The following is a 57671-nucleotide window of genomic DNA, read 5'->3' as shown; positions in this document are numbered from 1 at the left end:
TAATCGGCGTTGTTCTGTATTATCTTTTTGGGGTCAATCGGCGTAAGTTCAAGTTTTTCAAAACCAAGGAATTTGAGCAGCGTAAACGTTTTTCCTACGGAAATGCCCCCAGTTCCGATCATTTTCTTGCTGATTTTGGCACGGACATGCGAAAAAAGCGAATGAACCAACTTATTAAAGCCAACTCCAATACCGTGGCCACCAGCGGCAATGCCATACGGGTGCTTCAAGATGGGGGTGAAACGTTCAACACCTTGTTCAAGGCCATGGAGGAAGCCGAAAAATTCATCCATGTGCAATATTACATTTTGGAAAGAGGTACACTTTTTGACAAAATGCTGGAACTCTTCAAAAAGAAAATTGCCGAGGGGGTGGAAGTACGCATTATCTACGATTCCTTTGGAAGTTACACGCTGAGAGGCCGGCCTAAAAAACGATTCAAGGACGTTGGGGTCAAAATTCACCCCATAATGCCCATCCGCATAAAGAATTTATTGTTCTATCTCAACTTTAGGAACCATCGAAAAATAGTGGTCATCGATAATAAAGTGGCCTTTACGGGCGGGGTGAACGTTTCGGACAAATACATTAAGCATATGGGTGAACTTGGCAAATGGAAAGACACTCATTTAAAGCTTGAAGGACCTATTGTAAACGACCTACACCTTGTTTTTTTAAAGGATTATTTCTTCGCCAGCAAAAAAGAAAAGTTCAAGATTGAGGATTATCTTTTTGAACAGTCAAAATGTGGTGAAGTGGATGCACAGGTGGTGGCCGGTGGGCCAGATTCCAGCCATCCCACCATCATGCAACAGTATATTGGGATGATCAATCAAGCCCAAAGGTCAGTCTGCATTGCAAACCCCTATTTTCTTCCTGGAGAGGCCTTTTTTCAAGCCTTAAAAGTGATTGCACTGCAAGGTGTTGAAATCCGTTTGCTGGTTCCCAAAAAATCTGATTCCATTGCTGCCATGTTTGCCATGTTTTCACAATTTGAAGAACTTTTGGGGGCCGGAATACAAATTTTTCTGCGGGATGATTTCTCCCACAGCAAAATCCTAATCATCGATGATGACCTAGTATCCGTAGGTTCGGGTAATTTTGATATTAGAAGTTTTGAACTCAATTACGAGGCCAATATTTTGATATACGACCAAGACATCAACAAAGAAATGACAGCGGAATTCAACGCCCTGTGTGAAAAGTCCGAGCAACTTAATTTGAAAGAGTTCAAGAACAGGCCTCGCTGGAAAAAATTTATGGAGGGCCTTTCCAAGTTTTTTAAACCACTACTATAGCATTCCTGCAATCTTTTTACGGCAAACATTAATTTTTTTGGGGCAACCCAAAATAGCGAACACCCTAACTTTGCAGCAAAACATTTTAATTATGAGAACTATAGTAACTTTTCTTTTTGTACTGGCAACAGTAGGCCTTAGCGCACAAAGTATTTCTAAAAACGCTTTGGGTGTGCGCCTCGGTGACAATGACGGTTTTGGGGGAGAAATTTCCTATCAAAGATATTTGCATGAGAACAACCGATTGGAATTTGACCTGGGGTGGAGAAACTCAAATGACGTGGACGCCTTTAAATTGGTTGGACTTTACCAATGGGTCATGCCCATAGATGGTGGTTTTCACTGGTATGTAGGTGCCGGTGGTGGAATTGGTTCTTTTGATGCCGGAGATAACGATGGTACTTTTGCACTGGTTGCAGGAGATATCGGTATCGAGTACGACTTCAACATACCACTGCTCATTTCATTGGATATGCGACCAGAGCTTGGATTCAATGATAACTATTCTGATAATCTGGACCTGGATATTGCCTTGGGTCTGAGATATCAATTTTAATAAACACTGACCACATAAAAGGGCAAATTCACATTTGCCCTTTTTTTATCCCTTTTCATTTTGAAAAAGATAATCAAACGAATTGCAATACTGCTGTTGCTCCTATTAATCATTGATATTGTTTTGTCCAAACCAAAAAAAGTTATTCCAAAAAGTATTGAGCTAGAGGTAGAAGTAGCTCTGGAACATTTTCCCGAGCTCAAGGAAGTTCCCATAGAGTTCAAGTTCAAAAAGAACATTAAAAAGTCTGTGATGCAGGCCCAGCCCACCATAAAAGGAATTTTTGGCTCCAAGGAAAACAGAAGCTACAAAATACTCATCAGTGAAAAGTTCAAAATTACGGGTGAAGAATTCAAGACCACCCATGTGCCCAAAGACGTCCTTATCGGTTGGATTGGCCACGAGTTGGGCCATGTGATGGATTACCAAAACCGGAGCGGACTAAATTTGGTGGCCTTTGGATTTAGATATGCTTTTTTAAAGGAGTATGTAAAAAAGGCCGAACGTGCAGCCGATTCTTTTGCCGTTTTACGAGGCATGGCGGATTACATCATAAAGACAAAGCGTTTCATTCTGGACAACGCCAAAATTGACCCACTTTACAAAGAACGAATCAAAGAATATTACCTCTCCCCGGACGAAATCATGGAAATGGTTAAAGAAATAGAAGAAGTTGAACAGAATTAATTAATTGTCTACGCTGTATTTTGGGCTACAAAATCTTCCCATTCTGCGAATTTCTCCTCTCCCATGACCCTTTCCATCTTTACCTGGCCCCCTTTCTTTTTATTGGCACCGCTCCATTCCGCAAAAATGGGCTGAGGCACAAAATACACTTTCACACCTTCCAGCGCTTTACCTCGGGCCACTTTGTAGTTCTTGTTGGCACTTTTAAGGTAATCGTCCAAGACTTCGGCCGTTTTATCTGAATCCACCATACTATCCGAACCTAAATACCATGTATGATAAAAACCATCATCATAACGCTTGGCACAAAGGGTGTATTCTGGAATCTTAATATCGAGCTTGTCTTCCAAGTGCTTCACGGCATCGTTTAATTTATTCACCGAAAGCTGTGAACCAACAGTGTTCAAAAAGAATTTGGTTCTTCCGGTAATCTTTATTTCGGCACGCTTAACATCCGTGAATTTGATGGTATCGCCAATGATATAGCGCCAAGCACCCGACACTGTGGAAATCAGCAATACATAATCCTCGTCTTCCTTTACCTCATCCAAGGTCAAGGATGGGGCATCATCGGTTAGGGAACCATCTTGATTGATATATTCCGGATTAAAGGGCACAAACTCAAAATAGACTCCATTGTCCGTTATCAATTTCATGGCAGACGTGTCCGGTCTATCCTGAAAGGCCAAAAATCCTTCAGAAGCCAGATACGTATCTATAATTTGGATGGGCTTCCCCAGAAGGGCATTGAAACTTTTCTCGTAGGGATCAAATGCCACACCACCTGAAGTATACACCTGCAGATTGGGCCATATCTCGTGGATATGCTCCAAATTATGATATTCAATCACTTTTTTGAGCATAAGTTCCATCCAAGAAGGGATTCCGCTCAAGGCACCGATATCCCAATTTTTAGCTTCTTTTGCTATTTTAAGGACACGGTGGTCCCATTCATCAATCTGGGCAATCTCATCACCAGGTTTGTAATATTTTTTGAACCAAAATGGAATATTGCTTGCGCTTATCCCACTGATTTCACCCTCTTTTCGGCCATTGCGTTCCTGCAAATCGGTGGAGCTGCCCAACATCATGATTTCTTTTTCAAAAAACTCCGCGGGCAAGTCAAAGTTACTCAGGGCATAAATCTGCTTGATTCCTGCATTTTTAATGGATGCCAACATATCTTGGGTTACAGGTATCCTTTTGGATTTCTTGCCTGTTGTTCCAGAACTGAGGGCAAAAAAGTCTGGATTGCCCGGCCAAGTGACATCAGGTTTTCCATCAATCACCTTATTCCACCACTCCTTGGAAATCTTATTGTAATCGTAGTAGGGAACATTTTGTGCAAAGGTCTTGGCCTTATCTTTGGAGGACAATATCTGTTCAAAATCAAAGTGCTGCCCAAATTGGGTGTCTTTCGCTTGGGCCAACAAGTTTTCGAGTACTTTTTTCTGTTCTTCAACAGGATTTTTTTCCAAACTCAACGAGTCCCGTGCCTCTATAAACCCTTTAATGATGTTTCCTATGATTGCCATGTACTTGAACGTTTCTGATTATGCCTTAAAATTACGTCCATTGATCTGCAGTGTTTTACTCAATTCGTTTTTTGATTGACTTGATTCAACAATCATGCATCTTACACCAAAAAAGGTATCTTCATCAATAATTTTTCCTACATTTAAAATCAGCAGCGAACAATCTTCCGCCATATATAAAATCATTGTACATGAAGAAATATGGTGTTCTTTTTATCTTCTTTTTTATATCCCTCCAATGTTTCTATGCCCAAAAAGCACTCACAGGAAAGCTGTTGGACGTGGATACAGGACAACCTGTGGACTATGCGAACATTGGTATTGTGGACCAAGCAAAAGGCACTGTATCAGCAGAAGATGGCACCTTTGAACTACAATTGGAGGATAGCGATATCAATGAAAGCAATATCATACAATTTTCCAGAATAGGGTACGAAACGCTTCGCTTTACCACCAAAGTTCTTTACAATCGGCTTCAAGAAAACCCCAACATCAACCTAAAGGAAGCTCTTTTTGAATTGGAAGGGGTCACCCTCAACGTAAAAAATGCTGAAAAAAATAGGGTGGGCTATATCAGCAATGATAAGGACAATTTTGCCTTTTGGAACGATAGTTTGGCTTTGGGCGGTGAGCACGCATCAAAAATTAGGATAAAGGATGCTCCCTTAAAACTGGAGGACATGTCTTTTAATGTCATTGGGAGTATTTCAGACAGTATTTTGGTGCGAGTAAATATCTATGAAATTGGACAGGGCGGCTTGCCCGGAAAGAATATTTCCAACCATAACATCTTACATACCATTACAACAAGACGAGGCAGGGTAACCATAGACCTTTCGCCTTACAACATTGTGGTAAACGACCATTTTATTGCCAGCTTGGAGCTTCTTAAAATCTATGGCGGAAGGGTGGGCATTCTTATTTCGTCCTCTAGTGATGGTTATAGGTCGTACAGCCGTTTGATAAGCCAAGATCGCTGGAAAAGAATCCGAAAAGGAACCACCATTGCATTCAGCTTAAATACTTCCCAATTGGAAGATTACCAGTTCAATACTGTTGTTGCTTCCCAAAACAAACTGCGGGAAAAACCGGAACGAATTACCCTGTTATGGGACACTTCGTATTCCATGAAGGATAAAAATCCGGAAAAGGAACTGGCCTTTCTGGACCATTATTTTGAATACCTCAATAATGTGGAGGTTGAATTGCAGCTATTCGGATATGCCCTGACCCAAGAACAATTTACGATTGAAAATGGGAATTGGGAGTCACTTAAAAAGCATCTTCAGGAAATCCAATATGATGGTGCAAACCAAGGTAAAATACTACATGCATTGAACCCCGGCGAACACGCTTTGCTGTTCACAGATGGCATAGGTTTTCCAGATAACATTGATGAAACTTGGGCATCAACGATTTTTACTGTTAACAGTCAGACAGATGCCCATCATTCTTTATTGAAGTCCATTGCCGAAGGCTCAGAGGCAAACTACATCAATCTGGATAAAATCAGTGATACCCGCTTGGCCGTTGAATATACCCAAAAGTACATTGTGGACAATCTGGAATATGCCTCTCCCCAATCCAATGTCAATCCACTTAGGGAAATCAAGGGGAAAGTCACAGATTTTGATGACCCCATTCCCTATGTCAATGTTAAAGTAAGAGAAACCGGGCGAAGCACAAACACCGATATTGAGGGGAACTTTACCATTTTTGCCAAGGATGGCGATATCTTGGAATTTACTGCACCTGGACGAGAAAGTGCGGAGTCCGTGGTCAACGCCAATACCAGCAGACTCAACATCACCATGCCCATTGGTGTGAAGGTTTTGGATGAAGTGGTTTTGGAAGAATACCGAAACACCAAATTCATTAAAGGTGCCGACCCGTCAAAAACAGATATATCCACAAATTTTGGCGCCATTGATTTGGAACGAACAGGATTTGCCGTAAGACAGATTCAACAAGACCAAATTGGATATGGGGCGTTGGATATAACAGAAGCCATTAAGGGTAAATTTCCAGGAGTACAAGTTTATGGAAGTGGTACCAATGCCGTTGTAATGCTGAGGGTGGGCTCGCGATTTCCTGCAGCTTGGGAGGTAGATGGAATGCTCTACAAATCAGAAAACCCTCCGGTGCACATAAGCCTCCAAAATATTAAGAGTATTACGGTAATGCCGGGGAGTTGGGCCGCTGCAAGATATGGTTTGATAGCCCGTGGTGGTATTATCATGATCCGAACAATAAGTCAATCTTTTGCAACCGAATCTTCTGAGAATGTTTCCAAATGGGATGCCCTACAATCGCAGGATATGTATGGGAATGATGCCGTACTTTTGGTCAAAACCCAAGGCAATCAGCCCAAATATATCCAATGGATATCTGGCGCAGCTACGCTGAGCGAGGCCTACGAACTTTACTTGGAACAACGAAAACTATACGGACATCTTCCTCATTTTTATGCTGATGTTCACACCTTCATTCTTGAAGAATGGGGCAGCCTTGAACTTGCCACTAAGATCCTTTCCAACTTGGAAGAAGTTTTTCCCGAGGATATCAGTACGTTACGGTTATTGGCCTTCCAACTTGAGGAAAATGGGGCATTTGAGGAAGCCCATTCCATTTATGCCAAAATTCACAATTTGGAACCCGCGCAGGCCCAAAGTCAGCGAGATTTGGCCCACAGCTTTGTTACCTTGGGAAAAATTAAGGAAGGGTGGTCACTTTATAAAAAATACGTTCTGAGCACAAGTGGCGAACTTGACAAGGACGGCATTGATAAAATTATTCGGAATGAGGCCCTTGCCCTGGCCAACCACCATAGCTCGGAGATCGCATTGAATCCTCCCTTTGATTCAATCCAAGATGAAGTGAACGATATGGATATTTTGGTTGAATGGAACAACCCCAACACCGAATTTGAATTGCAATTTGTGGGACCCACTGGTCACTATTTCACTTGGAAACATACCAAAGCGGACAATCCTAGCTTACTTTCAGACGAAATTTTCAAGGGGTATTCCTCAAATAGTTTTCAAATTAACAACCTTGACCAAGGCGAATGGTTGTTGAACGTGAAATACAAGGGAAACCAATCCAACACACCATCCTTTCTAAAAACGACCATCAAGAACAACCTGAATGGCACCGAAACCATTAAAGTGCTCCGGTTACAGCAGAAAAACGTGAACTTTCAGTTCTTAAAATTGACATCGGACAAGATTTCCAATTTCAAATAAGTGCCAAAAACACACTGAAATACAGCTCAAAAACGGGTACTCTCTTAATGTTTTCATAAATATGAAAATCGAATCGTCCTATAGGCAGAAAGTATGGAGCTAACTCTTATATTTAGCCAATCTAGATTAATTTTAAACAAAAATGACTCAAAACTTACTTGCCCAAGCAGAAGAATTCGAGAATAGGTCATTAAGCCATATGTCCACCAGTGACAGGGTAGAGGCATCTAGGGAGGCCAAAAAGCTCATACTTTCCATCAATGAGATCTATAAAAAGACCAAGGATTCGAAATTGATGGATACTATGAAGAAACTTACCGAGAAGAAACGAAAAATTGAAAAGCGTCTCAAAGGGAAGCCCTTGGTATAAGATTGTTTCCTTAAGGAAAAAGAATTAACAAGGCTCTATTCTATTTTCTACAGGATTCTTTTATCATGAATAAAGGCTTGATTAACAATAGAAAAGGACCGTAATCCTATGGCTCTGAAAGTCATAGTATGCTAGAAATGGTTCGTTTTAGCATTTCACTTTTCCATTTACAAAACAATTTCTACCATTTATGTCCTATTTCTTGCCATGGATATAATTGTAAATTGTTGCCCCAGTGTTTTGTGTAATTTCGGAGGGTAGAATTTATTTCAACTCAAAAGAAACACTCAAGTAAAATGAACACTGTAGAAGCAAAATTAGGTTACCTGTTCTGGTATTTTGTAATTGCTATCTCTGTTTACTCTCTCATTAACAGTCTATACCTTTACATAAATTAAAATTACACTAACACTACCCATTATTTTAACCCATTAGTAGTAAACCAGTCTCTTTTAAGGGGCATCTGTAACCCGGATGCCCCTTTTTATGCCTTTTCCTTTCTGAGCTTACCCTCTTTTTGGGTTGGTACGAATTCCCAAGATCAATACTCTGGTCATTGACCAGACAGACATGCTCCATCTTTTTGAATCTTGTTTAATAAATCTTCCCGTAGCTTGAAGTCTTTTTCACCAAACAGATTCCATCTGCTTAATGGACTCAAGATGGATTTCTGAATCGGCACTTCCATTTTTGATAACCAAGGTGGTATACGGTTTTGTAGGAAAGAGTTGTTCCGTCATCACATATGTACCGCCATCAATGAAAATTTCAATGGAGGACCAATCCAATAGGATTTTTAATTCATGGGATTCTTTATCCAGCAATGAAATGGGCATAACATGTTTTTTGTTTCCAAATTCAGAGTGAAAGTCAACCTTTCCCGATTTCATCCGGTTGACTACAAATGAACTGTTTTTGGAATCCATGGTCAGCTCCAAAGTTTCATCCAAATCATTTTTGAAAATTACGGTATAATCCTTTGAGGAAGTCTTCAACTGAATCTGTGATTGATTCAACCCATCGACTTTCAAGGTTTCCGAAGTGTTTGGTCCAACCTGAATATCTTCAGCCAAGATTTCTGTGGCGAGTCCATCCATCTGTTCCACTGGATAATTCTTCAAAAAATAATCTTCCCCAACCTTTTCCAGGGCAAGTTCGCGAGGAACGGTCATGGCACTTCGCCACTTTTTGGTTGGGGTGTTTCGGGCGTAAAACCAATTGCTCATCCAACCAATAAAAATGCGTTTACCGTCTGGAGTGTTGTTGTAGGTGACCCCAGCATAATTATCCGTGCCATAATCCAACCATTTTGGTTCTTGTTGGTTCGATGTGAATTTCTCCCCATCAAAGTCACCAATGAAATATTGGGTACCACTTCCTCCATTGGGAGCCCCAGGATTTATACTGATGATCAACACCCATTTTTGCTCCTCTGTACCTTCAACAGGTAATGGAAAAAGGTCTGGACATTCCCAAACCCCTCCGTGTGCGCCTTGGGTTTTCCCAAAATCACTCAAATGTTCCCATTCCCTTAGGTTATTGGAGGCATAAAATTTGGCATGGTCTCCAGCCACAAGGGTCAATATCCATTGTTGGGAAGTTTCATGCCAGAACACCTTCGGGTCCCTAAAATCCCTTATGCCCTTATTTCCTATTACTGGGTTCCCCTCATATTTGGTCCAAGTTGCCCCATTATCCAAACTATAAGCAATACCCTGGGTTTGAAAATCATCTCTGCCCTCTTTTTCTCCTTCCATGGAATGATAGGTGAAAATGGCCACCAGAGGTGCTTTGCCATTTGTACCAAAACCGGAAGTGTTTTTCTTATCCACCACCGCACTTCCTGAAAAAATAAGTCCATGTTCATCTGGGTATAGTGCAATAGGTTGGTGCTGCCAATGTACCAAGTCCTTACTGGTGGCATGCCCCCAATGCATAGGGCCCCAGACGATATCATCCGGATAATATTGGTAAAAGAGATGGTAGATTCCTTGGTGATAGACCAATCCGTTGGGGTCGTTCATCCATTTTTCGGGAGGTGAAAAATGAAACTGGGGCCGGTATGGCTCTGCATACACCTTTTCAATTGCTGATTCCTTCGGTTTTTCTTTTTGTTTTTCCTTACAGCCCATCAGCATAGCTACCACACTTAAAAAAACGACTCCTATTTTCATGTTTTTCAATGTTTTCCATCACAATTTATTGAATTATCTTTGGATTAGATTCCTAGCAAATGCGAATTTCTCTGCTTCTATTCCTCTTTTTAACATTGGGCATGACTTCATGCGCCCAACAGTCCATCCCAAAGGTTTTACAGCAACTCAACGACGGAACGGTTGACTATATTTTTGCAGAAGACCTATACCAAATGAAGGCACCGATTGTTTTGGACGCCCGTGAAAAAGATGAGTTTGAAGTGAGCCACTTAAAAAATGCCGTTTGGGTAGGGTATGAGGATTTTGACTTGGACAAAGTAATTCAGCAACTACCCAGCAAAGAAAAACCCATTGTGGTTTACTGTGCTATTGGGGTGCGTTCCGAGGATATTGGTGAGCAGTTAAAAAGCAAGGGGTACACCAATATCAAAAACCTATATGGGGGTATCTTTGAATGGAAAAACAAAGGGTTTCCTGTATATGATGAAAATCAACATGAAACCGAAAAAGTACATGCCTTCAACCAGTATTGGAGCCGCTTTTTGACCAATGGGGAAAAGGTATTTTAATCCTAGGTTCCAAAACCCTTAGGAAGATCATCGATTATTGGCATCCCCGTACAATTTTTTCACAAAATAGGTGTTAAGTGTTTACAATGTTGTGGTTTTTTCCTACAATACTTCTTACAAGTTTTAATTTTGGGCGGATTGCAAGTGAATAATTGATCTCTAGCCAGAGAATACATATGTCGTTGATATCATTAAAAAGAGAGTTGATACTTCCCGTTGTGGTCTTTGTTGTTTTTATGACCACAGTTTCTATTCTATGGAACAATTCGCTAAAAACGCAAAAGTCCTCGTTCGTTCAGGAAATTCACAACACAGGTAATCTTCGGGCCCAAGAATTCTTCTCGTCTGTTAAGTACAACATTAAGTCGCTCGAAAACTTAAAGCAGCGTATTGAAATGACGGATGGGTCTTATTTTCAATACTGGGAAAGGGATGCACGTCTTATTCTTGATCAAAACCCATCTTTTAAATTTGTGGAATGGGTAGATAGTTTAATGACCATAAAAATGGTAACGCCATTGAAAGGTAATGAGGCTGCTATTGGTTTAAACATATCGGCACATCCAAGGAACACAGAATGGCTAAGGCACATGACGAACGGTTCAACCAATATTTCGTCATGGACCAAGCTTCATCAAGGTGGAAATGCCTTTTTGGTTGATGTACCCGTCTTCTTTAAGGAAAGATTTCAAGGGTCCATAACCGCTGGGATGGACTTTACCAATCCTTTCAATGAAATGACCTCTAGCTTGGATATGTATGCCATTCAGATAAAAGACGAAAACGGCACCATCTTTTATGCAAAGAACAGTCCCTCATCTGAAGCCATGGCAGACGAATATGTCTTTTCCACCACTTTGCAGATAGATTCATTGGATAAACGGAAATGGACCTTTACGCTTATGCCGGTAGATGCAGATTTTATGTTGGGACGGCAAAAAGACACTTATCTCTTATTGATTTTTGGCACCTTGGTGGCTCTGCTTACCAGCTCGCTCATTTATTTTTATCAGTCCTCCCGAAAAAAGAACATACGCCTCAGTTATGCCAATGACAAGCTCAAGGAACTCAACAAATCTTTGAAAACAGAAAGGTTGAAGGCCGAAAAATCTTCCTTGGCCAAAACCGAGTTTATCTCCAACATGAGTCACGAAATACGGACCCCTTTGAACGCCATTATAGGTTTTATTGAGGTTTTGAAGCTTTCCAAAATACACAGTTCCTTGCAGGAATACCTTTCATTAATGGACATTTCTTCCAAAAAACTCCTCTTGTTAGTAAATGATATTCTTGAAATCGATAAAATTGAATCTGGAAAAATCAGCTTTAGGGACGAAACTTTTTCACCCATTGAAGAACTGGAAAACATCATCAGCATTTACAGACCCTATGCTGAGGAAAAAGGCTTGCAGATTACACTGGAATCGTCGGTTGTCAACGACCAATATGTTAAAGCAGATGTGGGTAAATATGGCCAAATAATCACCAATATCCTCAGGAATTCACTTAAGTTCACAGAAAATGGTAGGATTCAGGTTTTCTATCGCGAAGAACAAATAAAAGATAGGTTGGCCATTCACATAAATTTTAAGGATTCCGGTATCGGGATTCCAAAAAACAAGTTGAAAACCATTTTTGACCGTTTTACCCAAATTGATGCGGGAAAAGCCAAAAGGCACGAAGGTAGCGGACTTGGGCTGTACATTACCCACAGATTGGTGGAATTGTTTGGGGGAAAGATTACCGTAGACAGTGAAGTTAACGTAGGTACGGAATTTTGCTTATTGCTGAAGCTGCCCATTTCTGAAGCAAAACAAGATGCGAGCCTGCCAAGTGCCGAGCAGTTAGACCTTAGTGGATGCAAAGTCCTTATAGTGGATGACAATCGGGTAAATGTCATTGTTCTTAAAATGAGCCTCGAAAAATTAGGCATCCAATCCGATTCGGTATGTAATGGACTCCAAGCTGTTTCAGCAGTAACCAAAAACGACTATGACCTGGTCTTCATGGATGTGCACATGCCCAATATGGATGGTTTTGAAGCTACCAAGGAAATCCGAAAAATCAATAAAGACATCGCCATAATTGGTCTTTCCGCCGATGTGACCAAAGAAGCCATTGATGAAGCCAAAGGCGTGGGGATGAACGACTACCTCACCAAACCCATCTCGTTCGATAAACTCCGAAATATTCTGCCGGTCTATCTCGCCGCTGTATCTTGAATCCAAATTAATTCAAAAAAATAAAAAATGGTTTTGTCAGCTCCTAGGTGCTTTATGGTATCTTTGAATGTATGGACAAAAACCTACTTCTAATCCTTACCCGAAACCCAGAACTGGGCAAATGCAAGACACGATTGGCGGCAAAAGTAGGTGATCAAACCGCCTTGGAAATCTATAAATTCCTGCTGGACCACACCGTTACCTTCACTAAAAACCTAAATGTGGAAAAATGGGTTTTTTATTCAGAATCCATATGGGAAAATGATATTTGGGACCAGAATACCTATCAAAAGAAACTTCAGGCGGGGACTGATTTGGGCGAACGCATGTTAAATGCCTTCAAAGAAGGGTTTCACTCCGGTTTTGAAAAAATCATTATAATTGGCAGTGATATGTACCACCTCTCCCAAGCTGATCTGGAAGAGGCTTTTTTTCGACTGAACCATCATGATTTTGTTGTTGGCCCGGCCGAAGATGGTGGGTATTACCTTTTGGGCATGAAGTCCCTTAAAAAAGAACTGTTCCGTAACAAAAATTGGGGTACTGACACAGTTCTATCAGGCACATTAAAGGATTTAAAAACCAGTAAAGTTTTCATGCTCCCGGTTAAAAATGACGTGGATTACTACGAAGACATAAAAGATATTGAGGCGTTTCAGCCTTTTCTAAAACATATAAAAGAATGACGCAAGCACAACTTGATGAATCTGTTGATTACTTAAAAAAGAGAGGGTTTGATACCCCTGAAATTGGTATTGTTCTTGGCTCCGGTCTCGGTAAATTGGTGGATGACATAGAAACCCCCATCGAAGCACATTACAACCACATCCCTTATTTTCCGCTGGCAACAGTGGAGTTCCATTCGGGAAAACTCATTTATGGCACCATTGCTGGAAAAAAAGCTGTGGTCATGCAAGGTCGATTCCACCTATATGAAGGATACGATTTCTTGGATATCACCTATCCTATTCGTGTAATGCACCAAATGGGCATTCAAAAACTGTTCGTATCCAACGCCGCCGGTGCCATCAATCTAAATTTTAAAAAGGGGGATATTATGCTCATTGAAGACCACATTAATTTGCAAGGAGGTTCTCCATTGGCGTTTAAGGGCGTATCTGAATTTGGAGATCGGTTTGTGGATATGAGTGAGCCCTATGATGTTGATATGCGGAAAAAAATTGAAGCCATTGCCCAAAAGGAGGGAATCTCGCTTCAAAAAGGCGTGTACGCTTCGGTGGTTGGTCCACAATTGGAGACCAAAGCGGAATATCGCATGCTGAAAACCCTTGGTGCTGATGCCGTTGGAATGAGTACGGTGCCCGAAGTAATTGTTGCCAATCATTTACGACTACCCATTGTGGCCGTGTCCGTTTTAACCGATGAATGCGACCCAGATAACTTGGAGCCGGTGAATATTGAAGAAATATTGGCCATTGCCAACAGGACCGAGCCCAAAATGATACAGTTGTTCAAAGAATTAATAAAACAATTATGAGCTATTTAGACGCCACCCAAGATCTTTACAAAGAAGCGGCCCTGACCCCAGATGTTGGCCTGTGCTGCACCACTACCCCCATTTGGCAGTTTCCGGGACTTTCCATTCCAAAAATCATGCAAGAAATGAACTACGGATGTGGAAGTACTGTCTCCGCCCAAGATTTGGTGAACAACCCCAAGATTCTTTACGTAGGTGTTGGGGGTGGAATGGAGTTATTGCAATTTTCTTATTTCTCCAGACAAAAAGGCGGCGTCACAGGAGTGGATTCTGTAGATGAAATGTTGGAGGCCTCTCAAAAAAACTTTAAAGTGGCCGAAGAAGAAAATGATTGGTTCAAAAGTGAGTATGTCAATTTGGTGAAAGGTGACGCGCTCAATCTCCCCGTTGCCGATGAGTCCATTGATGTAGCCGCACAAAACTGCCTCTTCAATATCTTTAAAATTGAAGATTTGAAGAAAGCCGTTTCCGAAATGTATCGCGTATTAAAACCTCATGGACGCTTGGTCATGAGCGACCCCATTTGCGAACAGCCTATGAATGATGCGCTTCGCAATGATGACCGACTCAGGGCGCAATGCCTAAGTGGGAGTATTCCATTGAAAGATTATGTAAAAGTGCTAACCGATGCCGGTTTTGGCACCATTGAAATACGGGGAAGAAAATCGTATCGCGTGCTATCCCCAAACCACTATCCCACCGACGAACTCATTTATATTGAATCTATTGAAATTGCGGCCATAAAAGACCCTATGCCAGAGGACGGTCCGTGTATGTTTACAGGAAAAACAGCTATTTATTATGGTGATGAGGAATATTTTGATGATGGAAAGGGGCATGTAATGTACCAGAACCAACCCTTGGCGGTATGTGACAAAACCGCAGCGGCCTTAGCTAAAGCCTCAGACCAAATTCATGTAAGTGAAAGCACTTGGCATTACAACGGCGGTGGCTGCTGCTAAGTCAACTCGCGTTTAAAAATAGACACATGAACATAGTGCTACATCTGTTTCTTGGTTTGTTCTTACTTTCCTGTGGTGGAAAAAAGGAAAAGACAGGGGTTCAGCATACGTCCACAATTTCCAAACCTTCCCATGCGGTATGGAATGTTCTTGTACAACGACACGTAGATGAAACGGGCCTAGTAAATTACGCAGGCTTTAAGAAAGAGAGTGCTCAATTGAGTGGATATTTGGATTACCTGGCCGAACATCCACCCTCCCAAATGTGGTCGAAGGGAGATTCGTTGGCGTATTACATCAACCTTTACAATGCCAACACAGTTAAATTGATTGTGGATAATTATCCCGTGAACAGCATAAAAGACATCCCGAATCGATGGGGTAAAAAATGGATATCAGTGGGCGGCACAAAGCTTTCTTTAAATGATATAGAACACAAAATATTACGGAATATGGACGAGCCAAGAATCCATTTCGCCATCAATTGTGCATCCTATTCCTGTCCCAATTTATGGAACAAGGCTTTTGTTGCAGAAAAAATAGAACAACAGCTCAACCAAGTGGCCCTCGACTTCGTGAACGACCCTTCAAAAAATAGATTTGAAAACGGTGAGGCGCAACTCTCCGAAATATTTAAATGGTACAAGAAAGATTTTACAAAGGAAGCCTCCCTTTTGGAATACATCAATCAATTTTTGAACAACCCCGTTAGCAAAGATGCCAATATCGACTATTTGGATTACGATTGGAGTTTGAACGATGCCAAATAAGAATTCTTCCATTAGCATAATTATTCCGGTGCTCAATGAAGAATTGTGCCTTGGGAAGTTGCTTAATCACCTTAAATCATCATCCAGTAATATCAAAGAAATTATTTGCGTTGATGGTGGCAGTGTAGATAGAACTGTTGAAATTGCAGAGCAAAACGGTTCCAAAGTCATCCACTCAGAAAGAGGAAGGGCCAAACAAATGAACTTGGGTGCCAAACTTTCGAATGGCGATATCCTCTATTTTTTACATGCCGATACGTTTCCGCCCAAAAACTTTGATCAATCTATTTTGAAAGCAGTGGAAAACGGTTTTATGGCAGGCTGTTTCCGAATGAAATTTGACACCAAAAACGTATTCTTGCGGTTTTTTGCTTGGTTTTCCGGAATAAACCTTCTTCTTTGTCGAGGTGGGGACCAATCCCTATTTGTTCACAAACAGCTGTTTGAAAAAACCACGGGATTCAATGAGAGCTATCACATATATGAGGATACTGAATTTATTGCACGATTGTACAAGAATACCAAGTTCAAAGTGGTGCCGGACTGCGTCATCACCTCAGCAAGAAAATATCGGGAAGTCGGAGTCCTGAAGCTTCAGTTCCATTTCGCCGTAATTCACCTAAAAAACTTTTTGGGCGCTGATGCCGAGGAACTGTATCGCTACTACAAGAAAAATATTTCTTAGGAAAGGTTTATTCTTCAATCTCCAAATCAGCAAAATCGTTCATGATGCCATTTGTCAGCAAATTGGCCAGTAATTTTTTGTCCGGACGCACCGCAATTTTATCTCCAACAGATTTTGGGGACGCATTTTCCATGGTGAGCAAACTGATTGCAGGAAGAACATTCCGTGCCAAATATAGGCTGGCTTTGTCTTCAAAAATCATATTGATGTCTTGGTAAGAATGGTTTGAAACACTGTTCTTTTTAAACACATTCTGAATGTTTGCCGCCAATCTCTGGCCTTCTTCACTCTTATTGTAATGATATACCGCCACATTCATATTTCCTTTTCCAGTGAGCTCGTTGGCCCTTATGACCAATACCCTTTGATACTTGCCAGAATTTTGAATGTAACGCTTGTTGATAGCTTCAACATAATTGCCCATTTTCTTCGTCTGCGTCAAAACGGAATCATCATTGGCAGTCGAAAATTCTGGATTTTTATTGTCTAGAATGTAGACCTTTGCACCATGAACCATTAATTCCGCGGCCAGATTTTGAGTGATTTCGGGCAGAAAATCATTATCCTGTTGTATTTCGCTGTCCACAACCAAATAATACACAGCGTCCTTTAATTTTTCACTTTTCAAGGACATGCTGCCCAACTCTTTGTCAAAAATTGGTTCCTCGATTCCATTTTGGGCCAATATGTGTACGCCGGTTTTCTTGAATGAGTCTGTTGCTTCAGGAATTTGGTACTCCACCCCGACCTGTAAAAAACTTCCGTTCTTTATTTTTCCTTCATTGAGAAGTAGAAATTCCTCATAATGTTTCACAGGGTCCAATCCTTGCTTTCGGAGCAAGGAAAAGATACCGTCCCCCTGCTTTGCAACAACAATATTTGGGTTATTTTGGGCCAATACAAGTGAGCAAGTACATACCCAAAATAACAGGGATGACAAGATTTTCATAATTCTATTTTAGCAAAGAGGGGTGTACTACAAATATGGTAAAAAATACCTTCGGGCAACACTTGGAAGCCTTAAAACTTTGAACAATTCGTATTGATAACCTTAAAGTTTTGATTTCTTAACCTGGGCGTAGTGCTCGCGAATTACAGATTCAGCCGGTTTGTTTTGGGGTGTAAATCTATTGTCGGCATATCCACCGGCCCTATCATGATGTATAAACCACTTCCAAACAAATCCCCCAGCAAACCAATCTTCGCTCCAAAACTCATCAAAAATTACTTGGGTTGCATCTGCTTGTGCTTTAAGATTCACATTCTCTTTGTTTCTGTCCACCAGCCAAGGCTTCTTTCCAGTATAATCCATGCTTCGGTAACCAAACTCGGTGAACAAAATGGGCTTGGACATATCCTTAGAAAGTTCTTTCAATTTAACCTTCCAAGGTTGCCATCCGGCTGTTAAGGTTTCAACTGTAGGATTTTGATTTTCGCACAACGGAAAATAGGCGTTCACGCCCACAAAATCCAACTGGTCCCAAAAAGGTGTTCGGCCATATTCATCCCAATTGGCAGCATAGGTGAGCTTTCCATGGTAGACTTGCCGTACTTTTTCAATAAGGTTGTTCCAAAACTCAGGGCGGTGTTTTACAAATTCATCCAACTCCGTACCAATACAATACACACTGCATTTGGTCTCTTCGGCCAACTTGGCATACATCAAAATGAAATCTTCATACGATTTTTCAAGAGTGCTCCAATCTTCATTCGATGGCATGATCATATCCCCGGTGAATGCCCCTTGCCAAATCCATATTTGGGGTTTTAACATCACTTGTACCCCATTTTTGTGCAACAAATCAATGTACTGTTTGGCACCACGTCTGGTCTCTCCATACCACTGACGATCCGTATTAAAAGTAAGCTCTGGGGAGTTTGGGTCAGGCATAAAACCAAACGGCATCACTGCGGCATAATTGGCGTGGATTTTTAACAAAGGATCCACATGTGCTTGGGTCACCTCTTCACGTGACCCCACAAAACTAACTCCGTTGATTTTCTCAAAAGATTGACCACTACATGAAATTAAAATCAAACACCAAACAAAACTTACTAATTTCATAACGAAACTCATTTACCCTAAAAATAACCCTTTAAAGGTTAAGGAATTCTGAAAAATGAAACCGTTATTAAATTATATTCTTTCTAAATTAACCCATTGGGTTAAGTTCATTGAATTTTGTTCGACACATTAGCAACAATCAATCTGACCAAATGGAGCACATTGTCATCATTGGAAATGGTATTGCCGGAGTCACTGCAGCAAGACATATCCGAAAACTTTCGGACAAACGGATTACCATAATATCCACAGAAACCGATTATTTTTTTTCCCGTACCGCATTGATGTATGTGTACATGGGGCATATGAAATTTGAGCATACCCAACCCTACGAAAAAGGATTTTGGAAGAAAAATCGTATTGAGTTGGTCAAAGGATACGTCTCGCAAGTACTGCCCAAAGAAAAAAAGCTATTGTTGAGGGATGGAGAGGGTATGTCCTATGACAAATTGGTTATTGCCACGGGATCCAAACCCAATAAATTTGATTGGCCTGGCCAAGATTTGGATGGGGTACAAGGACTGTATTCCAAACAAGATTTAGATCAACTGGAGGTAAACGCTCCGAACAAACAGGTATGCAAACGTGCGGTGATTGTAGGTGGTGGATTAATTGGCATTGAATTGGCCGAAATGCTGCGAACCCGGGATATCCCCGTAACATTTTTGGTCCGGGAAGACAGCTTTTGGAACGGAGTTCTACCTTCTGGGGAGTCACAAATGATCAATGAGCATATTTTGGAGCACCATATCGACCTAAGATTGGGGGCTTCACTGAAAGAAATCGTTTCCGATGAAAATGGGCGGGTAAAATCTGTGGTTGTAGAAGAAACTGGAGAGGAAATCCCTTGTGATTTGGTGGGACTCACCGCTGGCGTCACTCCCAATATTGGTTTCTTAAAAGATTCGGGAATTGAATTGGGCCGTGGAGTTAAAGTGAACCGATTTTTGGAGACCAACATAAAAGATATCTATGCCATTGGGGATTGCGCCGAGCAGCATGAAGCTATAGGAAACAGACGCCCCATTGAAGCGGTTTGGTACACAGGCCGTATGATGGGCGAGACCGTGGCACAGACCCTATGTGGGAATAAAATGCCCTACAATCCCGGACATTGGTTCAATTCAGCTAAGTTTTTGGACATTGAATACCAAACATACGGTTGGGTATTCTCCGAACGAAGAAAAAAGGCCGAAGAAGTTCATTTTCACTGGAGACATCCCAAGGAGAAACTCTGTATCACTATCGCCTTTCACAGAGATTCAGAAGAATTTTTGGGCATCAATACCTTCGGGATTCGATTACGCCATGAAGTTTTTGACCGCTGGCTTACCGAAAAAAGAAATATCGAATATGTTGTGGAACATCTGGTTGATGCCAACTTCGACCCAGAATTCTACCGGACGTATGAAAAGGACATCGTGAACCAATTCAATTCCGATTTTGGAAAATCCATTATCCTGAAAAAGAAAAGTTTAAAACGCATATTTCAAATGAGTTGAATGGTTTAGGGTTTCTGGGTTTCTTAAAGTAGCTCTAGAGGACTGACTCATGGAATCTATAAAATAAATACAATACGCCTTAAAAATCAAAATAGAACAATGAACTATCAAACGCACAGCCGAAGCATGGCCCTTACCGGGGAACCACCAAAAAGCTTGAGTACCCATCAAAAAGTTGCCACAGTATTAGGGTTTTTGGGGCTCGGGATTTTAGTGTTGGCAATTTTTAATGCCAGCTTTCCAAACAAAACATTGTGGTTGACCCTATCGCTTTCAGCCATTTTCTTGGGCACCATTTGGTTCTCGTGGGATGCTTATTCCCAGAAGATTCCGGGAATCAAAAATGACGGGGTTTGGTTCAAATCCGTGTCCAGTCGCGGTTTCTGGGCATGGGTAGCAGGGATTGCTTTGACCGGGTTTTATATCGTCCTTTATTTCTATCCCGAATATTTGGGATTGGTGAGCGATGGAGACAATAAAGGGGTAATCGCCCTTTTTGACCCATTGAGCAAGGCGTTGAGCGGTAATCCCGCCAGTCAGTGGTTTGTGTATGGCACATTGTATACTGTGGCGATTTTAGCCTTCGGGATTAAGTTTCTATGGAAATATCGTCATAATCGGTATGAACGATTGCGCACCTTTAGCGTAATGTTTTTTCAAACTGCTTTTGCGTTCATCATTCCTGAGTTGATGGCTCGCCTGAATGGTGATAAAATTTTGAACGGAGGCAGTTTGCCCTATTACGATCTGAAGAATATTTGGCCACTCAACTACTACAATTTTGAAAGCTACCGCATTAAGGGATTCCTGAGTGCTGGAGATATCGGACTGGCCCTTTTGATTTTTGGCATTCTCTCCATTTTTGTGATTACCCCCATCCTCACCTACAAATATGGAAAGCGCTGGTATTGTTCTTGGGTCTGCGGTTGTGGTGGACTGGCGGAAACCGCCGGGGACTCGTTTCGGCAACTAAGTGATAAATCAACCTTCGCTTGGAAAGTGGAACGTTGGGTGGTGCACAGTGTAGTGGTTTTTGTCGTTCTAATGACCACCGCGGTGGTGTATTCCTATTTGGGAACGGATACCAGCAAATACTGGCTTACCAAAAGCTCTTTTTTAATTGGCGTGGCCGTTTTATTGACTTTGGTTTTTGGGTGGGTGATGCTTTTTAAACGAGACCAACTTCAAAAAGATGCGCAATACGGGGCTATCGGTTATTTTGTGATCATTATGGCACTCATTGGCATGCACTTTTTTAGTGGTGATGGAAATATATTCCTTTTTAAGTCCGAAACCCTGCGCAAATCCTATTCCTTTTTGATTGGAAGCATATTCTCTGGTGTCATCGGAACAGGGTTTTATCCCATTTTTGGAAATAGGGTCTGGTGCCGGTTTGGATGTCCCATGGCGGCCATCCTCGGTTTTCAGCAGCGATTGTTCTCCAGATTCAGAATTACCACCAACGGCGGGCAGTGTATTTCCTGCGGAAACTGTTCCGTGTACTGTGAGATGGGTATCGATGTACGGGCCTATGCCCAAAAGGGTGAAAATATTGTGCGTTCCAGTTGTGTGGGATGTGGTATCTGCTCCGCAGTATGCCCAAGAGGGGTGTTGAAACTGGAAAATGGCCCGCTGGAAGGAAGAATTGACAGCAACCAAGTTTTATTGGGCAATGATGTTGATTTAATGGCGTTGGTGAACCAGAAACAATCGAACTAAAAGATAGACCTCAAAAAACAAATGGAATAGTGTAGTTTTGGCAACCTCAAACCAAAAATAAATATCACAGGTAGTCCATGGCGGATATAAAGGTCATCATTCCCGCAATAAACGAAGGAGATTCTATAGGAAAAGTGGTCTCTGAAATTCCCAAGCACGTTTCCGAAATTATTGTAGTGGATAACGGTTCTACCGACAATACCAAGGAAAATGCCAAAAAAGCCGGAGCCACCGTACTCACCGAAACCCGCACCGGATATGGGTCCGCTTGTTTGCGCGGAATTAATTATGTAGAGCAACAATCCAAAGAGCCGGACATTATCGTATTTATCGACGGAGACTACTCGGATTATCCAGAGGAACTGGATAAGGTAGTCGCCCCAATCTTGGAAAATGACATAGATTTTGTGGTCGGCGCTCGAAAAAAGTCGCTGAGGGAACCCGGTTCCATGACGCCACAACAGGTTTTTGGCAACAAATTGGCCACATTTTTAATGAAAATCCTGTTTGGCGCAAGATTTACGGATTTAGGACCTTTTAGGGCCATAAAGTATGAAAAACTCAAAAAATTGGAGATGCAGGACCAAACTTACGGGTGGACGGTGGAAATGCAGCTCAAAGTTCTGAGAAAAAACATGTCATATACCGAAATACCAGTGCGTTATAAACGAAGAATTGGTGTTTCAAAAGTGTCAGGTACGCTAAAAGGTACTATATTTGCTGGCATAAAAATTTTGGGTTGGATTTTTAAATACAGTTTAAAATAATATGGGACTCACAATTGCTCTTATCATTGTTGCTATTTATAGTACAGCCTTAATTTTGATTTTCTTCTACAGTTTGTCACAGTTAAACTTGCTGATCAATTACTTAGGCTATAAAAAGCGAAATGAAGAAGCGCCCAAGTTCAACCTTCTAGATCCCAAGGAAATACCGTTTGTTACCATTCAGCTTCCCATTTACAATGAGGAGTATGTGATGGAGCGTTTGTTGGACAACATTGCCAAAATAGAATACCCAAAAAGTAAGTTGGAAATTCAGGTATTGGATGACTCCACTGATGACTCTGTCATTGAAACGGCCAAGCGAATCGAAGAGCTCCAAAAAGACGGACTCGATATACAACATATCCGTAGGGAAAACCGAAAAGGATTTAAAGCCGGTGCCCTCAAAGAAGGCTTGGCTATTGCCAAAGGTGAGTTTATCGCCATTTTTGATGCTGATTTCCTTCCTGAAAGTGATTGGTTAAAAAAGACAGTTCCATATTTCAAAGATGAGGAAATCGGTGTGGTGCAGACCCGTTGGGGGCACATCAACCGCGATTATTCCACCCTTACCCGTATTCAAGCGTTTGCCTTGGATGCCCACTTTACGTTGGAGCAGGTAGGAAGAAACTCAAAAGGACACTTTATCAACTTTAACGGTACGGCCGGTATTTGGAGAAAAGAATGTATTCTGGACGCCGGAAACTGGGAAGGGGACACCTTGACCGAAGATTTGGATTTGAGCTACCGCGCCCAATTGAAAAACTGGAAGTTTAAATATTTGGAAGATGTGGAAACTCCTGCTGAATTGCCCGTGGTGATCAGCGCGGCACGTTCACAGCAATTCCGATGGAATAAAGGCGGTGCCGAAAACTTCAGAAAAACCGTTTGGAGTGTAATTACATCCAAGAATATATCCCTAAAAACCAAGTTTCATGGGGTAATGCACCTATTGAACAGCTCCATGTTCCTTTGCGTATTCATTGTAGCCTTGTTGAGCATTCCCATGCTCTACATCAAAAACACCTATGGCCATTTGGGTTGGATTTTTGAGGTGACCAGCTTCTTCATCATCAGTACCATTATCCTCTTCATTTGCTATTGGTTTACGTACAAAAGCATTCAGGGAAGCAGTTTTGACAACTTTGTGGACTACATCAAACTCTTTTTCACCTTCTTTTCTGTTGCCCTTGGATTCTCTTTGCACAACACCGTGGCTGTTTTGGAAGGCCATTTGGGCAAGCGAAGTGAATTCGTAAGAACCCCTAAGTTCAATATCAACAGCATAAAAGACACTTGGAAAGGTAACAAATATTTGGCAAAGAAATTATCGCCCAATATGATTTTGGAATTTGCTTTGATGATCTACTTCCTATTTGGAATGTACAGTGCTGTTCCTTTGAATGACTACGGATTGTTCCCATTCCATTTGATGTTGTTCTTAGGTTTCGGCTTTGTTTTCTTTAAGTCGCTGACCTCCAAGGCCTAAAACCCATGCTATCTTACTGGCGCTTGCACAAATACCCGATACTCTTTGTCATCGGGAGTCTGTTGTTCTATGCAAGTTTTGGTTATGATTTGGTCCGCACCGATTTCATAAAACTGCTCACGCTTTTTGCTGGGCTGTTCTTTTTTATGGTCAAACTCATGCAGTTTGAAAAATGGAACTTTAAGTTCCTTTTGGTAGCAGGAATTCTATTTCGACTGATTTTTTTGTTTGCCGAGCCTAACCTTTCCCAAGATTTTTATCGATTTATTTGGGATGGGGAACTCATCAAAAATGGGCTTAACCCCTATCTCCATACCCCAAATGACCTGATTGGTCAATCTGGTTTGGCAATCGCGAATGCACATGAACTGCACACATATATGGGGGAACTCCATGCCAAAAACTTTAGCAACTACCCGCCTATCAATCAGTTACTGTTTGCTTTGGCAGCTATTTTGGGTGGAGGTAGCATTTTGGGTTCAATCATAGTTATGCGATTGACCTTGATTTTGGCTGATATCGGTGTCCTATACTTCGGAAGAAAATTGTTCCAAAACCTCAACCAATCCACACATGTGTCCTTTTGGTATTTCTTGAACCCTTTGGTCATTATTGAATTAACAGGTAACCTCCATTATGAAGGGGTTATGTTGTTTTTTCTGGTTTGGGCCTTGTACCTCATTTCAAAAAAGAAATGGATTCTTGCCACGCCGATGTATTCTCTCTCAATCATGGTTAAGCTCATGCCCTTGCTATTCTTGCCCATCTTTCTAAAATACTTTGGAGTTAAAAAAAGTGTCCTGTTCTACGGACTTGTGGGAGTGGGATGTGTTTTGTTACTTCTACCTTTTTATGCACCATCCTTTATCGAGAACTACTCCGAAACCCTACAACTTTGGTTCTCCAACTTTGAGTTCAATGCGAGTATTTACAACATCATCAAAAAAATTGCAGTGGTCAATTATGAATCTAAACCTTGGGAATTAATTGAGTCTTATGGAAAAATCATCACCAAAGTAATTCTGGGCATCACCTTGCTCATCACCTTCCTTCGGAAAAACAACACGCTGGAAAGTGTGATCACCGCAATGGTTTTGGTATTATCCTTCTATTATTTTCTGTCCAGCACTGTGCATCCCTGGTATGTTGTTTTTCTGATGGGCCTCTCGCTGTTTACAAAATATCGGTTTCCGTTGGTCTGGTCTTTGGCCATTGTGCTCAGTTATCAGGCGTATTCCAACCCCGATTTCAAGGAGAATCTCTGGCTATTGGCCATTGAATACATTTTGGTCTTTGGCTTCTTTATTTATGAAATAATAGGTAGAGGTTCAAAAAAGTTATATTTCTTCAAAAAATAAATCAATCTTTAGGTCAGTTGGAATTAATTTGTACTTTTATCCCGCAATGAAAGGACAAGAATACATATTTACAGCTTTGAGCAACCCTGCTCCAGTCCGTCCATTTTCTCCACGTCGTCGCCCGTAAGGGTGCACTAATGTCTATGGAAATAGGTGAGTCCATTTCCGCAAAACCATCAAAACATCAATTTTTAATTTTATCTGTTTAATCGCTTGCAATGGATATTGTAATTGCTAACGAATCACATTTTAAATACGCCCAGATTATCTGCGACACTATTGCAGATTCTGCCAAGGTGCGTGGTACTGGAATTGCCAAACGTACCCCTGAGTATATCATGAAACGTCTCCAAAATGGCAATGCCGTTATTGCTTTGGACGGTGATACATTTGCCGGGTTTTGTTATATCGAGGTTTGGGGCAACAAAGATTTTGTCGCCAACTCTGGGCTTATTGTACACCCAGATTATAGAAACCAAGGCTTGGCCAAAAAAATTAAGAAAGCCATTTTTGAGCTTTCCCGGAAGAAATTCCCTGATGCCAAAATTTTTGGGATTACTACTGGGCTGGCCGTCATGAAGATGAATTATGAGCTAGGGTATAGGCCCGTAACCTTTTCGGAACTTACCGATGACCCTGACTTTTGGAAAGGCTGCCAAACCTGTAAAAACTTCGACATTCTTACTCGTACCGAACAAAAAATGTGCCTGTGCACCGGAATGCTTTACGATGCCAATGAAAAAAAGAGTGAAAAAGATACAGAATCCAAAAAATTGAATGGGAAGGCCTTTCAACGATTAAAAGAGATTAAAGAAACTCTTTTCTTAAAAAAGAAACAAAAACCATAATGTCAGTTCGAGCGCAGTCGAGAACGACATAACATCTCGACTGCGCTCGATGCGACACCCAAATTTGAACAAGCAGAATGAAAAAATTAGTTTTAGCCTATAGCGGTGGACTCGACACCTCCTATTGTGCCAAATATTTATCCAAAGAAGAAGGATTTGAAGTACACGCCGTAAGCGTTAATACCGGTGGATTCAGCAAAGCTGAAATTAAGGAGATTGAGGAAAAAGCGCTTGCTTTGGGGGCAACTACCTATACCTCCATCAATGCCATTTCCAATTTTTATGAAAAAGTGGTGAAATACCTCATTTTTGGAAATGTCCTCAGAAACAACACCTATCCCCTTTCCGTAAGTGCGGAACGAATTGTTCAGGCCATTGAAATTGTAAATCATGCTAAAAAATTAGGCGCACAATATATTGCCCACGGGAGCACTGGGGCTGGAAATGACCAAGTACGGTTTGACATGATTTTCCAAATATTGGCCCCAGAAATTAAAATCATCACCCCAATCCGGGATAAACGATTGGCCCGGGAAGAAGAAATCAATTACCTGCAACAAAACGGAATCGATTATTCGTGGGAAAAGGCCAAATATTCTGTCAACAGAGGTTTGTGGGGCACATCGGTTGGGGGCGAAGAAACTTTGACTTCGCATCTTGCATTGCCGGAAACGGCATACCCAAGTCAATTGGAAAAAGAACTACCCAAAGAATTAAAACTGACTTTTAAAAAGGGAGAACTTGTAGCCTTGGATGGCGAACAGGACACGCCTGTAGCCAATATTGAAAAATTGGAGGCCATTGCATCCAAATATGCCATCGGCAGGGATATTCATGTAGGTGATACCATTATCGGAATCAAAGGTCGGGTCGGTTTTGAAGCGGCTGCCCCGTTGATTATCATCAAGGCCCATCATCTGCTAGAAAAACACACTTTGAGTAAATGGCAACAGTATCAAAAAGAGCAAATGGCCAATTTTTATGGCATGCTGTTGCACGAAGGGAATTATTTGGATGAAGTGATGCGAAATATTGAAGCCTTTTTAACCGATACCCAAAAGAACGTTTCGGGGGATGTTTTTGTAACGCTTCATCCTTACCGATTTGAATTGAATGGAATCGCTTCAGACCATGATTTGATGAATGCTTCCTTTGGAAGTTATGGGGAAATGAACAAAGGTTGGACTGCGGATGATGCCAAAGGCTTCATCAAAATCTTATCCAACTCAGGGAAAATTGCGAACCACGTAAACACTAAAATATAGGAGCCGTCACCCTGAACTTGATTCAGGGTCTCACTAGAATGAGATGCTGAAATAAATTCAGCATGACACTAAATAACTCTCCATTGATATGAGAAGAAAAAATATAAAAGTAGGAATAATAGGAGGTTCTGGGTATACAGGTGGGGAACTCATTAGATTGTTGTTGAACCATCCTGAAACCGAAATCGATTTTGTCTATAGCACCACACGAGCAGGGAAACCCATCACCTCTGCCCATCAAGATTTGTTGGGATTGACTGATTTGGAGTTTTCCGGAGAGATAAATCCTGATGTGGATGTAGTCTTTCTTTGTCTGGGACATGGTAATTCAACTTCCTTTTTGAAGGAGAACAAGTTTTCAGTATCCACAAAAATTATAGACCTCAGTAACGATTTCAGATTACAGGCTGATTCAAATTTTAACGGCCAGCGATTTATTTATGGGCTTCCCGAATTGAACAAGTCTGCCATACAAGCTGCGGAGGCCATTGCCAATCCTGGCTGTTTTGCCACCACAATTCAATTGGCATTATTGCCTTTGGCTAAAGCTGGATTGCTGAAAAGCGATGTTCACATTAACGCAGTTACGGGAAGTACCGGAGCCGGCGTTGGATTGTCGGCCACTTCGCATTTTAGCTGGCGGAACAATAACATTTCGTGGTACAAGCCTTTTACCCATCAACATCTGGGAGAAATAGGCGAAAGTTTGGCTTCCTACGGAAATTCGGTTGGAAAACTATTGTTCTTGCCCACACGAGGGAATTTCACCAGAGGAATTTTGGCCACGGCCTATACCCCTTTTGAAGGTTCGTTGGAAGAAGCGAAAAATCTCTACAAGAACTTTTACAAGGATGCTGCCTTTACCCATGTTTCAGATGATGAAATCCATCTAAAGCAAGTAGTGAATACGAACCAATGCCATATTCATTTGTATAAACATGAGGATTTAATCTTGGTGACCTCGGCAACAGACAATTTACTGAAGGGCGCCTCTGGGCAAGCCGTACAAAATATGAACCTGATGTTCGGTTTTTCTGAAACTGAGGGTCTATTGTTAAAAGCAGGAGTTTTTTAAAACATAATGTCAGGTCGAGCCGTCACATCGAGTGCAGTCGAGATGCGAGACCTTTACAAAAAACATCTCTCGACTGCACTCGAGATGACAAAACAAACAAACCATGAAAATAGCAATCATAGGAGCGGGAAACTTGGGATTGGCCATTGCAAAAGGGATTTTGCATACCAACGGTGCCACAACCATGTACCTCACCAAACGAAATACCAAATCCATCCAAGATTTTGAAAAATATGGGAATGTTACGGTTACTTCAGACAATGAAGAGGCCGTAAAAAACTCGGACATTCTCATTTTTGCGGTACAACCGGGCCATTTCACCTCTATTTTGGAGAAAACCAAGGACCTACTCACCGAAAAGCATGTCATCATTAGTACCATAACGGGTTTTAGCATTCCCAAAATTGAGGGCATCATCGGTTCGGATAAATTCATCATACGCAGTATGCCTAATACGGCAATTTCCGTAGGGCAATCCATGACCTGTATCTGTAGCAATGAACTCGGTAAAAAACGAATCGATTTGGCCAAGGCCATTTTTAACCGGATGGGACACACTATGGAAATTCCAGAGGAACAAATGCAAGCCGCTACGGTTATATGCGCAAGTGGAATCGCATTTTGGATGCGCTTGATTCGCGCTACCACACAAGGTGCCATCCAACTCGGCTTTGATGCCAAGGAAGCCCAAGAATTGGCCATGCACACCTGTAATGGAGCGGCCAGTCTTCTCATTGAATCCGGAAGCCACCCCGAAGAGGAAATTGATAGGGTTACCACACCCAAAGGCTGTACCATTGAGGGATTGAATGAAATGGAACACCAAGGGTTGAGTTCCTCGCTTATTCGAGGCATTGTGAGCTCCTTTGAAAAAATCAGTCAAATTAAAAAAGGATAAACCTAAAATGTCTCTTTCAGAGTCTGCACTGAGCGAAGTCGAAGTGGCACTTTAGGGATGTAAAAACAAAAAAATGAAGTTATTTGACGTATATCCGTTATATGATGTGACCCCGGTGTCTGCCAAAGGCATTGAGGTCTGGGATGATAAAGGACAAAAATATTGGGATTTTTACGGCGGCCACGCCGTTATTTCAATTGGGCATACCCATCCACATTATGTAAAACGAATCAAAGACCAATTGGATAAGATTGCTTTTTATAGCAATTCCATCCAAAATCCGATTCAGGAAGAATTAGCGGAAAAGTTAGGTCAATTATCAGGTTGTGGGGAGTATGACCTGTTTATGTGCAATTCTGGGGCGGAAGCCAATGAAAATGCATTGAAAATGGCTTCGTTCCACACAGGAAAATCCAAAGTCATTGCGTTTAACAACAGTTTTCACGGAAGAACCTCGGCAGCTGTTGCCGCTACGGACAACCCTAGCATCAATGCGCCTATCAACAAGCAGCAGGCGGTTACTTTTCTACCACTGAATGATTTTGAGGCCTTTGAAAACACCATTGCTTCGGATGAATATTGTGCGGTAATTTTGGAAGCCATTCAAGGTGTGGGCGGATTGGATGAACCTACCACGGATTTCTATCAATTCATTGCCGAAAAATGTAAGGAGCATCATGTTGTTCTGATTGCAGATGAAGTCCAATCTGGGTATGGAAGAAGCGGTAAATTTTTTGCTTTTCAGCACCATTTGGACACTTCGACTACGCTCAGTGTCCAACCAGATATCATTTCCATCGCAAAAGGAATGGGTAACGGCTTTCCTGTGGGCGGTGTGTTGATTCATGAGACTTTTAAACCTTCCTACGGGCTTTTAGGAACCACTTTTGGTGGAAATCATTTGGCTTGCGCCGCGAGTTTGGCTGTTTTGGAAGTATTGGAAAGCGAAGGCCTCACCGAAAATGCAGATGAATTGGGAGCCTATTTTAGCGAAAAGGCACAAGATATTCCAGAAATTAAGAACGTAAAAGGTCGAGGATTGATGATTGGCCTTGAGTTCGATTTTGAAGTGGCCGACCTCAGAAAAAAACTGATCTATGACCAGCATATTTTTATTGGCAGTGCCAAAAACAAGAAGTTATTGCGGTTTTTACCTGCATTGAACATCACCAAAGAACATGTAGACCTATTTTTTGAAGCCCTGCAAAACGCATTAAAATGAGACATTTTTTATCAGTCAACGATATTGAGTCACTCCCCGATTGGGTGGACGAAGCGATTACCTTAAAACAAAATCCCTATCAATTTGAAGATTTAGGGAAACACAAAACGGTGTGCCTGTTGTTTTTCAACAATAGTCTACGGACACGGTTGAGCACTCAAAAAGCGGCCATGAACCTCGGAATGGAAGTCATGATCATGAATTTTGGCAGTGAAAGTTGGGTCTTGGAGTACCAAGATGGGTCTGTAATGGACAAAGGCACTTCGGAGCACATCAAGGAGGCCGCCCAAGTGGTTTCGCAATATTGTGACATTGTTGCCATTCGTGCCTTTCCCGATTTAAAGGATCGAGAAAAGGACGAAGCTGAGGAAGTACTCAATGGTTTTGCCAAATATGCTACGGTTCCTGTGGTAAATATGGAAAGTTCTACAGGTCATCCTTTGCAGGCTTTGGCAGATGCCATAACTTTAGCAGAGCACACCCAAAAATCAAGACCAAAAGTTGTTTTGTCTTGGGCGCCCCATCCAAAGGCTTTGCCTCATGCCGTAGCCAATTCATTTACCCAAATGATGAAGTTGCAGGATGCGGAATTCATCATCACCCACCCCAAAGGGTATGAACTCAACCCTAAAATCACCCAAGGGTGCCAAATTGAGTACAATCAAGAAAAAGCACTCAAGGATGCCGATTTTGTCTATGTGAAAAATTGGAGCAGCTATACCAATTATGGCAAAGTACTGCACCAAGACCTAAACTGGACCATGACGCAACAAAAATTGGGACAAGCTAGATTTATGCACTGCCTTCCTGTGAGAAGAAATGTTGTTGTGGAAGATGCGGTTTTGGATGGCAAAAACTCGTTGGTAATCAACCAAGCATTGAATAGAACCTTTTCGGCACAGATTGTACTGAAAAAAATATTGGAAGCCTTATGAAACAAACACTATCCATCGTAAAAGTAGGGAGCAACCTCATTGAAGATGATAAGGGGTTCGTCCGAATTTTAGATCTTTTTTCGAAAATGCCGGGGAACAAAATCATGGTGCATGGAGGAGGAAAAAAAGCCACACAGATTGGCAACAAACTGGGTATTGAGGCCAAAATGATCAACGGCCGAAGAATAACCGATGAAAAGAGTTTGGAAATTGCCATTATGGTCTACGGTGGATTGGTAAGTAAGCAAATTGTGGCCCAATTGCAGGCTTTCGGCACCAATGCCATAGGTATGAGCGGAGCGGATGCAAATGCCATTCTAGCCCATAAAAGACCGGTTACCAAGGTGGATTTTGGCTTCGTGGGCGATGTAGACAAAGTAAACGCCTATGGCATTTTTAAACTGCTGCAGGCTGGTTTTACCCCAATTTTTTGTGCTTTGACACACGATGGAAAAGGACAGTTGTTCAACACCAACGCCGATACCATTGCTGCCGAAGTGGCCATTGCCATGTCGGACCAGTTTGATACCACACTTTACTACTGTTTTGAAAAGAAAGGTGTATTGGAGGATGTGGAGAATGAAAACTCGGTCATTACCCATATCAATTCCAAAACGTATGAAGAACTTTTGGCCTACGGCATTATATCGAATGGGATGTTGCCCAAAATGCACAATTGCTTCTACGCCCTCAAAAATCAAGTAAAGAAAGTATGTATCGGAGATATTGACATGCTGGAAAAAGGCAACCCAAATTTTACTACCGTTACCTTATGAAAATCAACCAAAACATATTGACCGAAAAAGCTATTGAGCTGCTAAAGCAACTCATTTCAATTCCATCCTTCTCGGGTGAAGAGGATAAAACCGGCGATGCCATTGAAACCTTTTTACATGGATTTGGGGTGAAAACCGAGCGACAGTACAACAATATATACGCCTTCAACAAATATTTTGATGCGTCCAAACCCACCTTGCTTTTGAACTCGCACCACGATACCGTAAAACCCAACAGTGCCTATACCAAAGACCCTTTCCACCCCCATATTGAGGATGGTAAATTGTATGGTCTCGGCAGCAATGATGCCGGTGGTTGTTTGGTATCGCTTTTGGCCACTTTTGTCCATTTTTATGAAATGGAGGGGTTGAGCCATAATATTATTATGGCAGCCACTGGAGAGGAAGAAGATGCAGGAGAAAAAAGTATTCGGGCGTTGTTACCCATCCTTCCCGAAATAAACGTTGCGGTTGTGGGCGAGCCCACTTTGATGGATTTGGCCATTGCCGAAAAAGGCCTTGTGGTCTTTGATGCTGTTGTGGAAGGAACCCCCTCACATGCGGCACATCCTAACGACAACAATGCCATTTACAATACCATTAACGTGCTACAGTGGTTCAAGGACTATACGTTTGATAAAGTTTCCGATGCTTTGGGCGAAGTAAAACTGACCGTTACACAAATCAATGCCGGAAAGCAGCACAATGTGGTACCCGCGCAAGTGGATTTGGTGGTGGATGTTCGGGTGAATGATTGCTATTCCAATCAGGAGATTTCAGGTATGTTGCAAAAGGAAGCACCTTGCAAAATGACGCCCCGCTCCTTGCGATTGAATTCATCCTGTATTAGCCCCGACCATGATTTGGTAAAAAGTGGTCTGGACCTGGGGAGAAAAACGTATGGTTCCCCAACACTTTCAGATCAGGCGGCGTTGAGTTGCCAATCCGTGAAATTGGGGCCTGGAGACAGTACACGTTCGCATTCGGCGAATGAATTTATTTACGTAAACGAAATTGAGGAAGGCATCGACCTTTATATCAAAATCCTTTCTGGATTTTTACAATAAACACATACAATAATCAATTAACAATTTACAATCATCAATTGTTAATTGACAACTGATAATTGAACTATGAAACTCTGGGACAAAGGTTTTAGTACCGATAAAAAAATAGACCATTTTACCGTAGGAAATGACCGAGAACTGGATTTGGTCTTGGCGAAATATGACGTTATTGCCTCCACCGCTCACGCCAAAATGCTGGCCCAAGTGGGGTTGATTTCCAAAGAAGAATCCGAAGACTTGGTCAAGGCTTTGGGAAGCATTGGCAATGATATTGACAAAGGCAAATTTACCATTGAGGATGATTTTGAGGATATGCACTCCAAAATTGAATTTCTCCTCACTGAAAAATTGGGCGATACTGGCAAGAAAATCCATTCGGCCCGTTCCCGAAACGATCAGGTTTTGGTGGCCATGCAACTCTACCTAAAAGATGAATTGACAGAAATCACTACGCAAGTAAAATCTTTATTTGATTTATTGCTGGATTTGGCCGAAAAACACAAAAATGTGTTGCTGCCCGGCTATACTCACTTACAGATTGCCATGCCCTCCTCATTCGGGCTTTGGTTTTCTGCCTATGCTGAAAGTTTGGTGGATGACTTGTACTTTGTACAGGCAGCGCATAAAGTGGCCGACCAAAATCCATTGGGAAGTGCGGCTGGTTATGGCAGCTCCTTCCCCATCGACCGAAGTTTTACTACCACTGAAATGGGTTTTAATACTCTCAAATACAATGTGGTGGCCGCCCAAATGGGTCGTGGCAAAGTGGAAAAAGCAGCCGCATTCGGAATTTCCAGCGTTGCTGCTACGCTATCTAAAATGGCCATGGACATTTGCCTGTACATGAGCCAAAATTTTGATTTTATTTCCTTTCCCAACGAACTGACTACAGGGAGCAGCATCATGCCCCACAAGAAGAATCCAGATGTTTTTGAACTCATCCGGGCCAAGTGCAATAAAATCCAGTCGGTGCCCAATCAGCTGACCCTAATTATGAACAACCTACCCAGCGGCTATCACCGGGATTTGCAATTGGTGAAAGAGGTTATCGTTCCTGCGCTACAGGACATGCAGGCGTGTTTGGAGTTGATGACCTTTAGTTTAAAGGAAGTTAAAGTGAACCCAACTATTCTGGAAGACTCCAAATACGATTACCTCTTTAGTGTGGACACCTTGAACGAATTGGTAAAAAGCGGGATGCCATTCAGGGATGCCTACAAAACCATGGGCAAGGCCATAGAAAATGGCAATTTTAAACCGAAACGAGACATTGAACACACCCACGAGGGCAGTTTGGGGAATTTATGTTTGGAGGAAATCAAACAGAAGATGGAAAAAGCTTTGGGTTCGTAAAAGTTAGGCTTTCTTTTTTAGGATAGTTGTCAATTCATATTGAGTGCCTGTCAATTTAGGCTGGACTTTGAGCTTGAAAAATCCTAACTTCACGCCTGCCTGCCGGTAGGCAGGTACCTGTGCTGAACTTGTTTCAGTATCGTTGGATATAAATCACTTAGTACTGAGCGCAGCCGAAGTATTTAAAAAAGAATGATATCTTATAACGTTACCACACATTAAAAATTCAATGAAAAGATTAAAACTAAAAAAGAGACATCTAATTTTATTATTTATAAGCTGCTTTAGTATTTCATGTGGTGTCTACGATTTATCCAGATGGCATCAATCAGAAACAAATACTTATCCAGTTTCTGAAGGGTATCAGGATTTGGAATATGTGAAAAGTATAACGAAATCTAAAGAGTATATAAAAACCATTCCAAGTAAATTAAATGTTCCGTCTTTTTCTGTAGCAGTAGGCATCAATGGAAAGCTGATATGGTCTGAAGCTGTTGGCTATTCAGATTTAGAAAAAAAAACGCCGGCTACCACTGAAACTCTCTATAGAATTGGCAGCACTTCTAAGGCGGTTACCTCTACATTGGTAGCAAGACTATATGAAGAAAATAAGTTTGACCTTGACAAAAATTTAAATGGGTTTATTTCTAACTACCCAACAAAAAAATGGGATTTTAATGCCAGACACTTGTTAAGTCATACCGCAGGTTTTCCTGATTATAAAGATTTAAAACTGGGTGGATTATACAGAACAATATGTAATTGCAAATCTTTTAAAAATGTGACAGAAGCATTAAAGGTATTTAATAAGGTTGAACTGCTATATGAACCAGGAACGAAATACAGTTATAATTCTTTTGACATAGTGTTGGTAAGTGCATACATAGAAAAAATAACAGGTGAAAATTTTTTAGATGTATTAAATAATCAAATCTTGTCACCACTCACTATGAAAAATACTCAGGGTGATCATGTTGAGGATAAAAGCCAGCCTAATACAGTCTTTTACGAGAGTAAAAGTCGTAATAGATTTAGAGAATGGAAAACATTTAGTTTCCTTTTTAAAGACATTGATTTAAGCTATAAGTGGGCTGGTGGCGGACTCCTTTCTACTCCTACTGATTTGGTTAAAATGGGAAATGCAATTTTGACTGATTCCACATTTATTTCTGATGAAACCAAAGCCATATTTTTTGAACAACAAAAATTATCTAATGGAGAGCTTAATACAGACAATTACGCTTTAGGTTGGAGAACTGATAAAGAATATGACGACAAGAAGTTTAATAACAAAATTTGGATTGTACATCATGGAGGAGTTAGTAAAGGCTCTATGAACTTTCTTTTACTACTTCCTGAATATGATTTCGTCATAGATGCTTCAATAAATTCAAGAACTGAAAATTTTGGATATTTATGGGGAGAAGTGATGCAGATAGCTAGCTTTTTTATAAATGAGTATGAAAATGAGGAAGAACAAAAGTAGTTATTTTGAATTAATATAAACGTGTGGTAACAATGTATAAAAATAATAGCGGTTTAATAGCTAAAACGAAAGTGACATATATAAATTAAATGACAATAACAAACCGAAAAGTAGGTGCGTAAAAATTCGCTACTATTCTTATACTAGACCGATACGTGCCATTTTAAAATCCCTCCTTTTTTCAAATCATTTGGTTGCATTAAAAACGCAAAAGGCTCTGAATTTTTAAAAACTGATTTTTCTTTTTAGCCAGTAATCAACTCATATGGCGCATCTGTCAATTTGGGCTACTTTTTATAGGTTAAAAATGGTAGCTTCACTCTTGACCTGCATATGGAGTAAAATTTTCAACAAAACTTGAAAACACAAAAAATCGTAATCGTATTTGGGGTCATACTACTGATAGTCTTAGTAGGTTTCTTAGTTTATCTTTTTGCGCTTTCTTCTGCCTACACGCTCAACAAGCCTGATAAAAGACCTTTTTTTATAACAACTAAACCAATCGTTGTCAAAGGAATTTTGGTGCCAAAAGGGACTAAAATCATTTATAAAAAACAATACTTCTGGGAAAAACAGGAACAAAAAAAACCACTCCAAGAAAAAAATATTATACAGATCGCTTTTGCGGAGGGAGCCACAATACTCTGGGGAGGGGTGCCCATTACTTCCATTGTAAAGTTTTATAATTCAGAAATGAACGGTTTTACGGTGTATGCTGATTTCAGTTCACTGCATAAAGAAACCCGATTCTCTACCCTTTGGCAAAATTGTAATGATGGTTTGGGAATAACTGTTGAGGATAACGATGATTGGTCATTCAACACAAAAAACATTTTGGATGTTGAATCATGCGGTGTGAATTACCGAAGGTATTATAAGGACGATGAAAACCAACAAAAACACCTTGATGATTTGTACCATGCCTTGATGATCATCGAAGATTAAAACTAACTTTTTTAATCTTTTTAGTTCCCAATAAAAAATCCCTAAAGCTTATGCCCAAAATTGTATATTGAAACATCAACTAAGTAATCTCTTTATGCAACAGCGAATTGTAACCTTCCTTCTGGCTTTTATTTTGGTTTGTTTTCTTGGAAACGCCCAAGATCAATATCCCAAAAATGAAAACGTAGATGTGCAACACTATGTGTTTGGACTTTCCTTAAACGATGCTTCAAACGAAATTCAGGGTGAAACCCAAGTAACAATTTCCTATAAAGAAAAAGCAACCCCATTTGCCTTGGATTTGGTTTCAAAATCAGGGGAATTCGGCATGGAAGTTACGGAGGTTTTGGAGGACAGCCTTCAAGCGGACTACACCTACATCGAGAACAAAATCAATATTGTTCCAAAAACAGATGCCAAAACGCAAACGTTTAGCATAAAATATCACGGTATCCCCGAAAGAGGCCTTGTCATTTCTACGACCAAATTTGGAAATCGCTCGTTCTTTGGTGACAACTGGCCCAACTTGGCACGGCATTGGCTTGCGTCGGTAGACCATCCGCATGATAAGGCGAGTGTGGAATTTCAAATTACCGCTCCTGACCATTACGATGTGGTGGCCACAGGTGAAAAAATCGAGGAGAGCAACCTTGAAAACGGCTATAAACTCACCATTTACAATGAACCTGCTCCCGTGGCCACCAAGGTCATGACCATTGGTGTAACAGAGTTTGCCAGTCGGATAGTGGGCGAGGTACAGGGCATTCCCGTTTCGGCTTGGGTGTATCCACAAAATCGCTTGGAGGGTTTTCACGATTACACCGTGGCAGGGAAAGTGCTGGACTACTTCATCAATGCCATTGGTCCCTACTCCTATGCCAAACTAGCCAATATGCAGGCCAAAACGCAGTGGGGCGGATTGGAAAATGCAGGCACCATTGCCTATTTTGAAAATTCAGTCACCGGAAATAACACCGTTGAACCCTTGATTGCCCATGAAATTGCACACCAATGGTTTGGCAATTCGGCCACAGAAAAAAGTTGGAACCACGTGTGGCTCAGTGAAGGTTTTGCCACATATTTCAGCATCCTGTATTTGGAAAATGTGTATGGTGATGACCGCAGAAAAGAAGAATTGGCCACGGATCGCAGGGAAATTATTGCCTATTACAAAACCAACCCTTCCCCAATTGTGGACCTCACCATTACCGACCCTATGCGGGTACTCAGCACCAATACCTACCAAAAAGGGGGCTGGGTATTAAATATGCTTCGACATAAGCTGGGTGACGCTACCTTCTGGAAAGGGATTCGGCAATACTATGCCACCTATCGCAACAGTAATGTCCTAACCGATGACTTTCAGCAGGTGATGGAAGCTGTTTCGGGTGAAAGGCTGGAGGACTTTTTTCAGCAATGGTTGTTTACCGAAGGCCATCCACAACTCAATTGGAATTGGGAATACGAAAAGGGAAAAGTCGTTCTACATCTGGAACAAATGCAATCCCATTATGTGTTCCAGTTTCCGTTGGAAATTGGGTTAGTAAAAGATGGAAAAACGGTTATTGAAACGATTCAAGTGGATGGGCGATCCAAAAACTTTGAAATACAATCAAAATTCCGTCCAGACAGCATCGTACTGGACCCGAACCAATGGACATTGTTTGAGACTGTCAGTGGCCCGAAAAAATGACATTGTTGATTGTGACATACTGACATCCAGTCTGTTAATTTTTATTGAAGGATATCATCTGTATTCTTAAAAATTTTTAAAGTCAAGCCTGTCACGTTCTCCATCAAATGGTTTGGCATTTTTTTTGTCTATACACTATTGAACATTTGAATTATTGTCTAACTAAAATTTAGCAGTTATGAGTAATTTAGTTGCAACAAAAAATGGAAGTGTGGCAAAATCAAATTCAAATAGCCTAACCTTCCCCATGTGGTCTTCCTGGATTGATGAATTGTTCAACAGGGAGCTCCCATCAGTTTTTACATCAAATTTTAATTCGGGCCTTACCCTTCCCAAAGTCAATATTAGGGAGACCAAGGACTCCTATTACGTTGATATGGCGGTTCCTGGGTTAAAAAAATCAGATTTTACTGTAGACTTGGACAATCAAGTACTTTCAATTTCTGCGGAAACCCATGAAAATGATCTTAATAATGAGGATAACCATATCCGAAGAGAGTTTGGGTATGCCTCATTTAAACGCTCTTTCTCGTTACCAGAGACCGTAAACGAGGACAAGATCAAGGCAGAATATAGAGACGGTATTTTGAGCATTAATCTGCCCAAAAAAGAAGAGGCTATCCAAAAGCCTGCCCGCAGCATTAAAATAGCGTAATTACGGTAATTCTGGAGAGGCCTCGTTCAGGCCTCTCCCATTATTTGTTTAACCTTAAAATGTATTCCAATGAAAAAGTTGATACTTATTTCCTTGCTTTCATTGGCGTGCTTTGGTTGCAAGGGCCAAGAAAGAAAGACCGATGAAGCCAAGGAAAACACAAATCTTGCAGAACAGCCCAAAGGCAACTGGAAAGTGAACCGGGAATTTGATGAAAATGGAAACCTCATCCAATACGACTCCATCTATTCATGGTCTTCTTCAGACTATGTTGACGATTTGGCCCAAATGGACCGTGATAGTTTGTTTACGTCCTTTAGATCCAGATTTTCAAGAAGTTTTTCCCAATTTGATAATGATGGTTTTCCCAATTTCTTTGCAGAAGATTCCCTTTTTAGCAAACATTTCTTTAAAGATGATTTTTTTGAAAGTCCGATAGGACGGGACTTTATGGATTTAGACAAAATCCATAAAAAAATGGAAGAGATGCAAAGGCAGTTCTTGGAACATTACGCTCCAAAACCAAAAGAAGAAGAAAACGAGCAGATTTAATTAGAATTGTAATTTCTAGAATGGCATTCCCCTCACTTAAAGTGCAGGGGATTTGTTTTGGAGAAAATCCCGCCATAAAGCTAATGGCGCTTTTACTTTATCATCTTCAAATTGATCACCTCATGTTCAGTGAGGTGGCGCCAATGACCACGGGGAAGGTCTTTTGGTCAATTCAAATAACATATCCGTCAATTCAGTAGTGCATTCTAAATTCATTTTCAACATATTTACTCTTTTCCCTAAAAGTCTTTTAGAAAATTACTCTCAGGAAAACCACTTATATAAATTTATATATCGACATGAAAAGATTCCTTATTATTTTAATCACACCATGTTATTTTTCTTACTCCCAGACTAACCATGAGAATCTAGAAAAGCAACTTGAAGAAATGAATGAGTGTTTTCTTCAAAAAGACATGAAATGTTATGTGAGTTATTTACACCCTTTTATAGTTGAAGTAATGGGAGGAAAAGAAACTGCAGTGAAGACTTTTACTAATAAAATAGCAAGCCATGAAGAAAATGGCAAAACATTTATCAGTTTAGAGCACAAAGAACATTCCGAAATTATTGAATACAACGGGGAATTACAATGCAGCCTAACCCAGGTTTCATTAATAGAGCTTGAAAATAAAGGCAAAATGATTAGAGACTACAATGGAAAAATTTTATATGAATACACCATCATAGCAGTTACCGCAGACAATGGCGAAAACTGGAAGTTCATTGAGACAACAGGGAAAGAAGATATGATTTCACATGTCCCAAATATTAGCCCAAAACTACCTGTAAAAAAGACAACCAGAATCCGGCTGGATTGATGGCTTTTTATCTATGATAGAAAAGCCTATTTAATCATCTTCAAATTAATCACCTCCTGCTCGGTAAGGTGGCGCCAATGGCCTCGGGGCAAGTCTTTTTTGGTCAATCCGGCAAAGATGACGCGGTCAAGTTTGCTCACTTCGTAGCCCAAATGTTCAAAAATGCGGCGTACGATTCGGTTGCGGCCACTGTGAATTTCCACACCCACTTCACGCTTGGGTGCTCCTTGGATAAAACTGATGCTGTCCACTTCAATGGGGCCATCTTCGAGTTCCAGACCGGCCTCAATTTTATGCAGGTCGGCCAAGCTTAAACTTTTGTCCAAATGCACGTGGTAAATCTTGCGAACCCCATGTTTGGGATGCGTCAATTTTTTGGTCAAATCTCCATCATTGGTAAAGAGCAAAAGACCGGTAGTGTTTCGGTCCAAACGACCTACGGGCAACAAGCGGGCTTTGGTGGCACTGGAAATCAGTTCCATAACCGTGCGTCTTCCCTTCTCATCACTAGTGGTGGTGATAAAGTTCTTAGGTTTGTTGAGGAGGATGTATTCTTTTTTCTCGGGATTAAGGCGTTTTCCATCAAAACGGACGTCATCGGAACGTTTTACCTTAAAGCCCATTTCGGTAATCACCTTTCCATTGACCGAGACATTCCCTGCAGCAATGTAGGTGTCCGCTTCCCTTCGGGAGCAAATGCCCGCATTGGCGATATAACGGTTCAACCGAATCTCATCCGGATTCGATTTTTTTACCGGGGCATTTCGTTTGTCTTGGGGTTTGTAATTTTTGGAATAGGGCTTTCGCTGATTGCCTCCATCCCCTTTGGTGTTGCGGGAAGGTTTCCGGTTGCGGTTATTGTCTGATTTCGCCATCAGTCATAAAATTTTGGCGAAGGTATATATTATTTTCAGGCCAAATACGATGATCTCACGTTTAATTTTGATAATCTGCAAGGTCGAGAAAGGCCATCAAAGACTCTGAAAACCAAAACCATCAATTGGTGGAACCAATCCATCAATTTTGTAAAGGTTATTTTAAATAGATTTTAGAACTTCACGTAGTGCACATTAACAGACTATTCACCAAACTCCTATTTTTCTATGACCATTTCTGAATTTATATCCCAACTGTTCCTACCCTTGTCCCTCGCCATTATTATGTTAGGTATGGGAATGAGCCTGGTACCGGCCGATTTCTCCAGAATCTTAAAATCTCCAAAAGCCATACTGATCGGATTGACTAATCAACTTGTTCTGTTGCCCATTGTGGGTTTTCTACTAGCCACATCTTTTGATTTGAGCCCTACAATGGCCGTTGGGTTGATGATTTTGGCCTCCTGTCCCGGAGGTCCTACCAGCAACTTGATTACCCAGGTCTCCAAGGGCAACATTGCCTTGTCCGTTACATTGACTGCTTTTTCCAGCACGGTAACGGTCTTTACCATACCATTTATTCTATCGTATGTGTTGGCCTATTTTGGTACAGGTGCCGATGTTACCATTGAGCTTCCCATTGTGGATACCATCATTCAAATTATGGTGATCACTGTCATTCCCATTGTAGTGGGGATGATCATCCGAAGGTTTAGAACCGCATTTGCCCTACGTATGGAAAAACCCATGCGTATCGCTTCCACTGTACTTTTTATTTTAGTTTTTATCGCCGTGATCGTGTCAAATATTGAGATCATTGGTAGAGGAATACGAGAAGTTGGGTTGGTAACCTTATTACTGAACGTTTTAACCATGGGATTGGGCTATGTTGCCTATAAACTGTTCAAGTTGGACTTTAAAAGTGCCATCTCCATAACGGTGGAGAGTGGCATACAGAACGGAACATTGGCTTTTGTCATTGCTACCACCATATTGAAGAATGTTGAAATGGCCATTCCCACAGGAGCCTATGCCATATGGATGTTCATAACAGGTGGGATCTTGATGTGGCGACTTGGGAAAAGACCAGATTAACCCTTATAACGCAATAATTATGAAACTACCGGACAATCTTAAAAACGGTTTCATCGTTTGGTTAACGAGCTACACTTTTATAAGGGTATGAGGTTTACATTCATTAAAAAGCGAAAATTCTGGTGGCGATCAATTGCAATTGCGATTCTTTTCCCAATTGTGCTGCTGGGCAGTTTGTTGCTATATATTCATACTGCTCAGGATGATATTATCCAGAGTGAGATAGATGTGCTCAATCAACAGCACGAGGGTCTGATCACCATAGATAAGTCCAAATTATCCCTCTTTGGCAATTTCCCCCACATTTCCATAAAGCTGTATGACCTACGCATTTATGAAACCAAAGCGGATAATGCTCCCAAGATTTTGGATGTGGAAAATCTCTACATCGGATTCAATTTGTGGGATATGGTCAGTGGGAACTATGATATTCAGTCACTACTGATAAGGGAAGGCGAATTCAATATTGTCATTCACCCAGATGGGTCAAACAATCTTCAAAATGCGCTTAAAAACCAAGATGATTCCGAAGAAGAACCTATGACAGTGCACCTCAAAAAAATTAAATTGCAAAATCTGGATATCCATAAGGTTGACGAAGCTACCAATACCGATATTGAAACGTTCATTTATGAGGCGATTGGAGGCATTAGTCTTGGCAACGAATCCATCGCAGCCCATGTTGATACTGAATTCCAATTGAATGTGTTCCAAAATGGGGAACAAACCTATTTCCACCACAAACATTTTGAACTGCACACCGACCTTACTTTTGATGAACAAACAGGAATACTTCAAATAAAACCCTCTGGCATCACCATGGAACATGGTGATTTTGATCTTGAAGGGTCGCTGGACACCAAAAACAATATGGACATTGACCTAAAGGTCAAGGGAACTAAGCCTAATTTTGATATGTTCATTGCATTTGCACCGGAAGATTTGATCCCAGTTCTTGAACGTTACAAAAATGAAGGGAATATATACTTCAACGGTGTGGTCCAAGGACCTATGGCCGATGGCAAAATGCCCTTTATTGAAGCCTCTTTCGGCGCCAGCGAGGCCTTTTTGGAGAATACGGAGGAAAGAAAACGCATCAACGAAATGGGATTCAAAGGCTACTTTACCAACGGAGAGGCCCGGAACCTGAAAACCATGAAATTTTCTTTGACCAATATGAGTGCAAAATTGGAGTCGGGGAATTTTTCCGGAGCGTTGGTCGTAAACAATTTTGAAGCACCGGAAGTAGATATGCAACTGGATGCCGATTTCAATTTGGCCTTTATGACTAAATTCTTGAACATTGATGATATTGAAGACGTTTCCGGAAATGTATCCCTAAAGATGAACTTTCATGACATTATCGACCTAGACCAGCCAGAACAGGCCATCAGTGATTTAAACCAAGCCTATTTCAGCGAATTAAGGGTGTCCAATCTTAGTTTTTCAACATCAAAGCTTCCGGTGCCATTGGAACAGCTTAACATGCACCTCATCATGCAAGGCAAGCAGGCCACCCTTGATACTTTTAACCTAGTGATGGGCAATTCCAACCTTTCCATTACAGGCTATCTCTCTGACCTTCCGGCCATAGTGCATCATACAGAGGAACCCGTTGAAGTTCACTTAAATATATGGTCAGATGTTCTCGACATTGCTGAACTAACACGCTACTCGGAAACAGAAAAAAAAGGTGTTGATGAACGTGTGGAAAATTTGAGAACAGGATTTTCCTTCAAAGCATCTGCCAAGGACTTTACAGAGTCCGAATATTTACCAAAGGGCGAGTTTTTCGTGGACAGCCTGTATGCAAAACTTCAGCACTACCCGCATGAACTGCATGATTTTCATGCCGACTTCCTTATTGATGATGAAGATTTGAAAATCGTGGATTTTACGGGCCATATCGATGATTCTGACTTTCATTTGAACGGTATGGCACACAACTACAAATTTTGGACGCAAAAAACGCTTAACGGAGACGTAGACTTGGATATCACCTTGACTTCAGACTTGCTTCGTCTGGAAGATATCTTTTCCTATGGAGGTGAAAACTACGTTCCAGAACAGTACCGCCATGAAGAGTTCGAGAAACTTACGCTACATGTCAACTCCAGCATGCACTACATAGATTCATCCTTGCATTCCATTGATGTGGATTTGGATAGATTGGACACCAAAATGCACCTGCACCCCTTACGATTTCAAGACTTCAACGGTAGAATTCATTATGAAGATGAGCATCTAGTGGTTGAAAACCTGCATGGTAAAATCGGCAGAACTGTTTTTGATGTAAACTTGGACTATTATCTTGGAAAAGACCAAAGCATTAAAAAGAGAGACAATTATTTTGCCTTGAACGCTGATTATATTGACTACGACCAGCTTTTTAATTTCAATCCAAAAACCTCAACCACTGCTACAACCACTGAAGATGTAGAGGAACACGCAACGGCTTTCAACATCTACGAACTGCCCTTTACCGATATGCGGTTTGATGTTAATATTGGCCATTTCATTCGCAATCGCATCGACCTAAAAAATATAGATGCCAGTTTACGCACCACGCAAGATCATTATGTATATGTGGATACCCTGTCCATGGATGCTGCGGGTGGACATTTGAATATGTCGGGGTATTTTAATGGAAGTGATCCAAATCACATTTATTTGAGCCCCAATCTTTCCTTGGACAATGTTGATATAGACCAGATTTTGTTCAAGTTTGAAAACTTTGGACAGGACCACTTAATTTCTGAAAACCTGCATGGAAAAGTATCTTCAAAAATCAATGGAAAGATTAGAGTATATCCCGATTTGGTTCCCGATTTAGATCAATCTGAAGTGCATATGGATGTCCAAGTATTGAACGGAAGCTTGGTCAATTATGAACCCATGTCCATGCTATCCGATTATATGGGCGATAAAAACCTGAAAAACGTTCGGTTTGACACACTCCAAAACCGTTTGGACATTACCAAAGGGCGTATCACCATACCCGACATGACCATTGAATCCACACTGGGGCATATGGAAGTATCGGGTACCCATGATATGGAGCAAAACATTGAATACTACCTTAAAATTCCGTGGAAAACCGTAAAAAGAGCTGCAGTATACAAACTGTTCGGCAACAAAAAGGACAAAGACTCCATTCCTACGGATGACAAAATCATTGAAGTGGACCCAACCAAAAAAGTGCGTTACCTGAACTTAAAAATACACGGAAACATTGATGATTATGATATTTCGTTAGGGAAGGATAAATAACAAATTGGTAAGGACCTATAATTACAGTATCCGGTTCAATACTAAATCCACATCAATCAACAAAATACTGAAAACCCCGACTACAATAATCAACTTCAATATGTTGTGAAGCCATACGTAGTGTTTTTTGTCCTTGGACTTCCATAGGAGCACCAAAAACAAAATCAAAAGGGCAATGCAGGCGATAAAATAGAAGTACATATAACCCACATCAAAGGTTTTGATGAGCAACAGAGCAGGAACCAAGGTCAGTACAATCAACAGTGCAATGCTAAATTTTGACACTTTTGGACCGTAAATAATGGGTATGGTACGGTAGTTTTGGGCTAAATCGCCCGCCATGTTTTCCAAGTCTTTGATCATTTCCCGCGCCAAAATCAATAAAAACAAGAAAACGGCATGCACAAATATGACTGTTTCAAAATTTCCATAGTACACAAATACTACAAAAAATGGGGTTATGGCCAAGGTGGCCGACACCAAATTTCCAATAAAGGGTATCCGTTTGAGCTTGTGGGAATAAAACCAAATCCCAAAAATGTAGGCCGAAAAAAACAAAACTGCCCGAAACGAAATGTAACTGGCCGCCAAGACCGCCATAAAATTGAGAATAAAGTAAGTGGTCAATTTAAAACGTTGGCTCACCAACCGATCCAGCATGCTTTTGGTAGGCTTATTGATCAAATCCTTTTCAGCATCATAAAAATTATTGATGATGTACCCACTGGCAATCACGAGCGCCGAAGCAGTAACGATCAAAAAAAGATTAAGGTCAAAAACCACCTGCCGCAATGGAATATTTGGTGAAAGAATATAGATAGATGCCAAGTACTGTGCCAAGGTAATCACCAGAATATTGTATCCTCTGACCACAGAAAATAGACTCAATAGCTTAAAAAGCAAGAGTTTGTTTTTTCTACTAAGCATGGGATTGCTTTTAGAAGTTGTAGACCACCTCCAAATTGTAGCCTTTGAGTGCTTTTTTGGCCTTTTCCAAATCTTCGGTAAAGCCTAAAATATAGCCCCCCCCGCCAGAACCGCAGAGTTTCAGGTAATAATCATTGGTTTCGATGCCTTGCTGCCACAACTGGTGGAACTTCGCCGGAATCATGGGTTTAAAATGGTCTAAAACCACATGGGAAAGCTGTTTTAGATTTCCAAAAAGGGATTTCACATTACCATTTAAAAAGTCTTCCACACACGCATCGGTATGCTTCACAAATTGGTTCTTGATCATCTTTCGGAACCCTTCCTGCTTCATTTTTTCCATAAAAATCTGCACCATGGGAGCGGTTTCGCCAGTAATTCCACTATCCAACAAAAACACAGCACCTTTACCGTTGGTATTTTGGGTTGGGATACTGGTTGACTCAATATTGTCTTGGGAATTGATAAGGATAGGTAAACTTAGGTAACTGTTCAAAGGATCTAAACCAGAGGATTTTCCATGGAAAAAGGATTCCATTTTCCCGAAGATTTTCTTCAGTTTTAGAAGTTTGTCTCTGGTGAGATTTTCCAAAACGGTGATTTTATCCTTGGCATATTTGTCATAAATGGCGGCTACCAGGGCCCCACTGCTACCAATACCATACCCTTGTGGAATGGAACTGTCAAAATACATTCCGTTGGTAATGTCCTTTTCCAAAGACTCCATGTCAAAAGAGACCAACCCCTTTTCTTGCTTCTCAATGGTTTTTAGGTACTCCGCAAAAGCCTTTAGGCTATTGTTGGATTTTTGGGCCAACTCGGACAGGTTCTTTTCCTGTTTTAAGGCTCCCTTAAAAAAATTGTATGGAATGGAAAGACCTTTGGAATCTTTGATGATACCATACTCTCCAAACAGCAGAATCTTAGAATAAAATAATGGACCCTTCATAAACTTCTACCAAGATACAAACTATTTTGTTTAATTTTCAAAACAATCCGATAAACAAAACAATTTTCTCCCTGAATTTGTTGTTTCCTATTAGAACTCGGGACAAATAACGCAAAAAAACCGCTTTGCTGTTACTGATCAGCGATTATTTTAGCCCCTATCCCAATTCGGTCGCAAATATAGTGCCCTTTCTCGCAGTGCACAACTAATTCATCCTGAATAAATTGAATGGCCTTTTCCTTGACTGATTCTGGATATAGGACATGCACATTGGCCCCGGCATCCAACGTGAAACAAATGGGAACTTTGGTGTCTGTTCGGTACTTCCAAATTTTGTTGATGATTTCCAAGGTATCGGGTTTCATCAAAATAAAATAAGGCATACTGGTCATCATCATGGCATGGAGGGTTAGGGCTTCGCTTTCCACAATTTTGATGAACTCCTCTAAATCCCCGCCTGCAAAAATAGATTTGAATTTATCCAAATTACCAAAGGCTTGTTGAAAACGGTTTTGGGCATATGGGTGACCATGCATTAAATCATGACCCACGGTACTGCTTACTTGCTTTTGACCTTTATGCACCAACAATATGGTGTCGTGATAATTTTTGAACACCGGATTCACCTCAAACGGATACTTGATTCCGTATAGATTTGAACTGTTGGGAATTTGGGGGTGTTCTCCCCATTGGATTAAATCGCCTTCGATGCTCCTACAGGCACTTCCTGAGCCCAATCTTGCCAAAAAAGAAGCCTTTTTCTTAAAGAATTCCTCATTCATTCCCGGGTTCAATTGCTTTTCAACATCCAATAAACAAAGTGAAAGAGCAGCCATTCCACTGGCGGAGGATGCAATGCCACTGCTGTGCGGAAAAGAATTTGAGGTTTCAATGGTAAAATGATAGTCTTTCAAAAAAGGCACATAAAACTCAATCCGCTTAAAAAAAGTTTCAATCTTGGGTTTGAAGTCTTCCTTTGGCTTCCCCTCAAATAACAAATCAAAAGAAAAACCTTCCTTACCATCTTCCTTTTTTTGGTAGGCAACCGAAGTTGAAGTGGCACAGGCATCCAACGTAAAGCTAATGGATGGGTTTGCTGGGATTTGATTCGCCAACTTGCCCCAATATTTTACCAAAGCAATATTGCTGGGCGCTTTCCATGTTACTTTTCCACTATCTGAAAAATATTGGTATGGTTCTGCCTTAAAATCTTTTTCGGTCATGGAAAAGCTATTTGGGCAAATATACACTTGCAACCCAGTTCTTGGAAAACGGATTGAAATAAATTCTTATTTTAGACGCAGTTGCACCTACCATGAAGAAAAGCATCATTTACATTGCTATAAGCATTGCCGTTTGCCTATTGATAGGATTTTTGGCAGGAATTGCTACGCAAAGTTCCGTAAACGATTGGTACGCAACGCTGAACAAACCAGAATTCACCCCTCCCAATGCAATTTTTGCTCCTGTCTGGACGGTTCTTTACATACTTATGGGTGTGGCAGCTGGAATGGTATGGTCTAAAGGGTACCACCATATTTGGGTGAAAACGGCTTTGTACCACTTCTTTTTTCAGCTTTTGGTGAATGCGTTGTGGAGTATTGTTTTTTTTGGTTTGAAAAATCCCTTTGCGGCCCTTTTTGTCATTCTAGCACTACTGACCTTAATCATACTTACCATTAAATGGTTCAATGTAGTGAGCAAGCCTGCAGCTATTTTAATGATTCCTTATTTACTTTGGGTGGGCTTTGCTGCAGTCCTTAACTATAGAGTTTGGGAGCTGAATTCCTAATAAAGTTCAGGTTCAAGAATCAAGTTCAAGTTCAATAATATTGGTAATTGGCTAATCTATTGGGTCAACTCCAGTAACTTTTGCATGGTTTTGTGGTTCCGTGTAGTGGCCTCGACCTTTAACTTTTGTTCAATTAGGTTGTTGTTAAGTTTGGCATTACCGTATCCCTTTTTACACATCAAGTACACGCACTTTTCAGTACTATGAAAGTCTTCATTGGGGTAGTTTAATTCTTCGAACTGGGCCACCAAATCCTTCGCTGGGGCTTTTTTGAGCAGAACGTAATATAACTTATTCTCTTCCACTTTGTCAGCAAACGGATTGGCTTTCAATATTTCTTTTATGTCATTGCCACTGATAACAAGAGTGGGCACTTCAAAGCCAAAGTTCTTTAAAATTGCTTCCCGGACACTATTTTCCAAGCTCTTCAAATTTCCTTCTGAACTTTCAAAAATAACATTGCCGCTCTGTATATAGGTCTGCACATTTTCCAGTCCGGTTCGGGTCAATGTTTCCCGCAATTCCGCCATTTTAATTTTCTTTTGGCCACCTACGTTGATTCCCCGTAAAAGTGCTATAAATGTCTTCTTCATGTTGCCTTAAAATACTCGGATAAATTTTAGTAAATTCCAATGCATTAAATTAACTAAAAATGAATCAATACATCCTTGCATTAGATCAAGGCACCACAAGTTCCCGAGCTGTGGTCTTTGATCAAAAAGGAAGCATAATCTCCGTGGCACAGAAAGAATTCACCCAAATTTTCCCCAAACCAGGATGGGTAGAGCACGATCCCAGCGAGATTTGGGCTACCCAAGCAGGAATGGCCGCAGAAGCCGTCAGTAAAAAAGGCCTAAAAGGTGAACAAATGGCTGCCATAGGCATTACCAACCAAAGGGAGACCGTGGTGGTTTGGGACAGAAAAACAGGCGAACCCATCTACAATGCGATTGTATGGCAAGATAAACGTACTGCGGACTATTGTGATGAATTGAAAAAACAAGGAAAATCGCAGATGATTCGTGAAAAGACCGGATTGGTCATCGATTCCTATTTTTCAGGGACAAAGGTCAAATGGATTTTGGACAACGTAGAGGGAGCCCGGAAAAAAGCAGAGGCTGGAGATTTGGTCCTGGGCACCATAGATACGTGGCTTATTTGGAAAATGACGGAGGGCAAACTCCACATTACTGATGTGACCAATGCCTGTCGCACCATGCTGTTCAACATCAATACCATGGATTGGGACGATGAACTTTTGGATTTATTGACCATTCCCAAGAGCATGCTTCCCGAAGTAAAACAATCCAGCGAGGTCTACGGGCATACCAGTCCCAATTTTTTTGCATCCAAAATACCGATTGCCGGGATTGCAGGAGATCAACAAGCCGCTTTGTTCGGACAGATGTGCACCAAAAAGGGGATGGTGAAAAATACCTACGGCACGGGCTGTTTTATGCTCATGAATATTGGTGAAAAACCCATAGTTTCCCAAAATAAACTCTTGACCACCGTAGCATGGAAAATCAATGGAAAGACCCAATATGCTTTGGAGGGCAGTATTTTTATTGCTGGAGCTGTGGTGCAATGGCTGCGGGACAGTCTTGGCATCATCAAGAAATCATCTGATGTGGAAAAACTGGCCAGTTCTGTGGATAGTTCCGAAGGAGTTTATTTTGTGCCTGCCTTTGCCGGGTTGGGCGCTCCCCACTGGAACCAACATGCCCAAGGCACCCTGTTTGGGTTAACCCGTGGTAGTACTGATGCCCATATTGCGAGAGCTGCACTGGAATCCATTGCCTACCAGACCATGGATATTTTAAAGGCTATGGAAGCCGATTCTAGAATTGCCATCAAAGAACTTCGTGTAGATGGTGGGGCCACGGTGAATGATATGCTTATGCAGTTTCAGGCCGATGTGTTGAATACCGTAACGGTACGGCCAAAAATTGTGGAAACCACTGTAATGGGTGCTGCTTATTTGGCAGGATTAGCGGTAGGCTATTGGAAGGATACCGGTGAAATTCAGGATATTTGGCAAGCTGATGTGAATTTCAATCCTTCAAAAGACAGAGAAACCATTGAAAATGGTATCGAAGGGTGGTACAGGGCCATAAAAGCATTGGAATATTGGACAGAAAACCAGAATTAATATCAAGACCTTATAACCAAACCATTAACTTTTATCATCAAATTGTATGACTCCTTTTATTGCAGAGATTGTTGGCACCTTTTTGCTCATACTCTTGGGGTGCGGCGTAAATGCCAATGTATCCTTACAGAAAACCTACGGTTCCGGTTCTGGTTGGATCGTGATCACCACTGGATGGGCCTTTGCTGTATACACCGGTGTGGTGGTGGCCGGCCCCTATAGTGGAGCCCATATTAATCCGGCTGTGACCATTGGCTTGGCTGTCGCTGGTGAATTCCCAGTAAATGATATTGCTCCTTATATCATTGCTCAATTTATTGGAGCCATGTTGGGTGCCTTTTCCGTGTGGCTGATGAACAAAGACCATTTTGACGTCACCCTGGATGGCGATACCAAAAGAGCTGTTTTTTGTAATGCTCCAGCCATTCCCAATACGCCTTTAAATCTCCTCACAGAAATTTTGGGAACCTTTGTGCTCGTTTTTGCTGTGCTTTATTTTACCGATGCCACCATTTCTTCGGACAATACCATTATTGGTTTGGGGTCTTTGGGAGCGCTTCCCGTAGCCTTGATCGTTTGGGGCATTGGACTTTCTTTGGGAGGTACAACAGGATATGCCATTAATCCAGCAAGGGACTTGGGCCCTCGCATTGTGCATGCGCTGGTCCCAATAAAAGAAAAGGGAAGCAATGGGTGGGGTTATTCATGGATTCCCGTAGTTGGCCCTATTTTAGGGGGTGTGCTCGCAGCCGGAATGGCAATGCTGTTGGGTTGATTTAAGCTTGTGAAGCAATGGCCTTAGCGGCTAAAAAGGCACCAGTCCATGCATTTTGAAAGTTGAAGCCTCCGGTAATGGCATCCACATTGATGATTTCTCCGGCAAAATAAAGGTTGGGGTGCAATTTGCTCTCAAATGTCTTGAAGTTGATTTCCTTTAGGTCTACGCCACCTGCGGTGACAAATTCATCTTTATAGGTACTTTTACCTTCCACCCGAAAAGAACAGCGTGTAAGTTGTTTCGCCAGTTCACTCAATTTCTGTTTGGTGATGTCGGCCCATTTTTCATCTTTTTCAATGTCGGCCGCCTCCACTAATTTTGTCCACAAACGTCTGGGAAGTTGTACAGCTTGGGTGCGCATCACTGTTTTTTTGGCTTCCACTTCCTTCACTTTTTTGAGAAAACCTTCCATAGATCCTGTGGTATACTCTGGGGTCCAATTGATGTTCACCCGAAACACATAGTTGTACTCATGAAGTATGTTGGCCCCCCACGCAGAAAGTTTTAGGATTGCTGGGCCGCTAAATCCCCAATGCGTAATCAAAATAGGGCCTTCGGAAAGTAATACCGGTTGATCTTTGATCATACTTTTTAGCCCTAAGTCTTTTTTATCATTTGCAAAAATGCGCTTTTGCGGAACTTCCACAGAAACATCGGCACTTATGCCCTGAATTCCTTGTATGCGTTCATCTTTAACATTGAATGTGAACAGTGATGGGACTGGTGATACAATGGTATGCCCCATTGCATCCAATTGACTCCATATTTTGCCATTGCTACCAGTGGCGAGCAGTAGTTTTTTAGCTTGGTAATGCTTGTTCATGGTAGTAACCTGCCACCCATCATCCTGTATTTGAAACTGTTTTACGGAGCTGTTCTTCAAAACTTTTATGCCCAATTTCTTGGCTTCGCCCTCAAAACAATCGATAATGCTTTGGGAAGAATCACTTTGGGGGAAAACGCGACCATCTTCCTCAATTTTGAGCGGAACGCCACGTTTTTCAAAAAAAGCCATGACATCCATAGGGGCGTGCGCATGGAACGGCCCCAAAAGTTCCTTTTCGCCCCTTGGGTAATTGGTAATCAGTTCTCTGGGATCAAATTCTCCGTGGGTAACATTGCATCGTCCACCGCCTGACACCTTTACTTTGGAAAGTACGGTTTTACCGCGTTCAAAAATGGCCACTTTAAGTTGCGGCGCCTGTTCCCCAATATGAATCGCCGCATAGAATCCGGCCGCACCACCACCAACAATGATTACATCGAACATTAATGGGCCCGCTCAGGATAGTTTGTGATGATACCATCTACCCCAAAATCCTTCATTCTTTGGATATCCTCGGGTTTATTTACCGTCCAAGTGTACACTTTAAGGCCTTCATCCTGAATCTTAGCCGTGTTCTCAGCGGTCAAGGTTGTGTAATTTGGGTTAATGGCAACGGCATTGAGCTCTTTGGCCACTTCAATGGCCTGCAATGGGTCTTCTTCGGTAAGGACTGCGATCTTAATATCTGGATTGATTTTCCGCATTTCCCTTAATTCGTCCCAAATAAAACTGGAAATAATGATGTTATCAGCAGACCAACCTCTATTAGAAATATAGTAGTTTATAACTTGGTTGACCTTCTCTGCCGTTTTGTATCCCTTTAATTCAATGTTAAGCGCCACTTGGTTATTGATTAACTTTAAAACATCCTGAAGGATTGGGATTCTGTGCCCGCCTTCAACAACCAGTTGCCTCATGGCGAACATATTGTAATCCTCAATCATACCACTGCCATTGGTAAGTCTATCCACAGTTCTATCATGAAAAACTGCAATTTCACCACTATCAATTCGAAACACATCAATTTCGATCATATCCACTCCTAAGTCCATTGCCTTTTTTATGGACACCAATGTATTTTCAGTCTCATGACCCATGGCTCCTCTATGGCCAATGACCAAGGGTTTTGAATCTTTCATACCACAACTGTTTAAAATTAAAACGGCCAGTACAGCCAAGAATAACCTTTTTTCCATGTTGTTCGTGTTTGAGAACGCTAAAAATACAATTTGAAAACGAAACAATGAACCCTTTTCTTGAATTAGGATTTGATAGGTCAATCAAGTTTAAAAAATGATATTCATTATTTTATAAGGCATATTTTATGATATTGATAATTTTTATTTAATATATTTATCACATTAACAACCAATTAAATAAACCAATATGTTTTCAAAATCTAATTTGTTGGCCACCTTGGTCGGCGCAATTGTTATGTTTTTCTTGGGATACCTTATTTGGGGTATTGCCACCGTAGATTTTTTTGAACAGCACACCGTTGTCAATGTTATGAAAGAGGTTCCTAACATGAGCCTCATTGCATTGGCAAACTTGATTGCCGTGTTTGCATTGAGCACCCTTTATAGCAAATGGGCAAGAGGCCACCATTCAGCGGGGCAAGGATTTCAATTTGGGGTTTGGATCGGTATTTTTATAGGACTTGGCATGGGCTTGCTAAACTACGCAACCGCCAACTTTATGGATATGACCGGCCATATTGTAGAAGCCATAATTGATATTGTTTTCTTTGGTATTATTGGAGCCGTAATCTCGTTGGTCTATCAAAAAACAGCCACAAAGGAATAAAATCACTAACCACCTTGAACTTGGGCGGATTGCGTTGCAATCCGCTTTTTTATTGCTCCAAACTAAAAATATAGGATTGCAAAGGTTCCAACGCCAACTGTACTTCTCCCCTTCCCTCTTTCATCAAAAGTCTTTTGTGGACCTTTCCGTACAATTTATCCTGAAGTTGGTATGTATTTTGGTTCAATTGCCATTTGGCAATGATATCTTCGGGTATTTTTAGATTGATATCGTAACTGTTGTGGGCGTCAAAATTGGAGACAATCATCAGTTTTTCTTCAGAAGACCATCGCACAAAGGAAAACACCCTATGATCATATCCTTCAGTGTTGTCTTTGTTATAGTAATGGATTTCCTGATAGTCTCCCATTAAGGCATCACTTTCAATAGTGAAATTTAACAATCGCTGATAGAAATCCCGCAACTGCTTTTCCTCTTCTGAAAGCTGACCACCATCAAATTTTTTATCGTTCATCCAGCGTTGGTGGTGTGGTACGCCGATATAATCAAAAATGGAAGTCCGGGTCGGTTTCCCAAAGCCCGCATCCTCCGCACCGGGTTCCCCAACTTCCTGTCCGAAATAAATCATGGTGGGCGAAGTGCTTATCGTGGCTGAAACCACCATCGCCGGTTTAGCCAACTTTGCATCACCTACAAAATCTGGGCTGGCGATGCGCTGTTCATCATGATTTTCCAAAAAATGGAGCATATGATGCTCTATATCGGCCACTTTTTGCTGAACTACAGGAATATGGTCTGTCCAACCGTAGCCCTTCATAATATGTTTTATGCTATCGTAAAGGTCGACCTTATCATAGAGATAGTCCATTTTCCCCAGATGGATATATGCCCGGTACAAATCAGGATTATACACCTCGGCGAGCAAAAAAGCATCGGGATTTTTCATTTTGATATTGGAATTCAGGTAACTCCAAAATTCCACCGGAACCATTTCAGCCATATCAAACCGGAAACCATCCACACCAAAATCCAACCAATACATAGCAATGTCCTTGAACTTGTACCACGAATCGGGCAAGGTTTTGTCCTTCCAGAATTCATAATGGGCCTTGTAGTCCTTTGTCCAGAAATCCTCGGGCAGTTCGTCGAAATCCTTACTGCCATCTGGGCGAATACCATAGTTGACTTTTACGGTTTCATACCAATCGTTGAAATGGGGCTGGGCCAATCGCGAACCATTGCCCGTCCACTTGGCCGGAATTTCCTCAAATTTGGAATCAGCCAACGTATTTTCTTCACCTCCAAGGGGCAAATAACCATTTTCCCACTTGGGCACTTTAAAAGCTTCACCGGGAATATAGTAGAAGTTGTTATTGACATCGTATGCCTTACTGGTATCATCACTAGCCCCAAAATCTTCAACCCCCTGTGGATTTGTCCTTCCTTCATACTTTCGGGCCACATGGTTGGGTACAATATCTATTATGACCTTCAGCCCCACGTTGTGGGTTCGCTCAATAAGCGCTTTGAACTCCTCCAATCGTTTTGCAGGGTCGATAGCCAAATCTGGATTCACATTGTAATAATCCTTCACGGCATAAGGGGAACCGGCACGTCCCTTGACCACATCGGGGTCATCATTGGAAATTCCATACGGTGTATAATCGTTGATCAAGGCATGATGGGGGATTCCGGTATACCAAATGTGTGTTACCCCCAAGTCTTTGATTTCTTCCAGTGCCTTATCAGTAAAATCGGCAAACTTGCCCACACCATTTTCCTCGATTTTGCCCCAAGGTTTGTTGGTAGTATTGGTATTTCCAAAAAGTCGTGTAAAAACCTGATAGACTACCTCTTTTTTCTTCATTGGTGGCTCAATGGGCATTTGGTTGCTGCTCTCTTTGCTTGAATATAACACCCCCAATGCAATCAAAAAAGCAATTGGGCGATTAGTTTTCATGCTTTGACGGTTTCTTCCGGGATCAGTTTTACCTGTTTGCCATTTAGCTGAATGGTCAATGGTTCATTTCCAGTGATTTCAAAAGAATTTCCATCGGCAGAAATATGTGCCGTGATAATTTGGTTCCTAAAATTGATTTTAAAGGAATAGGATTTCCATTGGTCTGGAATCTTGGGTGCAAAGCACAACTGGTCATTCAATACCCGCATACCACCAAAACCTTCCACAATGCTCATCCA

General features: G+C 41.3%; 51 protein-coding genes (1 of these 51 running past the window's edge). 38 read left to right on the top strand and 13 right to left on the bottom strand.

Annotation, left to right across the window (positions count from 1 at the left end; genetic code table 11):
* From cls to AB1A65_RS07290, 3 genes are all read left to right on the top strand, one after another.
* Positions 1-1298, top strand: partial view of a cardiolipin synthase gene (cls, locus tag AB1A65_RS07300; protein ID WP_366587308.1) — the 3' portion only. 124 nt of this gene lie to the left of the window's left edge; the window shows 1298 of its 1422 coding nt (coding positions 125-1422); the start codon falls outside the window, past its left edge; its stop codon occupies positions 1296-1298.
* Between the two features lie 91 nt (positions 1299-1389).
* The gene (locus AB1A65_RS07295) at positions 1390-1854 is read left to right on the top strand and encodes a hypothetical protein (protein ID WP_366587306.1); all 465 of its coding nucleotides are present in this window, start codon (positions 1390-1392) and stop codon (positions 1852-1854) included.
* Positions 1855-1914: 60 nt separating this feature from the next.
* Entirely contained in the window at positions 1915-2541 is a 627-nt protein-coding gene (locus AB1A65_RS07290) for a hypothetical protein (protein WP_366587304.1), read from the top strand.
* 8 nt (positions 2542-2549) lie between these two features.
* On the opposite strand, the gene AB1A65_RS07285 is transcribed toward AB1A65_RS07290, so the two are convergent.
* Positions 2550-4076, bottom strand: a complete 1527-nt coding sequence (locus AB1A65_RS07285) for a GH3 auxin-responsive promoter family protein (RefSeq protein ID WP_366587301.1) — start codon at positions 4074-4076, stop codon at positions 2550-2552.
* Between the two features lie 191 nt (positions 4077-4267).
* On the opposite strand from AB1A65_RS07285, the gene AB1A65_RS07280 reads away from it, so the two are divergent.
* A complete protein-coding gene (locus AB1A65_RS07280) occupies positions 4268-7321 on the top strand; it encodes a carboxypeptidase-like regulatory domain-containing protein (RefSeq protein WP_366587299.1) in 3054 nt (1017 codons plus the stop codon).
* 142 nt (positions 7322-7463) lie between these two features.
* The gene (locus AB1A65_RS07275; protein ID WP_366587296.1) at positions 7464-7691 is read left to right on the top strand and encodes a hypothetical protein; all 228 of its coding nucleotides are present in this window, start codon (positions 7464-7466) and stop codon (positions 7689-7691) included.
* Positions 7692-8317: 626 nt separating this feature from the next.
* Here the strand turns inward: AB1A65_RS07275 and AB1A65_RS07270 are convergent.
* Entirely contained in the window at positions 8318-9865 is a 1548-nt protein-coding gene (locus AB1A65_RS07270) for a glycoside hydrolase family 32 protein (RefSeq protein ID WP_366587293.1), read from the bottom strand.
* A 59-nt stretch (positions 9866-9924) separates the two neighbouring features.
* Between AB1A65_RS07270 and AB1A65_RS07265 the strand changes: the two genes are divergently transcribed.
* The 7 genes from AB1A65_RS07265 (at position 9925) to AB1A65_RS07235 (ending at position 16553) form a co-directional block, all read left to right on the top strand.
* On the top strand, positions 9925-10416 hold the full coding sequence (locus AB1A65_RS07265) for a rhodanese-like domain-containing protein (RefSeq protein WP_366587291.1): 492 nt from the start codon (positions 9925-9927) through the stop codon (positions 10414-10416).
* A gap of 176 nt (positions 10417-10592) precedes the next feature.
* Positions 10593-12638, top strand: a complete 2046-nt coding sequence (locus tag AB1A65_RS07260; protein ID WP_366587289.1) for a response regulator — start codon at positions 10593-10595, stop codon at positions 12636-12638.
* A 71-nt stretch (positions 12639-12709) separates the two neighbouring features.
* Positions 12710-13324 carry a TIGR04282 family arsenosugar biosynthesis glycosyltransferase gene (locus tag AB1A65_RS07255; protein WP_366587287.1) on the top strand — a complete coding sequence of 205 codons (615 nt, stop codon included), beginning with the start codon at positions 12710-12712 and terminating at the stop codon, positions 13322-13324.
* Positions 13321-14136: a purine-nucleoside phosphorylase gene (locus AB1A65_RS07250; RefSeq protein WP_366587285.1), complete on the top strand. Its 816-nt coding sequence runs from the start codon at positions 13321-13323 to the stop codon at positions 14134-14136. The genes AB1A65_RS07255 and AB1A65_RS07250 overlap by 4 nt, the downstream gene beginning before the upstream one ends.
* Complete coding sequence (gene arsM, locus AB1A65_RS07245) at positions 14133-15098, top strand: arsenosugar biosynthesis arsenite methyltransferase ArsM (protein WP_366587283.1); 966 nt, start codon at positions 14133-14135, stop codon at positions 15096-15098. Before AB1A65_RS07250 ends, arsM begins: the two co-directional genes overlap by 4 nt.
* 26 nt (positions 15099-15124) lie before the next feature.
* Positions 15125-15868 carry a DUF547 domain-containing protein gene (locus tag AB1A65_RS07240; RefSeq protein ID WP_366587280.1) on the top strand — a complete coding sequence of 248 codons (744 nt, stop codon included), beginning with the start codon at positions 15125-15127 and terminating at the stop codon, positions 15866-15868.
* Positions 15858-16553, top strand: a complete 696-nt coding sequence (locus AB1A65_RS07235; RefSeq protein WP_366587278.1) for a TIGR04283 family arsenosugar biosynthesis glycosyltransferase — start codon at positions 15858-15860, stop codon at positions 16551-16553. Before AB1A65_RS07240 ends, AB1A65_RS07235 begins: the two co-directional genes overlap by 11 nt.
* A gap of 7 nt (positions 16554-16560) precedes the next feature.
* Here AB1A65_RS07235 and AB1A65_RS07230 read toward each other — a convergent pair whose 3' ends face one another.
* On the bottom strand, positions 16561-17502 hold the full coding sequence (locus AB1A65_RS07230) for a hypothetical protein (protein ID WP_366587276.1): 942 nt from the start codon (positions 17500-17502) through the stop codon (positions 16561-16563).
* Positions 17503-17604: 102 nt separating this feature from the next.
* Positions 17605-18618, bottom strand: coding sequence for a glycoside hydrolase (locus tag AB1A65_RS07225; RefSeq protein WP_366587274.1), 1014 nt, complete (start codon positions 18616-18618; stop codon positions 17605-17607).
* Positions 18619-18770: 152 nt separating this feature from the next.
* Between AB1A65_RS07225 and AB1A65_RS07220 the strand changes: the two genes are divergently transcribed.
* The 20 genes from AB1A65_RS07220 to AB1A65_RS07125 all read left to right on the top strand — a co-directional run bounded on the left by AB1A65_RS07220 (position 18771) and on the right by AB1A65_RS07125 (position 41041).
* Positions 18771-20120, top strand: a complete 1350-nt coding sequence (locus tag AB1A65_RS07220; protein ID WP_366587271.1) for an FAD/NAD(P)-binding oxidoreductase — start codon at positions 18771-18773, stop codon at positions 20118-20120.
* 99 nt (positions 20121-20219) lie between these two features.
* Positions 20220-21839 carry a 4Fe-4S dicluster domain-containing protein gene (locus AB1A65_RS07215; protein ID WP_366587269.1) on the top strand — a complete coding sequence of 540 codons (1620 nt, stop codon included), beginning with the start codon at positions 20220-20222 and terminating at the stop codon, positions 21837-21839.
* 77 nt (positions 21840-21916) lie between these two features.
* A complete protein-coding gene (locus tag AB1A65_RS07210) occupies positions 21917-22606 on the top strand; it encodes a glycosyltransferase family 2 protein (protein ID WP_366587267.1) in 690 nt (229 codons plus the stop codon).
* A gap of 1 nt (position 22607) precedes the next feature.
* Positions 22608-24092 carry a cellulose synthase family protein gene (locus AB1A65_RS07205; protein WP_366587265.1) on the top strand — a complete coding sequence of 495 codons (1485 nt, stop codon included), beginning with the start codon at positions 22608-22610 and terminating at the stop codon, positions 24090-24092.
* A gap of 5 nt (positions 24093-24097) precedes the next feature.
* Positions 24098-25450: a polyprenol phosphomannose-dependent alpha 1,6 mannosyltransferase MptB gene (gene mptB / locus AB1A65_RS07200; RefSeq protein WP_366587263.1), complete on the top strand. Its 1353-nt coding sequence runs from the start codon at positions 24098-24100 to the stop codon at positions 25448-25450.
* A gap of 218 nt (positions 25451-25668) precedes the next feature.
* Entirely contained in the window at positions 25669-26298 is a 630-nt protein-coding gene (locus AB1A65_RS07195; RefSeq protein ID WP_366587261.1) for a GNAT family N-acetyltransferase, read from the top strand.
* Between the two features lie 77 nt (positions 26299-26375).
* The gene (locus AB1A65_RS07190) at positions 26376-27563 is read left to right on the top strand and encodes an argininosuccinate synthase domain-containing protein (RefSeq protein ID WP_366587259.1); all 1188 of its coding nucleotides are present in this window, start codon (positions 26376-26378) and stop codon (positions 27561-27563) included.
* A gap of 88 nt (positions 27564-27651) precedes the next feature.
* Positions 27652-28638: an N-acetyl-gamma-glutamyl-phosphate reductase gene (argC, locus tag AB1A65_RS07185; protein ID WP_366587257.1), complete on the top strand. Its 987-nt coding sequence runs from the start codon at positions 27652-27654 to the stop codon at positions 28636-28638.
* Between the two features lie 103 nt (positions 28639-28741).
* Positions 28742-29536, top strand: coding sequence for a pyrroline-5-carboxylate reductase (gene proC / locus AB1A65_RS07180; RefSeq protein ID WP_366587255.1), 795 nt, complete (start codon positions 28742-28744; stop codon positions 29534-29536).
* A 73-nt stretch (positions 29537-29609) separates the two neighbouring features.
* Positions 29610-30758, top strand: a complete 1149-nt coding sequence (locus AB1A65_RS07175; RefSeq protein ID WP_366587253.1) for an aminotransferase class III-fold pyridoxal phosphate-dependent enzyme — start codon at positions 29610-29612, stop codon at positions 30756-30758.
* Entirely contained in the window at positions 30755-31693 is a 939-nt protein-coding gene (locus tag AB1A65_RS07170; RefSeq protein WP_366587251.1) for an acetylornithine carbamoyltransferase, read from the top strand. The genes AB1A65_RS07175 and AB1A65_RS07170 overlap by 4 nt, the downstream gene beginning before the upstream one ends.
* Entirely contained in the window at positions 31690-32469 is a 780-nt protein-coding gene (gene argB / locus AB1A65_RS07165) for an acetylglutamate kinase (protein WP_366587249.1), read from the top strand. The genes AB1A65_RS07170 and argB overlap by 4 nt, the downstream gene beginning before the upstream one ends.
* On the top strand, positions 32466-33536 hold the full coding sequence (locus AB1A65_RS07160) for a M20 family metallo-hydrolase (RefSeq protein ID WP_366587247.1): 1071 nt from the start codon (positions 32466-32468) through the stop codon (positions 33534-33536). Before argB ends, AB1A65_RS07160 begins: the two co-directional genes overlap by 4 nt.
* 66 nt (positions 33537-33602) lie before the next feature.
* Positions 33603-34889 carry an argininosuccinate lyase gene (argH, locus tag AB1A65_RS07155; protein WP_366587245.1) on the top strand — a complete coding sequence of 429 codons (1287 nt, stop codon included), beginning with the start codon at positions 33603-33605 and terminating at the stop codon, positions 34887-34889.
* Positions 34890-35118: 229 nt separating this feature from the next.
* Positions 35119-36375 carry a serine hydrolase domain-containing protein gene (locus AB1A65_RS07150; protein WP_366587243.1) on the top strand — a complete coding sequence of 419 codons (1257 nt, stop codon included), beginning with the start codon at positions 35119-35121 and terminating at the stop codon, positions 36373-36375.
* Positions 36376-36732: 357 nt separating this feature from the next.
* Complete coding sequence (locus AB1A65_RS07145) at positions 36733-37320, top strand: hypothetical protein (RefSeq protein ID WP_366587241.1); 588 nt, start codon at positions 36733-36735, stop codon at positions 37318-37320.
* A gap of 67 nt (positions 37321-37387) precedes the next feature.
* Positions 37388-39013 (top strand): M1 family metallopeptidase, encoded by a 1626-nt coding sequence (locus tag AB1A65_RS07140; RefSeq protein ID WP_366587239.1) that lies wholly within the window; start codon positions 37388-37390, stop codon positions 39011-39013.
* Positions 39014-39191: 178 nt separating this feature from the next.
* Positions 39192-39668 carry an Hsp20/alpha crystallin family protein gene (locus tag AB1A65_RS07135; RefSeq protein WP_366587237.1) on the top strand — a complete coding sequence of 159 codons (477 nt, stop codon included), beginning with the start codon at positions 39192-39194 and terminating at the stop codon, positions 39666-39668.
* A 69-nt stretch (positions 39669-39737) separates the two neighbouring features.
* Complete coding sequence (locus AB1A65_RS07130) at positions 39738-40220, top strand: hypothetical protein (protein WP_366587234.1); 483 nt, start codon at positions 39738-39740, stop codon at positions 40218-40220.
* 299 nt (positions 40221-40519) lie between these two features.
* Positions 40520-41041 carry a hypothetical protein gene (locus tag AB1A65_RS07125; RefSeq protein ID WP_366587232.1) on the top strand — a complete coding sequence of 174 codons (522 nt, stop codon included), beginning with the start codon at positions 40520-40522 and terminating at the stop codon, positions 41039-41041.
* Positions 41042-41067: 26 nt separating this feature from the next.
* Here AB1A65_RS07125 and AB1A65_RS07120 read toward each other — a convergent pair whose 3' ends face one another.
* Positions 41068-41916 carry a pseudouridine synthase gene (locus AB1A65_RS07120; RefSeq protein WP_366587229.1) on the bottom strand — a complete coding sequence of 283 codons (849 nt, stop codon included), beginning with the start codon at positions 41914-41916 and terminating at the stop codon, positions 41068-41070.
* Positions 41917-42144: 228 nt separating this feature from the next.
* Between AB1A65_RS07120 and AB1A65_RS07115 the strand changes: the two genes are divergently transcribed.
* The gene (locus tag AB1A65_RS07115; protein WP_366587225.1) at positions 42145-43011 is read left to right on the top strand and encodes a bile acid:sodium symporter family protein; all 867 of its coding nucleotides are present in this window, start codon (positions 42145-42147) and stop codon (positions 43009-43011) included.
* Between the two features lie 87 nt (positions 43012-43098).
* Positions 43099-46281: an AsmA-like C-terminal region-containing protein gene (locus AB1A65_RS07110; protein WP_366587223.1), complete on the top strand. Its 3183-nt coding sequence runs from the start codon at positions 43099-43101 to the stop codon at positions 46279-46281.
* A gap of 21 nt (positions 46282-46302) precedes the next feature.
* Here AB1A65_RS07110 and AB1A65_RS07105 read toward each other — a convergent pair whose 3' ends face one another.
* The 3 genes from AB1A65_RS07105 to AB1A65_RS07095 all read right to left on the bottom strand — a co-directional run bounded on the left by AB1A65_RS07105 (position 46303) and on the right by AB1A65_RS07095 (position 49380).
* Positions 46303-47208 (bottom strand): geranylgeranylglycerol-phosphate geranylgeranyltransferase, encoded by a 906-nt coding sequence (locus tag AB1A65_RS07105; protein WP_366587221.1) that lies wholly within the window; start codon positions 47206-47208, stop codon positions 46303-46305.
* Between the two features lie 10 nt (positions 47209-47218).
* Entirely contained in the window at positions 47219-48157 is a 939-nt protein-coding gene (locus AB1A65_RS07100; protein WP_366587220.1) for a mevalonate kinase, read from the bottom strand.
* Positions 48158-48288: 131 nt separating this feature from the next.
* Positions 48289-49380 carry a diphosphomevalonate decarboxylase gene (locus AB1A65_RS07095; RefSeq protein WP_366587218.1) on the bottom strand — a complete coding sequence of 364 codons (1092 nt, stop codon included), beginning with the start codon at positions 49378-49380 and terminating at the stop codon, positions 48289-48291.
* A 92-nt stretch (positions 49381-49472) separates the two neighbouring features.
* Between AB1A65_RS07095 and AB1A65_RS07090 the strand changes: the two genes are divergently transcribed.
* Positions 49473-49949, top strand: a complete 477-nt coding sequence (locus AB1A65_RS07090) for a TspO/MBR family protein (RefSeq protein ID WP_366587216.1) — start codon at positions 49473-49475, stop codon at positions 49947-49949.
* 56 nt (positions 49950-50005) lie between these two features.
* Here AB1A65_RS07090 and AB1A65_RS07085 read toward each other — a convergent pair whose 3' ends face one another.
* Positions 50006-50542, bottom strand: a complete 537-nt coding sequence (locus tag AB1A65_RS07085) for a DUF1697 domain-containing protein (RefSeq protein ID WP_366587213.1) — start codon at positions 50540-50542, stop codon at positions 50006-50008.
* A 59-nt stretch (positions 50543-50601) separates the two neighbouring features.
* Here AB1A65_RS07085 and glpK point away from each other — a divergent pair, with 59 nt between their 5' ends.
* The gene (glpK, locus tag AB1A65_RS07080) at positions 50602-52101 is read left to right on the top strand and encodes a glycerol kinase GlpK (protein ID WP_366587211.1); all 1500 of its coding nucleotides are present in this window, start codon (positions 50602-50604) and stop codon (positions 52099-52101) included.
* 46 nt (positions 52102-52147) lie between these two features.
* The gene (locus AB1A65_RS07075) at positions 52148-52876 is read left to right on the top strand and encodes an MIP/aquaporin family protein (RefSeq protein ID WP_366587208.1); all 729 of its coding nucleotides are present in this window, start codon (positions 52148-52150) and stop codon (positions 52874-52876) included.
* Position 52877: 1 nt separating this feature from the next.
* Here the strand turns inward: AB1A65_RS07075 and AB1A65_RS07070 are convergent, their stop codons facing one another.
* Both AB1A65_RS07070 and AB1A65_RS07065 read right to left on the bottom strand, forming a co-directional pair.
* On the bottom strand, positions 52878-54149 hold the full coding sequence (locus AB1A65_RS07070; protein ID WP_366587206.1) for an NAD(P)/FAD-dependent oxidoreductase: 1272 nt from the start codon (positions 54147-54149) through the stop codon (positions 52878-52880).
* Positions 54149-54901 carry a glycerophosphodiester phosphodiesterase family protein gene (locus tag AB1A65_RS07065; RefSeq protein ID WP_366587204.1) on the bottom strand — a complete coding sequence of 251 codons (753 nt, stop codon included), beginning with the start codon at positions 54899-54901 and terminating at the stop codon, positions 54149-54151. The genes AB1A65_RS07070 and AB1A65_RS07065 overlap by 1 nt, the downstream gene beginning before the upstream one ends.
* Before the next feature lie 190 nt (positions 54902-55091).
* Here AB1A65_RS07065 and AB1A65_RS07060 point away from each other — a divergent pair, with 190 nt between their 5' ends.
* The gene (locus tag AB1A65_RS07060; RefSeq protein ID WP_366587202.1) at positions 55092-55511 is read left to right on the top strand and encodes a hypothetical protein; all 420 of its coding nucleotides are present in this window, start codon (positions 55092-55094) and stop codon (positions 55509-55511) included.
* Positions 55512-55560: 49 nt separating this feature from the next.
* Here AB1A65_RS07060 and AB1A65_RS07055 read toward each other — a convergent pair whose 3' ends face one another.
* Entirely contained in the window at positions 55561-57432 is a 1872-nt protein-coding gene (locus AB1A65_RS07055) for an alpha-amylase family protein (protein ID WP_366587200.1), read from the bottom strand.
* The coding region (locus AB1A65_RS07050) for a glycosyl hydrolase family 65 protein (RefSeq protein WP_366587198.1) at positions 57429-57671 on the bottom strand (243 nt) is incomplete at its 5' end. The genes AB1A65_RS07055 and AB1A65_RS07050, both read right to left, overlap by 4 nt.

This window comes from Allomuricauda sp. ANG21, assembly GCF_040705235.1.
Lineage (GTDB): Bacteria > Bacteroidota > Bacteroidia > Flavobacteriales > Flavobacteriaceae > Flagellimonas > Flagellimonas marina.
Note: the sequence above shows the minus strand (reverse complement) of the source record. Positions and strands in the feature narration are given on the sequence as shown.

Bases quoted from the DNA above. Each gene is read 5' to 3' on its own strand.
- AB1A65_RS07295 (WP_366587306.1), top strand. From the start codon at position 1,390: ATGAGAACTATAGTAACTTTTCTTTTTGTACTGGCAACAGTAGGCCTT.
- AB1A65_RS07285 (WP_366587301.1), bottom strand. From the start codon at position 4,076: ATGGCAATCATAGGAAACATCATTAAAGGGTTTATAGAGGCACGGGAC.
- AB1A65_RS07280 (WP_366587299.1), top strand. From the start codon at position 4,268: ATGAAGAAATATGGTGTTCTTTTTATCTTCTTTTTTATATCCCTCCAA.
- AB1A65_RS07275 (WP_366587296.1), top strand. From the start codon at position 7,464: ATGACTCAAAACTTACTTGCCCAAGCAGAAGAATTCGAGAATAGGTCA.
- AB1A65_RS07270 (WP_366587293.1), bottom strand. From the start codon at position 9,865: ATGAAAATAGGAGTCGTTTTTTTAAGTGTGGTAGCTATGCTGATGGGC.
- AB1A65_RS07265 (WP_366587291.1), top strand. From the start codon at position 9,925: ATGCGAATTTCTCTGCTTCTATTCCTCTTTTTAACATTGGGCATGACT.
- AB1A65_RS07260 (WP_366587289.1), top strand. From the start codon at position 10,593: ATGTCGTTGATATCATTAAAAAGAGAGTTGATACTTCCCGTTGTGGTC.
- AB1A65_RS07255 (WP_366587287.1), top strand. From the start codon at position 12,710: ATGGACAAAAACCTACTTCTAATCCTTACCCGAAACCCAGAACTGGGC.
- AB1A65_RS07250 (WP_366587285.1), top strand. From the start codon at position 13,321: ATGACGCAAGCACAACTTGATGAATCTGTTGATTACTTAAAAAAGAGA.
- arsM (WP_366587283.1), top strand. From the start codon at position 14,133: ATGAGCTATTTAGACGCCACCCAAGATCTTTACAAAGAAGCGGCCCTG.
- AB1A65_RS07240 (WP_366587280.1), top strand. From the start codon at position 15,125: ATGAACATAGTGCTACATCTGTTTCTTGGTTTGTTCTTACTTTCCTGT.
- AB1A65_RS07235 (WP_366587278.1), top strand. From the start codon at position 15,858: ATGCCAAATAAGAATTCTTCCATTAGCATAATTATTCCGGTGCTCAAT.
- AB1A65_RS07230 (WP_366587276.1), bottom strand. From the start codon at position 17,502: ATGAAAATCTTGTCATCCCTGTTATTTTGGGTATGTACTTGCTCACTT.
- AB1A65_RS07225 (WP_366587274.1), bottom strand. From the start codon at position 18,618: ATGAAATTAGTAAGTTTTGTTTGGTGTTTGATTTTAATTTCATGTAGT.
- AB1A65_RS07220 (WP_366587271.1), top strand. From the start codon at position 18,771: ATGGAGCACATTGTCATCATTGGAAATGGTATTGCCGGAGTCACTGCA.
- AB1A65_RS07215 (WP_366587269.1), top strand. From the start codon at position 20,220: ATGAACTATCAAACGCACAGCCGAAGCATGGCCCTTACCGGGGAACCA.
- AB1A65_RS07210 (WP_366587267.1), top strand. From the start codon at position 21,917: ATGGCGGATATAAAGGTCATCATTCCCGCAATAAACGAAGGAGATTCT.
- AB1A65_RS07205 (WP_366587265.1), top strand. From the start codon at position 22,608: ATGGGACTCACAATTGCTCTTATCATTGTTGCTATTTATAGTACAGCC.
- mptB (WP_366587263.1), top strand. From the start codon at position 24,098: ATGCTATCTTACTGGCGCTTGCACAAATACCCGATACTCTTTGTCATC.
- AB1A65_RS07195 (WP_366587261.1), top strand. From the start codon at position 25,669: ATGGATATTGTAATTGCTAACGAATCACATTTTAAATACGCCCAGATT.
- AB1A65_RS07190 (WP_366587259.1), top strand. From the start codon at position 26,376: ATGAAAAAATTAGTTTTAGCCTATAGCGGTGGACTCGACACCTCCTAT.
- argC (WP_366587257.1), top strand. From the start codon at position 27,652: ATGAGAAGAAAAAATATAAAAGTAGGAATAATAGGAGGTTCTGGGTAT.
- proC (WP_366587255.1), top strand. From the start codon at position 28,742: ATGAAAATAGCAATCATAGGAGCGGGAAACTTGGGATTGGCCATTGCA.
- AB1A65_RS07175 (WP_366587253.1), top strand. From the start codon at position 29,610: ATGAAGTTATTTGACGTATATCCGTTATATGATGTGACCCCGGTGTCT.
- AB1A65_RS07170 (WP_366587251.1), top strand. From the start codon at position 30,755: ATGAGACATTTTTTATCAGTCAACGATATTGAGTCACTCCCCGATTGG.
- argB (WP_366587249.1), top strand. From the start codon at position 31,690: ATGAAACAAACACTATCCATCGTAAAAGTAGGGAGCAACCTCATTGAA.
- AB1A65_RS07160 (WP_366587247.1), top strand. From the start codon at position 32,466: ATGAAAATCAACCAAAACATATTGACCGAAAAAGCTATTGAGCTGCTA.
- argH (WP_366587245.1), top strand. From the start codon at position 33,603: ATGAAACTCTGGGACAAAGGTTTTAGTACCGATAAAAAAATAGACCAT.
- AB1A65_RS07150 (WP_366587243.1), top strand. From the start codon at position 35,119: ATGAAAAGATTAAAACTAAAAAAGAGACATCTAATTTTATTATTTATA.
- AB1A65_RS07135 (WP_366587237.1), top strand. From the start codon at position 39,192: ATGAGTAATTTAGTTGCAACAAAAAATGGAAGTGTGGCAAAATCAAAT.
- AB1A65_RS07130 (WP_366587234.1), top strand. From the start codon at position 39,738: ATGAAAAAGTTGATACTTATTTCCTTGCTTTCATTGGCGTGCTTTGGT.
- AB1A65_RS07125 (WP_366587232.1), top strand. From the start codon at position 40,520: ATGAAAAGATTCCTTATTATTTTAATCACACCATGTTATTTTTCTTAC.
- AB1A65_RS07120 (WP_366587229.1), bottom strand. From the start codon at position 41,916: ATGGCGAAATCAGACAATAACCGCAACCGGAAACCTTCCCGCAACACC.
- AB1A65_RS07115 (WP_366587225.1), top strand. From the start codon at position 42,145: ATGACCATTTCTGAATTTATATCCCAACTGTTCCTACCCTTGTCCCTC.
- AB1A65_RS07110 (WP_366587223.1), top strand. From the start codon at position 43,099: ATGAGGTTTACATTCATTAAAAAGCGAAAATTCTGGTGGCGATCAATT.
- AB1A65_RS07105 (WP_366587221.1), bottom strand. From the start codon at position 47,208: ATGCTTAGTAGAAAAAACAAACTCTTGCTTTTTAAGCTATTGAGTCTA.
- AB1A65_RS07100 (WP_366587220.1), bottom strand. From the start codon at position 48,157: ATGAAGGGTCCATTATTTTATTCTAAGATTCTGCTGTTTGGAGAGTAT.
- AB1A65_RS07095 (WP_366587218.1), bottom strand. From the start codon at position 49,380: ATGACCGAAAAAGATTTTAAGGCAGAACCATACCAATATTTTTCAGAT.
- AB1A65_RS07090 (WP_366587216.1), top strand. From the start codon at position 49,473: ATGAAGAAAAGCATCATTTACATTGCTATAAGCATTGCCGTTTGCCTA.
- AB1A65_RS07085 (WP_366587213.1), bottom strand. From the start codon at position 50,542: ATGAAGAAGACATTTATAGCACTTTTACGGGGAATCAACGTAGGTGGC.
- glpK (WP_366587211.1), top strand. From the start codon at position 50,602: ATGAATCAATACATCCTTGCATTAGATCAAGGCACCACAAGTTCCCGA.
- AB1A65_RS07075 (WP_366587208.1), top strand. From the start codon at position 52,148: ATGACTCCTTTTATTGCAGAGATTGTTGGCACCTTTTTGCTCATACTC.
- AB1A65_RS07070 (WP_366587206.1), bottom strand. From the start codon at position 54,149: ATGTTCGATGTAATCATTGTTGGTGGTGGTGCGGCCGGATTCTATGCG.
- AB1A65_RS07065 (WP_366587204.1), bottom strand. From the start codon at position 54,901: ATGGAAAAAAGGTTATTCTTGGCTGTACTGGCCGTTTTAATTTTAAAC.
- AB1A65_RS07060 (WP_366587202.1), top strand. From the start codon at position 55,092: ATGTTTTCAAAATCTAATTTGTTGGCCACCTTGGTCGGCGCAATTGTT.
- AB1A65_RS07055 (WP_366587200.1), bottom strand. From the start codon at position 57,432: ATGAAAACTAATCGCCCAATTGCTTTTTTGATTGCATTGGGGGTGTTA.